Below are 57,671 nucleotides of genomic sequence, written 5' to 3'. Positions count from 1 at the left end.
CCCGGCTTTCGAGATGCATGAGCGTTTCCCGGACCGCGTCAACAGCGAGTTCATTCGCGTGATTGACCGGAAACACCTGCAGATGCGCGTGTGGGAGCGGGGCAGCGGGGAAACCTGGGCCTGCGGAACCGGAGCGACGGCCAGTGCCGTGGCCAGCATGATGCTGGGGCTGGTGGACGATACCGTGGAGGTACAGCTCATTGGCGGAAACCTGGAGATTACCTGGGACCGGGAAAGCGGTCATGTTTACATGACCGGTCCGGCTGTAGAAGTATTTTCCGGCGAGATCGACCTGACACAGTACAATGGAAGAGAAGTGTAAATCCCCAATCCACCCCTTGACACAGATTTCCAATTATGTTAAATTAGGTACTAGCGTAAATGCGAAGAAGAGAAAAAGTATGCGTAACTGAGTTTTCAGAGAGCTGCCGGAAGGTGCAAGACAGTAACAACGTGCGCAGAAACTGGTCTTGGAGCAGCCCGCCGAACATGCTTTAAAAGCACTAAGTAGGCCGGGACGGACATCCGCCGTTATCGGAATCAAGCGCATGCGAAAGCATGAAGCAGAGTGGTACCGCGTAAGGATCAAGAAGTGAAAGAATATCCTGCGTCTCTGACAATTTCAGAGATGCAGGTTTTTTTATTCCTTTTATTCCTTAAATTGCAATCAGGAGGAAGAATCATGGCAAGTTACAACCATAGCGCCATTGAAAAGAAATGGCGTGAAAACTGGGAGAAGAACCCGATCAATGTCAATGACGGCAAAAAGCCGAAATACTACTGCCTGGATATGTTCCCGTATCCGTCCGGCAGCGGACTTCATGTAGGTCACTGGAGAGGCTACGTTATCTCTGATGTATGGAGCCGTTACCAGATGTTAAAGGGTCATTATGTCATCCACCCGATGGGTTGGGACGCATTCGGCCTTCCGGCAGAGAACTACGCAATCAAGATGGGGGTTCATCCGGCAAAATCCACCGCTGAGAACATCAGGAACATCAAGCGTCAGATCAACGAGATCGCAGCCATCTATGACTGGGATATGGAAGTAAACACCACCGATCCGGAGTTCTACAAATGGACCCAGTGGATCTTTGTACAGATGTTCAAGAAAGGCCTGGCTTACGAGAAGGAGTTCCCGATCAACTGGTGTCCGTCCTGCAAGACCGGTCTGGCCAACGAGGAAGTTGTTAACGGCTGCTGCGAGCGCTGCGGTTCCCCGGTTACCAAGAAGAACCTGCGTCAGTGGATGTTAAAGATCACCGCTTACGCTGACCGTCTCTTAAACGACCTGGACAAACTGGACTGGCCGGAGAAGGTTAAGAAGATGCAGAGCGAGTGGATCGGCAAATCCTACGGTGCTGAGGTTAATTTCCAGGTTGAGGGAAGAGACGAAAAGATTACCGTTTACACCACCCGCCCAGATACCCTGCACGGCGCAACCTTCATGGTACTGGCTCCGGAGCATGCTATGGCAAAGAGTCTGGCTACCGACGAGACCAGAGAGGCTGTTGAGAAATACATCTTCGATTCCTCCATGCGTTCCAACGTAGACCGTATGCAGGATAAGGAGAAGACCGGCGTATTCACCGGAAGCTATGCCATCAACCCGTTAAACGGCGCAAAGGTTCCGATCTGGCTGTCTGACTATGTACTGGCAGATTACGGTACCGGCGCAATCATGTGTGTACCGGCCCACGACGACCGTGATTTTGAGTTCGCAAAGAAGTTCAATATTCCGATCATCCAGGTTATCGCAAAAGATGGCAAGGAGATCGAGAACATGACCGAGGCTTATACCGAGGCTTCCGGTACCATGATCAACTCCGGCGAGTGGAATGGCATGGAGTCTTCCGTATTAAAGAAAGAAGCTCCGGCTATGATCGAAAAGATGGGCTTTGGTAAGAAGACCGTCAACTATAAGCTGCGTGACTGGGTATTCTCCAGACAGCGTTACTGGGGCGAGCCGATCCCGATCGTTCACTGCCCGAAGTGCGGCAATGTAGCGGTTCCGGAGGAAGAACTTCCGTTAAGACTTCCGGAGGTTGAGAGCTACCAGCCGACCGGTACCGGTGAGTCACCGTTAGCTGCTATCGATGAGTGGGTGAACTGCAAGTGCCCGCAGTGCGGCGGCCCGGCTAAGAGAGAGACCAACACCATGCCGCAGTGGGCAGGTTCTTCTTGGTATTTCCTGCGTTACGTGGACAACCACAACGACAAGGAACTGGTTTCCAGAGAGAAAGCTGACAAATATCTGCCGGTTGACATGTACATCGGCGGCGTAGAGCATGCAGTCCTGCATCTTCTGTACTCCCGTTTCTACACCAAGTTCCTGCACGACATCGGAGTCGTAGATTTCGATGAGCCGTTCAAGAAGCTGTTCAACCAGGGTATGATCAATGGTAAGAACGGTATCAAGATGAGTAAGTCAAAAGGAAACGTGGTTTCCCCGGATGACCTTGTAAGAGATTACGGCTGTGACGCTCTGAGAATGTACGAGCTGTTCGTAGGACCGCCGGAACTGGACGCAGAGTGGGATGACCGCGGTATCGAGGGTGTTTCCCGTTTCTTAAGCCGTTTCTGGAATCTGGTTCAGGACAGCAAGGACAAAGACATCGCAGAGACCAAAGAGATGGTTCGCCTGCGCCACAAACTGGTATTCGACATCGAGCAGCGTTTCAACCAGTTCAGCTTAAATACCGTTGTATCCGGCTTCATGGAGTACAACAACAAGCTCATCGAGCTGACTAAGAAGACCGGCGGCATCGACAAAGAGACCTTAAAGACCTTCACCATCCTGCTTGCTCCGTTCGCACCGCATATCGGTGAGGAGATCTGGCAGCAGCTTGGCGGTACCGACAGCGTATTCCACACCCAGTGGCCGGAGTGCGATGAGGAAGCCATGAAGGATGACGAGATCCAGATCGGCGTTCAGGTCAATGGTAAGGCAAGAGGCGTTGTGACCATTCCGGCAGATGCATCCAAGGACGTTGCCCTTGCAGCAGCAAAAGAAGCTGTAGCAGACAAAATCACCGGAACCATCGTAAAAGAGATTTACGTACCGGGCAAGATCATCAATATCGTCTGCAAATAATTTCATAAAACATATTCTGTATCAATCGACATAAGCCGAAGCATGCAGACATGGCACTGGCTGTCAGGAAGACCTGGCAGCCAGTTTTTTTGCCCAAAAGTGTAGCATTTTCACCTTTTTCTTTTCATCCGGCGGCATGTCGGAGGTGATGATGGAGATCAGAAGTGTGGTTTCCTGATCGGTGAAGGAGATATTGTTTTTGCGGGCCTCGGCCTGAAGGGAGAGCAGGGTGGGCAGGATTTCCGTTTTTGACTGGGAGGAGACCTGTGCCGCAATTTTTTCTATGTACTGAAGCTTGACCGGGTCCATGCCGGCAAGTCTGGGGTCATGTTTCCATTCGCCTGAATTCATAATACCTCCTTCATGATCTGAAAGTTTTCCAGCATCTCGATCATTTCCCGCTCTTTCGGATTCGCGTAGGGCTTGATGACCTGCAAAAGCTGCATGGGGGTGGCGGGCTTTGGCGTGGAGGGGGAGAGTCCCATGGCGGAAACCTCCTCTCCGTCAAAGAGAGACTGGGCCCGCTGCAGTTCCTGCACCTTTACCAGGAGAGAGAATATACGCTGCTGGGGAACCGGGAGATAGGGAATCGCTGCCTTCAGCATCTGAAGCTTCGGATCGGCGGTCAGATAATCAAAATCCGTCAGCTTGAACTGGTTTTCGTTCTTTTCATTCATGGACGGGATCCTTGTTCTTTTTGAAACAGTATATGCGGGGACGGTTCATATCATGCCACGGGTGTTGTGCATAGTATAAAGTGTAAGACAAAATGAAAACGGCGACAGGAGCGCAGTAGTATGAAAACAAGACTGGTCATAGATGGAAACGCAGTATATGAGATTGATGAGGAATGTGAGGCGTGCCGGTACGGGGAGGCCTCATGTACAGAGAAGAAAAAGCAGATTGAGAAAATGGAAAAGAGTGAGTTGCAGAAAGGGAAAAAAACAGATCCTGAGCGCTGACAGGATATTATATATAGAAAAAACTCCCCCTCGGTCCGTGAGGGGGAGCTTTCCGAATCGGGGTTGTTTAGCAGAAGCCGCCGCATCCGCCATTGCCGCCGCAGCAGCATAACAGCAGGATGATCCAGATCCAGTTACAGCCGTTATTATGTTCGCATCCACATCCGGAACCGAAACCACATCCGCCGTTACCGCCGCAGCAGCACAGGATGAGGATCAGCCAGATAATGTTGCAGCCGTTTCCTCCTGAATTGCAGTCACATCCGCATCCACAGTTTGTAGCAGCCAGATCGCTCATATGAAAAGCCTCCGAAAAGATATTTACAATCCATCATATGAAGCGTGGCCTGTCACTGTTTCCGCTTTTTAGAAAAAAACGGCACTGCTTTTTGCAGTGCCTTGGGGAAAAACTATTCGCCCTGATACATGAATTTGATCAGGCGCTCAATATCTTCTTTGTCCTGGGCTACGATGTCCAGTTCTTTGATAAAGCCGTTGGAGAACATGGTTGCCATGGAAAGGTACTGGGACAGCTTGGATTTTAAGTTAATGCGGTCACCTTCCGGAGATACCAGCTCAACTGGTCCCTTACACTGATCGATAATTTTAAAGAAGCTTTCTACGTCGTTGATATTCTGAATTTTCATTGAGGATTCCTCCTTTTTCTCGATAAATGACTTGGTTATCTTTTTGACAAGCAAAAGTATAGCAAAAGTTTAACAATCCTGCAATTGCCAGAACTTCCAAAAATGTACAGGGGAAAATACAAAAAACAATACAGAAAGACAAGAAGAGAGATGTTGAAAAAGAAAAAATACCGTCAAAAAAGATAATAAAAAATTCCTCGTTTTTTCTAAAAATTAGTGGTTCTTTTTTTGAACGGATATGCTATACTGTCTTAGTGCATATTTGCGATAAGATTATTATAGAAGAAACACAGGTGAAATCATGAATCAGTATGAGAATGGCAGAAATTCCGGAACAGGACGCTCCAGGGCCAGGAGTACATCTTATTCCGGCAGCGGAAGAAGTGCTTCTGCTGGCAGACAGACAAGAACAGCGGCCGGAAGCGGAAGAAGCAGCGCCTCCTCTTCCAGGAGTGCTTCCACAAGAAGTACCTCCGGAAGAACCAGCGCAGGAAGCAGTACAAGGCGTACCACAGGAAGCAGCGCCAGAACTTCTTCTTCCCGGTCCGGAAGTTATTATAATGAAACAAGACGTCCTTCCTCCGGCAGACATGGCGGAAGACGCGGAGGTCCGGATTTCGGGAAGATCGCGATTGGCGGCGTAATCCTGATTCTGGCAATTTTCTGTGTTGCCTTTCTTATGAAGAAGGTAACCGGTTCCAAAACAACGAGTACGGAGCCGGAAACAGAGATTACCGTTCCGGAGACAGAACTGGAAAAAGAAGTTACGGTGGACGGCATCAACATCACGGGCATGTCCAGAGAAGAGGCCAAGGCGGCCATCCTCAAAGATTTTCCGTGGGGCATGAAGGTCACCTGGCAGGATCAGAGCTATGATGTGAATGATCTGATGGCAGAAAAGGTGGATTCCATGCTTCAGGAGATTTACACCGGCGAGCCGAAGGAAAGCTACACCCTGGATACTACCGGGCTGGAAGACGCAGCTGCCAAGGAGGCGGAAACCGTGGCAGGCCTCTGGAACAAGAAGGCAAAGAACGGTTCCATTTCCGAGTATGATGCTTCCTCTGACAAGTTCTTATTCAAGGGAGCAGAAAACGGACTGGCTGTAGATCAGGACCAGTTAAAAGCAGATATTCTCGCAGCGCTGAGCCGCAAGGACTTTACCGCTACGATCACGGCTACGGTAAATGAAGTGGAACCGGAGTTTTCCGAGGCAGTCGCAAGAGAAAAATACAAGACCATCGGAACCTTTACCACCAATACCACATCCAATCAGAAGCGTAATACCAACATCAAGCTGGCTACCAAGGCCATTAACGGCATTGTGCTTCAGCCGGGCGAGGAATTCTCCTTTAACAACCGGGTAGGAGAGCGTACGGAGGCGAAGGGCTATCAGGCCGCTGCAGCGTATAACAACGGTGAAGTTGTCCAGGAGATTGGCGGCGGTGTCTGCCAGGTTTCCTCTACCATGTACAATGCGGTAGTCAAGGCAGGACTGAAGACTACCATGCGGCGTTCCCATACCTTTGAACCGTCCTATGTAACACCGGGAACCGACGCGACGGTAAGCTGGGGCGGTCCGGACTATAAGTTTGTGAACAATTCCAGTGCGGCTATTGGTATCCGCGCAAGCTATTACAATCAGACCTGCACCGTATCCATTTACGGCATTCCGCTTCTGGAAGAGGGTGTGACCCATTCCTTAAAGTCCACAAAGCTCAGCGAGACGGACCCGCCGGCTCCGACCTATGAGGAGGATCCGACTCTGGCTCCTGGCGTGGAGAAGGTAAAGAGCAACGGAAGCAAGGGCAGCAAATGGGAGACCCGCCTGATTGTTACAAAGAACGGTGAAGTGGTGAGCCAGGATGTGGACCACAGCGTTACTTACAAGGGACATACTCCGGTTATCTTAAGAAACAGTACCGGAACCACGGCAGCAGGAGCTACCACGGCGGCAGACAGTTCCGCTGCATCCTCTTCCGCAGAGTCATCGGGAGAGACTACGGCAGCCGAGAGCCATAAGGCGAGTGAGGCAGCAACGACAGCGGCTTCCCACACCACGGCGGCAGACAAGACCACGGCAGCAGAGACTACGGCGGCAGCAACCACAGCAGCTTCCCAGCAGCCGGCTTCCCATCCGACGGCGGCAGATTCCGGAAACAGCTCAGGCAATGCGCCGACGGCGGCAGACAGTGGAAACGCGCCGACCATCGCACCAAATCCGGGTGTCTAAAAACAAAATCAGGCTTATTGAGAAATTGCAAAATATTTCACAAAACAGGAGTGCTTTTTGCGGGCGCTCCTGTTTCTTTTTCCGATAAAAAAATCCGGAATAAGCCATTGCTAACCTGCTTTTTGTGCGGATTGTATGCAAAATAATACGCGAATTTCCTGTTTTCATGTTTGCAAAACGATAAAAAGTTGCTATAATATACACAGGTCAGTCTCCTTATGCGGGGAGACTTCTCTTTCCGGTGCTTTTTTGCCGGAAAACTTCCCGGTTTTTTACCGGGCAAAAGCATATTCACATTTGTAGGAGGATAATCAAATGGCAAGAAAAATGAAAACCATGGATGGTAATCAGGCTGCTGCTCATGCTTCTTACGCATTTACCGAAGTTGCGGCTATGTACCCGATTACTCCGTCTTCCGTAATGCCTGAGCATACGGATGAGTGGGCTACTGAAGGCAGAAAGAACATCTTCGGCCGTACAGTACAGATCACTGAGATGCAGTCCGAGGCCGGTGCAGCTGGTGCTGTTCACGGTTCTCTGGTAGCAGGCGCTCTGACCACTACCTATACCGCTTCCCAGGGTCTTCTTCTGATGATCCCGGATCTGTACAAAATCGCTGGTGAGCAGTTACCGGGCGTTATTGATGTATCTGCACGTGCAGTATCTTCTCACGCTCTGAACATCTTCGGTGATCATTCCGACGTTTACGCATGCCGTCAGACCGGCTGCGCTATGCTGTGTGAGTCCAGCGTACAGGAAGTTATGGACTTAACTCCGGTTGCTCATCTGTCTGCAATCAAGGGTAAAGTTCCGTTCATCAACTTCTTCGATGGATTCCGTACCTCTCACGAGATCCAGAAGATCGAGGAGTGGGATTACGATGATCTGGCTGAGATGGCTGACTGGGATGCAATTGCAGAGTATCGTGCAAACGCATTAAACCCGAACCATCCGTCCCAGAAAGGTTCTGCACAGAACCCGGATATCTTCTTCCAGGCTCGTGAGGCATGCAACCCGTACTACGATGCTCTTCCGGCTGTAGTACAGATGTACATGGACAAAGTAAATGCTAAGATCGGTACCGACTACAAACTGTTCAACTACTACGGTGCTGAGGACGCTGAGCAGGTTATCATCGCTATGGGTTCCGTTAACGATACCATCGAGGAGACCATCGACTACATGAGAAAGACCACCGGCGCTAAAGTTGGTGTTGTTAAAGTTCGTCTGTACAGACCGTTCTGCGCAGAGGCTCTGATCGATGCTATCCCGGATACCGTTAAGAAGATCACTGTTCTTGACAGAACCAAAGAGCCGGGTTCCTTAGGCGAGCCGTTATACCTGGATGTTGTTGCAGCATTAAAGGGCAGCAAGTTCGACCAGGTTGAGATCTTCTCCGGCCGTTATGGTCTTGGTTCCAAAGATACCACTCCGTCTCAGATCGTTGCTATCTATGAGAATAACACCATCAAGAGATTTACCACTGGTATCGTAGATGATGTTACCAACCTGTCCCTGCCGGTAGGTGCTCCGCTTGTTACCACTCCGGAAGGAACCACAAACTGTAAGTTCTGGGGTCTGGGCGCAGACGGTACCGTAGGTGCTAACAAGAACTCCATCAAGATCATCGGCGACAACACCGATATGTACGCACAGGCTTACTTCGATTATGACTCCAAGAAATCCGGCGGTGTTACCATGTCTCACCTTCGTTTCGGTCATAAGAAGATCAAATCTACCTACCTGATCCATCAGGCAAACTTCGTAGCATGCCACAACCCGGCATACGTTCGTAAGTACAACATGGTTCAGGAGCTGGTTGACGGCGGTACTTTCCTGTTAAACTGCCCGTGGACTCACGAGGAGCTGGACAAGCACCTTCCGGGACAGATGAAGAAATTCATCGCTGACCACAACATCAACTTCTACACCATCGACGGCGTTAAGATCGGTATCGAGACCGGCATGGGCCCGACCCGTATCAACACCATCTTACAGTCCGCATTCTTCAAACTGACCGGTATCATTCCGGAGGAGAAAGCAATCGACCTGATGAAGGCTGCTGCTCAGAAGACCTACGGCCGTAAGGGTGAGGACGTTGTTAAGAAGAACTGGGCTGCTATCGATGCTGGTGCAACCGGCGTTGTTAAGGTAGAGGTTCCGGAGAGCTGGAAGAACTGTGAGGATGAGGGCCTTGATTACAAGACCGTTTCCGGCGACAGAAAAGACGTTGTTGATTTCGTTAACAATATCCAGACCAAAGTCAGCGCTCAGGAGGGTAACAACTTACCGGTATCTGCATTCAAGGATTATGTAGATGGTAATACCCCGTCCGGTTCCGCTGCATTCGAGAAACGTGGTATCGCTGTAGACGTTCCGGTATGGAATTCCGAGAACTGTATCCAGTGTAACTTCTGTTCTTATGTCTGCCCGCACGCAGCAATCCGTCCGGTTGCTATGACCGAGGAAGAGGCTGCTAAGGTTGAGGGTGCTACCTTACCGTTAACCGGTATGCCGCAGTACAAGTTCACCATCGCTGTATCTGCACTTGACTGTACCGGTTGTGGTTCCTGTGCAAACGTATGTCCTGGCAAGAAGGGCGAGAAGGCTCTTACCATGGATAAGCTTGACAAGCACCTTGACGAGCAGAAGACCTTTGATTACGCAGTAACCCTGCCGGTCAAAGAGGATGTTGTTGCTAAGTTCAAAGAGACCACCGTTAAGGGTTCCCAGTTCAAACAGCCGTTACTTGAGTTCTCCGGCGCATGTGCTGGATGTGGTGAGACTCCGTACGCTAAGCTGATCACCCAGCTGTTCGGTGACAGAATGTACATCTCCAACGCAACTGGATGTTCTTCTATCTGGGGTAACTCTTCACCGTCTACTCCTTACACCGTAAACGCTAAGGGCCAGGGTCCGGCATGGGATAACTCCCTGTTCGAGGATGCTGCAGAGTTTGGTTACGGTATGTTACTGGCTCAGAACGCAATCCGTGATGAGTTAAAGGAGAAGGTAGAGCAGGTTGCAGCGAACGAGAACGCTTCTGAGGAAGTTAAGGCTGCATGCAAAGAGTACTTAGATACCTTCAAGGTAGGCGCTACCAACGGTACCGCTACCGATAAGTTAGTTGCAGCTCTGGAAGGCGTTGACTGCCCGACCTGCAAGTACATCGTTGCTAACAAGAACTACCTGGCTAAGAAGTCCCAGTGGGTATTCGGTGGTGATGGATGGGCTTACGATATCGGCTTCGGCGGCGTAGACCATATCCTTGCTTCCGGTAAGGACATCAACGTTATGGTATTCGATACCGAGGTTTACTCCAACACCGGCGGTCAGTCCTCTAAGGCTACCAAGACTGGTGCTGTAGCTCAGTTCGCAGCTGGCGGTAAAGAGACCAAGAAGAAAGACCTTGCAAGCATCGCAATGTCTTACGGTTATGTATACGTAGCTCAGATCTCCATGGGTGCTGATTATGCTCAGACTGTTAAGGCTATCGCTGAGGCAGAGGCATATCCGGGTCCGTCCCTGATCCTGGCTTACGCTCCGTGTATCAACCACGGTATCAAGAAGGGCATGAGCAAAGCTCAGACCGAGGAGAAACTGGCAGTTGAGACCGGTTACTGGAACAACTTCCGCTTCAACCCGGCTGCTGAGAAGAAGTTCAGCCTGGACAGCAAGGCTCCGAACATGGAAGGCTATCAGGACTTCCTGAAGGGCGAGGTTCGTTACGCATCTCTGGCTATGAAGAATCCGGAGAGAGCAGCTACCCTGTTCGCTAGAAACGAGGCAGAGGCTAAGGAGCGTTACGAGTACCTGACCAAGCTGGTTAAGCTGTACGGTAACGACAACGAGTAATCGTTCGTGAGAAATTTCATATAAATCGTTCATAGCTGTCCCGGTTTGCCGGGGCAGCGTGAGCGGGTCAGTTCCGGATGGAATGACTTGTGCTGTAGCGTAAAAAAAGCTCCCGGCCTGCGAAAGCAGGTTCGGGAGCTTTTTTGTGGTTCAAGGTGCGTACAACCTGATATGCTGAAAATTTCGGAGACCGGAGCATTTTTCGACTGGCGTTTCCAGCAACCGTACCGTTTAGGCGAAGAGCGCGCCAAGCAGTCCGTAGGATAAAAGGGACATAATTACAGTGGCCATGACGATGCCGCAAAAGATGGCACCAATGGCTTTGCCGAATTTCATGTGGAGCAGGGCGGCAACCAGAGAGCCGGTCCAGGCGCCGGTGCCGGGGAGCGGGATTCCTACAAAGAGCACCAGACCCCAGAATCCAAATTTCTCAATCTGTCCTTTGTTCTTGTCGGCTTTCTGGCGAACCCAGACGGCGACTTTGCCCAGGCCCGGAATGCCTTCCATGACATTCAGAACCCGCTCGATCAGAAGCAGAATGAATGGGATTGGAAGCAGGTTTCCAATGACACAGATGGGAATGGCCCGCAGAATCGGAACATTTAAGAGGGCCGGAGACGCGGCAAGCAGTCCGCCTCGCAGTTCTAGGATCGGGATCATGGAGATGATAAAGATGATCACCTCGCCGGATACCTTGCCTCCAAGCAGGGAAGCAAGTCCCTGTACCAGAGTATCAGTCATAACATATCCTCACTTTTTCTTATTTTGTTGTATGGCTATGCAAAAATTCTATGAATCTGAGAAATTTCGCATAGGCTCTATTATAGGAGAAAGTATAGAAAAATTCAAGCTGGGCATTGTGCCTTTATGGAAAAATACTATGTAGATTTTTTGAAGAGTATGTTAAAATGTGGTTACGGTTTACAGATGTAGAAATTGGAACGAAAACAATACAAATGAGAAAAGACTTGGCGAAAGGACAGAGTTATGAAACGATTGTGGAAAATACTGGGTATTCTGGTGGGAACGGCATTGCTGCTGAATGTGGCAACAGAGATTCTGAACCGGAAATCATTTTTGGGAGCAGTCAGTTTTGTCGTTCACACACCTATGGTATTCGTGCTGGATACCCTGCTGTTTCTGGCTCCGTTTCTGCTGGTGTTTTTTACGAGGCGGAAGGTATTTCTTACAGTCGTCCTTTTCGTACTCGGACTGACTGCGGCCATTGCCAACAGTGTGCTGCTGGTGTTTCGGACAACCCCGTTTACTGCGTCAGATCTGCGTCTGATGAAATATGCGGCAACGCTTCTTACAACGTATCTGACCTGGTGGCAGATTATTCTGATGGCAGTGGCAGCCGCTGCGGTGGTTATGTTCTGCGTGCTGCTCTGGAAAAGGGCACCAATGGATGCGCAGAAGGTTAATTTTACAGAGTCGGGCTGTGTGGCAGCCATTTCCATGCTGGTGATCTGGGCTGTGCTGAACATTTCTGTGGCATCCGGAACGGTGGCGCTGCATTTTGGGAACATCGGGCAGGCGTATAAGGATTATGGGTTTGTCTACTGTTTTGCGAATTCCCTGCTGAATACGGGAATCGATAAGCCAGACAGTTATGATACGGCCATGGTAGATCAGCTGGAAAGTGAGGAACAGACTCAGACTGAGGTACCGAAAACCATAGAGGAACGTTATCCGAATATCATTATGCTGCAGCTGGAATCCTTTTTTGATCCGACGCTGTGGCGGAATAATCCGGTGCAGGGCGATCCGATTCCGATATTTCATTTTCTGGAGCGGAGTTTTCCGTCTGGGTACTTAAGTGTTCCTTCGGTAGGAGCCGGAACAGCGAACACAGAGTTTGAGTGTATCAGTGCCATGAATCTGGATTTCTTCGGTCCGGGCGAATACCCGTACAAGACAATCCTGCAGAAGACAGCCTGCGAGAGCATGGCGTTTGATATGAAAAATCTGGGTTACAGGGCCCATGCGGTGCATAATAATGAGGCAACCTTCTACGACCGCCATAAGGTGTTTGCCCAGCTTGGCTTTGATACGTTTACGCCGATTGAATATATGTACGACATTGAACGGAATCCAACCGGCTGGTGTAAGGACAAAGTGCTGGTAGGAGAAATTGAGAAGGTACTGGATTCTACGATTGGAAGTGATTTTGTATACACGATTTCCGTGCAGGGACATGGAAAGTATCCGTCCTTTGAATATTACTGTGAGCAGATTCATGAGATGGATGAATTCGTGGGCCAGCTCATCAACATGTTAAATACCCGGCTGGAACCGACGGTTCTGGTGCTGTACGGAGACCATCTGCCGGGCTTTGAGTGGACAGCGGAAGAGATGGAGAATGGAAGCCTGTTTCAGACAAAATATGTCGTGTGGAATAATTTGAATCTTCCGGTTGTGAAACGGGATGTAGAGTCGTATCAGCTTGCGGCTCATGTGCTGAATCTGCTGGACATCCATGAGGGAACCATGATCCGTTTTCACCAGCGCCATCTGGATGCCCACGATACGGACACTCAGGGCTATCTGGATGCTATGAAGATTCTGCAGTATGATATTCTGTATGGAGATCACGAGGTCTACGGCGGTGAGTCGCCGTATCAGGCAACGCATCTGGAATTTGGTGTCACGCCAATCATTCAGGGAACTACGGTGCACAATACCGATCAGGTGATTGTATTTGGAGGTCCGTTTAACAGCTGGTCCAAGATTTGTGTGGATGGTAAAGCTGTAGATACCCAGTATTATTCGGAAAGCAGGCTGATTGCAAAAGGTGTTGAACCCAAAGCAGGAGAAGAGATTACCGTTCAGCAGGTGGGGCGGGACAAGATCCATTTGGGGACAGCGAGAAAGAAACAGTAAGTGATGCTGGGAACTGAATGGCTGGTGAATTTAGAAATCCAGTCCGTGGGCGAGGATTGAGAGAACAGGACAGCAGATGATGCTGAAACAGCAGCAAGAGACAGGAGACGAGGACAATGAATATTCAGGAAGAATGGGAACTGCATAAACCGAAAAAGAAAACGTGGGGACGTTTGCTGCGGGTGGTATTCGGACGTACTGCATTTGTGATTACAGCGCTTCTGATTCAGTTCATAATTCTTATGTACAGCTTTCAGTGGCTGCGGGAACATGTATTTTACCTGTACGGCGGCTTTGTTGGCTTAAGTGCGGTGGTTGTCATCTACATCATCAATAAAAATCAGAATCCTTCCTACCAGCTTTCCTGGATCATTCCGGTGCTGGTGTTTCCGGTGTTTGGCGCCCTGTTTTATCTGTTTTTGGAGACACAGCCTGGCACCCGGGCCATTGACAGGAGACTGAAGGATATAATAGAAGAAACAAAACCACTTTTAAAGCAGCAGCCGGAGGTTATGGAGCGGCTGTACCGGGAGAGCCGGGGTACGGCAAGGCTGGCTTACTATATGAATGAGTATGGCGGATACCCCATTTGGGAGAATACCAGCGCGCAGTATTTCCCGCTGGGCGATGATATGTATCCGGTACTTCTGGAGGAACTGAAGAAAGCGGAACGCTACATTTTCATGGAATATTTTATCGTGGAAAAAGGCGAGATGTGGGACAACATTCTGGAAATTCTGAAGGAGAAAGCGGCCTCTGGTGTGGAGGTACGTTTTATGTATGATGGCATGTGCAGCCTGACGCTGATGCCCTACGGATACCCGAAACAGCTGGAAAAATATGGAATCCGCTGTAAAATGTTCTCTCCGGTGCGCCCTGTGCTTTCTTCCTATCAGAATAACCGTGATCATCGTAAGATTACAGTGATTGATGGTCACACGGCATTCACCGGCGGTGTGAATCTGGCGGACGAGTACATCAACCGGAAGGTGCGGTTCGGTCATTGGAAGGATACGGCCATCATGTTAAAAGGAGATGCGGCTACCGGTTTTCTGATGATGTTTCTGCAGATGTGGAATATCACCGAGCATGAGGCGGATGATTATGCCCGCTATCTGTGCAGGCCGGACTACCAGTATCCGGCAGAACTGGACCGTTCTGGCTTTGCGATGCCATACGGTGACAGCCCGCTGGACAATGAGACAGTGGGGCAGCACGTTTATATGGATATTTTAAACGAATCCCGCTACTATGTGCACATCATGACGCCGTATCTGATCCTGGACAGTGACATGATCACCTCGCTGACTTTTGCGGCAAAGCGGGGAATTGAGACCATCATCATCATGCCGCACATTCCGGACAAGATATACGCGTACCTGCTGGCCCGGTCTTATTACGCGGAACTTCTGCAGGCCGGCGTGAAGATTTATGAATATATGCCGGGCTTTGTACATGCCAAGGTATTCACCAGTGATAATACGAAGGCCGTGGTAGGCTCCATCAACATGGACTACCGGAGCCTGCATCTGCATTTCGAGTGCGCGGTCTACCTGTTCCGGAACCCGGCTGTCCAGCAGGCCGAAGCAGACTTCCAGGAAACCCTGAAACACTGCCGGGAGATTACGCTGGAAGACTGCAAAACCTATCCGATTCCGAAAAAAATCGCAGGAAAAGTATTGAGGTTGTTTGCGCCGCTGATGTAATATTGCTATTTTAATAATGCCGTACCTCTGCGGCTGCCCGGATCTTCTGAATGACCGGTTCGGCAGCTTTGGAGGTGAAATACTGGAAGGTGCAGGCGGGCACCTTCTTTTTTAATGCTTCGAAGTTACCGTCCTGAATCAGGCAGCGGACATCGGAGGCACTGATGGCACCTTCCTCATCGGTTTTTCGCGGGATGATATGGCAGCCAAGGCCTGCGGCAGCCAGTTCCTCAGCCATCACCTGATTGTAGATGCCGGTTACCTGGCTGAAGGGTTCTTCTCCCACGAAACGGTCGGTTAAGGACAAAGCCTGGGCAATGCGCAGGAATACCTGAATATCCAGCTTGGCGTGGGAGCGGATGACGGTGTCGGAGTCTTTTAAGAAGTAGGACGGGAACGTGGCGTTGGAGATCATGTAGGGGCCGGTTTCATGGCAGATCACGTTCGGAAGATCTGCGGAGCCTTCAGCCACCAGCTGTTTGCGGACGGAGAAGGGAACCAGGGATGCATCTTCAGATACCACGAACACATGAAGCAGATCCACAGCGGCTGCCGCCTGTTCTAAGAGATAGCGGTGGCCTAGCGTGAACGGGTTGGCATTCATGATGACAGCACCGATTTTTGCGATCTGGTCTGTTCCACGGCTTGCAGGAGCGGCATCTGCGGTATTTGCAGCGGTTTCCTTCTGCAGCCGTTTTAGATAATCGGCAAAGCCGGTTCTGCGGTTCTCCATGAAAACGACTTTTCCCTCTACCCGGGCAATTTCGTAAAAGCCAAGATCGCCAAAGAAGCGCGCGGTATTGCACTTTGTATATAGGAAGAGACTGGTGTTGCCGCGGCTGTACTGATACTCAATCAGGTTGGAAATGACCTGATTCATCAGGCCCTCGCCCTGATGCTCGGAAGACACAGCCATGCAGCGCAGGGTGTTGGCGAAACAGGAGCCGGTTGCCACCAGGTCATAATTTTCATCAAAGAGTCCGATGCTGTAATCGAGGTTTTTGTCCCGCTCGATGCCTTCTTTTTCTAATAACGCGTCCATCTGGCGCACAGCGCGCTTGTCAGTGGGCGAGATTCTGCTTACGGTATAGTCTGACATAGTTCAAAATTCCTCCGTTTTTTTGCTGCTTTTAGTATAACGCATTCGTGGAGAAAATGCGAATATATCCTGAGTTATATGGAACATTTGGAAATGGCTATGGGAATGGATTGTTTTGGAGTTTTTGGAGAGAATAAACGAAAAATGAAAAAGAAGAAGTGAAGGAGACGGACTTATGAGCAGAGAGGAAACGATGAAACAGGATTATGATACGGATACAGGAAAAAATACGAGGCTGCAGAACAGCTTAGACTCTGGTACAGAGGAAAATGGCCGAAATGAAGAAAACAGCAGCATGAACTATGCCCAGGCCACTCTGGACGGCAACAGCGGCAAACACAAGATTTATCTTCTTTCCATTATTGGGGAAGTGGAAGGCCACGAGAATCTTTCCGGCAACACGAAGACTACCAAGTATGACCAGATTCTTCCGAAACTGGCGGAGCTGGAGGACGATGACAGTGTGGAGGGGCTGCTGGTGCTTTTAAACACGTCTGGAGGTGATGTGGACGCGGGACTGGCTATTGCGGAAATGATTGCCTCTCTTTCTATGCCGACGGTTTCTCTGGTATTGGGTGGAAGCCATTCCATCGGAGTGCCGCTGGCGGTGTCCACCGATCACTCGTTTATTGTGCCGACAGGAACCATGATGGTGCACCCGGTGCGGATGAGCGGCACGGTGATCGGGGCTTCCCAGACCTATGAGTATTTTGAGATGATTCAGGACCGGATTTTAACCTTTGTCAGCGACCACGCGAAGATTGCCTATGATCAGGTGAAAAAGCTGATGCTGAATACGGAGATGCTGACGAAGGATCTGGGAACGGTGCTGGTGGGGGAAGAAACGGTAAAAGCCGGACTGATCGATGAGGTTGGGGGAATCCGGGAAGCACTGCGGTATCTGTATCAGGAGATTGAAGCAGGTAAGTAGTGGATAAAGGCAGGGATTTTCTGAACTGACGTGTCCGGTTCCAGTGTCTTGCATTTCCTGATAATTTTTTGTATACTAACTACATTGGGAAAGAGGAGGCTGGAATTTGTGGCAGCGAAGAAACAGCAAAACAGAGTAAATTCAGACAGAACAGAAAAGGCAGCAGGCACCAGAAAGTCCGCGCGTTCCGGCTCACAGAGCGCGGCGGGTGGCCGGAAGCCGGGCAGACCGAGAAAGGTTCAGGAGCCGGAACCGGTTCCGGAGCAGGAGGGGCTGGTCCGTGCGGAAGTGATCGTCCTGGGTTCTTTTGCCCTGGCCGTCCTTTTATTTTTAAGTAATTTTCACCTGTGCGGTTTTGCAGGTGATTTTTTAAGGGGAATCCAGCTTGGATTGTTTGGCCTGCCAGGTTATGTGGCTCCGCTGGTCCTGTTTGTGGGAACCTGCTTTTATCAGGCAAACCGCGGCAACCGGGTGGCCGTGCAAAAAACGGTTGCGTCGGCAGCAGCGTTTTTCCTGCTGTGCGGCTTTGCACAGATGATCTTCGGGCAGCAGCCGGAGGCGGGGAAAGGAATCCTGGAATATTATCGTTTATCTGCATCGTCCGGCATGGGCGGCGGCCTGTTTGGCGGCCTTTTGTTTGGAGGAATCCGTTCGTTTATCGGAAGCATTGGCGCTTTTCTGGTTATGGCGGTTGGCCTGATCATCTGCATGGTATGCATCACCCAGCGTTCCTTTGTAAAAGCGGTGAAGCGCCACAGTGATGTGGCCTACCAGCATGCCAGAGAGGATATGGAGCGCCGTCGCGAAATTTATGCGGAGCGTCAGGAAGAACGGCGCAGGATGCGGGAAGAACAGCGGGTGCGCGGTGTGAACTTAAGCTCTACGAAGCTGCCGGCAGATGAGGATGAATATCTGGACGATATGCCGGAAGAAGGCTGCGAAGATCGCTATGAGGACAATTATGAAGAAAGCTATGAGGCTGGCGGTCAGGCAGAGTATGACGCGTACGAGGATGCTCCTGCCATAAAGGCACCGCGTGGGCGGCGCATGTCTCCGGCGGAAGCCATGGAGCCGGATTTTGAGGATGCGCAGGCAGAACCGGAGAATACCGGATCCCGCGGCAGCCGCATGGCGAAGGCACCGAAGCCGGATAAGGCAGATGTCTTTACCGGAAGCATTTCCATGCCGGAGGATTACCGGGAAGTTGTGCCGGAGCGGGAAGCCCCTGCATATTCCACCAATCTGCCGGAGGGTGCAGACATTCCGCCGGATCCGGAGGACGATTATGATCTGGAAGCAGCGGCCAAGCGCCTGACGCAGTCCGGATTTGGCCAGTTCGAGCAGGCCGGGGAAGTCTTTACCGGCGGCGCGAGAAGGCTGGATGAGAAAGCGGTGGCAGAAGCGGAATATGGTCAGACAGCGCAGCCGGAGTATCGCCAGGAAACACAGTCAGGGCATGATCCGGAAGCAGAGCAGGAGCAGAATCCGGATGTGGCTCCATGGGATGAGCCGGATACGCAGAGTACATACAGCCGCACGCAGAATGCAGCGCTTGACGGGCAGAACCCGTACACGCAGCCAGAGGAACCTGCATGGCAGGAGGCTGCACCAGAGGAATATCTTCCGGAGCCGGATGTGGCTTACACTGTAAAAACAGAACAGAACACCGATTTTGCAATTCCGGAGGGGAACAAGCATGTGGTAACGGCTGGAGGCAAGGTCATCGATACGGACACTGAGGCGCTTCAGAAAAAGCTGGAGTCCGCAAAGAAAGCGGCGGCAGCGCAGAAAGAGGCGGAAAACGCAGACAGTGAAGTGACTGTGGAACAGCAGATCCAGGAAAAGGAAGAGGAACCGAAGAAGGAATATGTCTACCCGCCGCTCAGTCTCTTAAAGCGCGGCAGCAGAAATGCCGGCGGCTATTCCGAGCAGGAGTACCGGGAGACGGCGGTGAAGCTGCAGCAGACTCTCCGAAATTTCGGTGTTGGCGTTACTGTGACCAACATCAGCTGCGGCCCTTCTGTCACCCGCTATGAGCTTCATCCGGAGCAGGGTGTCAAGGTCAGCAAGATAGTAGGTCTGGCAGATGACATCAAGTTAAGCCTGGCGGCCGAGGACATCCGTATTGAGGCGCCGATCCCGGGCAAATCCGCTGTGGGTATTGAGGTACCGAATAAAGAGAAAACATCTGTATTTTTACGGGATCTTTTGGAGTCTGATGCGTTCCAGAAGCACCCATCAAAGCTGGCTTTCGCAGTCGGAAAAGATATTGGCGGCCAGGTAGTAGTAACGGATATTGCCAAGATGCCGCACCTTCTGATCGCGGGCGCTACCGGATCCGGTAAGTCGGTCTGCATCAATACCATCATCATGAGCATTATTTACAAGGCAGATCCGAATGATGTCAAGCTCATCATGGTGGACCCGAAGGTCGTAGAATTAAGTGTATACAACGGCATCCCACATCTGCTGATCCCGGTTGTGACGGACCCGAAGAAGGCGTCCGGCGCACTGAACTGGGCGGTAGCGGAGATGACAGACCGTTACAAGAAGTTTGCCAAATACGGAGTGCGTGACTTAAAGGGTTACAACGCGAAGATTGAAACCATTCAGGATATCGAAGACGAGAACAAACCGAAGAAGATGCCGCAGATCGTCATCATCGTAGACGAGCTGGCGGATCTGATGATGGTGGCTCCGGGCGAGGTGGAGGATGCCATCTGCCGTCTGGCCCAGCTGGCCCGTGCGGCAGGCATTCATCTGGTCATCGCAACCCAGAGACCATCCGTCAATGTCATCACCGGCCTCATCAAGGCTAACGTGCCATCAAGAATTGCGTTCTCAGTTTCTTCCGGCGTGGATTCCCGTACCATCATCGACATGAACGGTGCGGAGAAGCTTCTCGGAAAGGGTGATATGCTCTTTTATCCGGCGGGATTCCCGAAACCACAGCGTGTACAGGGCGCGTTTGTTTCGGATTCCGAAGTCCAGCAGGTGGTGGACTTCCTCACCGAACAGGGACTTACGGCCCAGTATAGTCCGGAAGTGGAAAACAGTATGAATTCGGCTCCATCTGCCTCAGCCTCCGACCCGTCTAACAGCCGGGACGAGTACTTTGAGCAGGCAGGCCGTTTCATTATAGAAAAAGAAAAGGCATCCATTGGAATGCTGCAGCGCATGTTCAAGATCGGATTCAACCGTGCCGCAAGGATCATGGACCAGCTGGCGGAGGCCGGTGTGGTCGGCGAGGAAGAGGGAACGAAGCCCCGCAAGGTTCTTATGACTATGGAAGAATTTGATCAGATCATTTAATGTAACCCCACACTACACATGAAAAGGGAGGATTCTGGCTATGAAAACAGATATCGAAATCGCGCAGGAGGCGGTAAAGCTTCCAATCAAAGAAGTTGCAGAGAGCTACGGAATTATTGAGGATGATCTGGAACTGTACGGTAAGTACAAGGCAAAGATCACGGATGAACTGTGGCAGCAGGTAAAGGACCGTCCGGACGGAAAACTGGTTTTAGTAACTGCCATCAACCCGACTCCGGCAGGCGAGGGAAAAACCACCACCAGCATTGGTCTGGCAGATGCTTTCACCAGACTTGGCAAGAAGGCCATGATCGCGCTGCGTGAGCCGTCTCTGGGACCGTGCTTTGGCATTAAGGGCGGTGCTGCAGGCGGCGGTTTTGCGCAGGTAGTTCCAATGGAAGATTTAAATCTTCATTTTACCGGCGATTTCCATGCCATTACTTCTGCCAATAACCTTCTGGCAGCACTTCTGGATAACCACATCCAGCAGGGCAACGCCCTTCAGATCGATACCAGACAGATCCTCTGGAAACGCTGCCTGGATATGAATGACCGTGTGCTGCGCAATGTGGTTGTTGGACTTGGCGCAAAGGCAGACGGTGTGGTGCGCGAGGATCACTTTGTTATTACGGTAGCTTCCGAAATCATGGCAATCTTATGCCTGGCCAATGACATGAACGACTTAAAAGAGCGTCTTGGCAAGATCATTGTCGCATATAATTATGCCGGAGAGCCGGTTACCGCTGCCCAGTTACACGCAGTGGGCGCTATGGCAGCACTCTTAAAGGATGCCATCAAGCCGAACCTGATCCAGACCCTGGAGCACACCGGTGCTCTGGTACACGGCGGACCGTTCGCAAACATCGCCCACGGCTGCAACAGCGTGCGCGCGACCAAGACGGCCTTAAAGCTGGCTGATATTGTGGTAACCGAGGCTGGCTTCGGCGCAGACCTGGGCGCAGAGAAATTCCTGGATATCAAGTGCCGCAAGGCAGATTTAAAGCCGGATGCCGCAGTTCTGGTTGCAACCGTCCGCGCGTTAAAGTACAACGGCGGTGTACCGAAAACCGAGCTTTCCGCAGAGAATCTGGATGCCTTAAAGAAGGGTATCGTCAATCTGGAGAAGCATATCGAGAATCTGCAGAAATTCGGTGTTCCGGTTGTGGTAACCTTAAACTCCTTCGTGACCGATACCGAGGCAGAGTACGCCTTTATCCGTGATTTCTGCGAGGAGCGCGGCTGTGAGTTCGCTCTTTCCGAGGTATGGGCAAAAGGCGGCGAGGGCGGCGAGGCCCTGGCTCAGAAGGTTCTGGATACTCTGGAGCACAAGGAGAGCCATTACCATGCCCTGTACCCGGATGAGATGAGCCTGAAAGATAAGGTAAAGACCATTGCCACCGAAATTTACGGCGCAGATGGTGTTTCCTATGCACCGGCTGCATCCAAAGCACTGGCCCGCATCGAGGAGATGGGCTTTGGCAACCTTCCGGTCTGCATGGCAAAGACCCAGTACTCCCTGTCTGATGACCAGACCAAGCTGGGGCGTCCGACCGGATTTACCATCAACGTGCGCGATGCCTATGTATCCGCAGGCGCAGGTTTTGTGGTAGTGCTGACCGGAGCCATCATGACCATGCCGGGACTGCCGAAGAAACCGGCTGCAGACGGCATTGATGTAGATGAGAACGGTGTGATCACCGGATTATTCTAATTTGAAACTGGCGCAAAGGCGTGAGCTGTTCTGGCAGCCGCGCTTTTTGCGTGAAAATTCGCTATGCCGGGATTTTGCGCAGTGCAAAACGAAAGCAGACGGATAGAAACTGAGAAAGGATAGGCAAGAGTATGACGATAAAAGACTGGTTAGAGGGGCTTTCTTATAAGCTGGTTCAGGGAAGCCTGGACGTGGAGGTAAATGAAGTCATATACGACTCCAGAAAGGCTGCTCCCGGCGCGGTGTTTGTCTGCATGAAGGGCACAAAGATTGATTCTCACGATTTCATTCCGCAGGTGACTGAGGCAGGCGTAAGGGTGCTTGTGACCGAGCATCCGGTGGAGGCACCGGCAGGCGTGACCGTGGTGGAGACCGAAAACGGAAGAGAGGCGCTGGCTCTGTTATCGGCAGCCCGTTTTGGCTATCCGTCCCGGAAACTGACCATGATCGGGGTGACAGGAACCAAAGGAAAGACCACTACCACCCATATGATCAAGACCATTCTGGAGACCGCCGGGAAAAAGACCGGCATGATCGGAACCAACGGCGTTTACATTGGGGAAGAGCATTTCCCAACCGTGAATACCACACCGGAGTCCTATGATCTGCACCGTTATTTCGCGAAGATGGTGGAGGATGGCTGCGAGTGCTGCGTGATGGAGGTTTCCTCCCAGGCCATGAAGATGCACCGTGTGGCAGGCATCCATTTTAACTATGGCCTGTTTACCAACATTTCCCCGGACCACATCGGAAAGGATGAGCATGCGGATTTCGCGGAGTATTTATATTATAAGAAACAGCTGTTCCATCAGTGTGACCGCGCCCTGATCAATGTGGATGATGAGCATATTGACGAGATCGTAAAAGATATTCCGTGCCCATGGACCGGATTTGGCCTGAAAGAGGGCGCCGGTTTCCAGGCAGAGAACATCCACTATGTCTCCGAACCGGATTTTGTAGGTGTGGAGTTTGATATTAAGGGCGAGCATCAGATTCCGGTGCGTGTCAGCATCCCGGGTAAATTTAATGTATACAATGCGCTGGCGGCAGCGGCCGTTACTCTGTGGGTGGGCGTTCCGGCTGAAAAGCTGCAGCATGCCCTGGAGCACCTGAAAATCAATGGCCGTATGGAGATTGTATATACTTCTGAGAAATGCTGTGTCATCGTGGATTACGCTCACAACGCAGTCAGCATGGAGAGCCTGCTGGCAACTCTGAGAGAGTATCATCCGAAGCGCCTTGTCGTGGTATTTGGCTGCGGCGGAAACCGCTCCAGGGATCGCCGTTACTCCATGGGCGAAATTGGCGGCCGCATGGCGGATCTGTCCATCATCACCGCAGACAACTCCCGCTTTGAGAAGGTGGAGGATATCATTGCTGATATCCGCGGCAGCATGGAAAAGACCGGCGGAAAGTTTATTGAGATTCCGGACCGGAAAGAGGCTATTGCCTACAGCATCACCCATGCGGAGCCGGGCGACATGATTGCCATCATCGGCAAGGGCCATGAGGACTACCAGGAGATCAATGGCGTGCGTTACCCGTTCCTGGACCGCGCCGTGGTGGAAGAGGTTGTGAAGAACCTTTCAATATAAAGAAATAGAAAAGAGATCCGGAAATGGAAAATATAACGGTTAAAGACATTGTGGCTGCTACAGGCGGTCAGCTTCTGTGTGGAAATGCAGACCAGAAGATTGAACATTTGAGCATTGATTCAAGAACCATGAAAGGAAACGACCTGTTTGTGCCGCTGATCGGGGAGAAGGTGGATGCCCACCGCTTCATCGATCAGGCCTTCGGCTCAGGCGCTGTGGCGGTGCTGACTTCCGAGCATGAGAACGCAGAGGATGCGGAGCATGCCTGGATCCGGGTGGCTGATACCAAAAAGGCACTGCAGGATATCGGACGCTATTACCGCAGCCGGTTAAGCCTGCCGCTTGTGGGCATCACCGGAAGTGTGGGAAAGACGACTACCCGTGAAATGGTGGCAGCAGCGCTTTCCGCAAAGTACCGGGTATACAAGACTCCTGGAAATTCCAACAGTCAGGTGGGTGTGCCAATCACGCTGTCTGAGATTACCCTGGCCGATGAGATTGGCGTGCTGGAGCTTGGCATGAGCATGCCGGGCGAGCTGACCGTCATCGCAAAGATTGCCCAGGTGGATATGGCCGTCATCACCAATGTCGGCATTACCCATATTGAGCAGCTGGGAAGCCAGGAGAACATCTATCATGAGAAGCTGACGATTCAGGACGGCTTAAAGGATGGCGGAATCCTCTTCTTAAACGGCGATGATGCCCTGCTGAAGGATACCAAAGCCAAGGACGGATGCCGCACTGTATATTACGGAACCGGGGAGAATTCTGAGTACCGGGCAGAGGATATCCGCAGCGAGGACGGTTACCCGGTATTTACTGCCAACTGCCGCGGGGAAAAATACATGGTGCGCTTAAGCATCATGGGACGCCACAATGTGCTGAATGCCATGGTGGCTCTGGCTGTGGCAGATTGCAGCGGAGTTCCGCTTTCCGGCGCAGTGAAGAGCCTGGCTGCCTTCACCGGATTCAAGAACCGCCAGCAGATCGCAGAGAAGAATGGCGTTACCGTCATCGATGACACCTATAATGCAAGTCCGGTATCCATGAAGGCCGGTCTGGAGGTTCTGGAAGCAAAGGCAAAAGGCCGCCGCATCGCGGTGCTGGCCGACATGAAGGAGCTGGGGCCGGATTCTCCGAAGTTCCACTATGAGGTGGGAAGCTGGATGAAATCCCATCCGGTGGATATCCTGTTTACATACGGTGAACTGGCAGAGCAGATTGCCCGGGGCGCAAAGCGTGCGGGCATGAAGGCAGAGTACATCCATTTCGATGAAAACCAGCGGGACGCGCTGGCAGAAGCGGCAAAGGCAAAGCTGCAGCCAGGCGACTGTGTGCTCTTAAAGGGCTCCAACAGCATGAAACTGGGCGAGGTGGCAGCAAAGCTGCTGAAAGATTAAAACAAGCAACAGACAGGAGCAGATATGGCAGATCAGTATGCCAGCATCATTATAGATATTTCCCATGAAGACGTAGACCGGGTATTCCAGTACCGGATTCCGCCGGCAATTTTGCCGCAGATCCGGGTGGGGGTGCAGGTCTGCGTCCCTTTTGGTTCAGGAAACAGAACACGAACCGGCTATGTCGTGGAACTCACCGACAAGCCGGATTATGATAAAGAGAAAATAAAAGAGATCATCGGCGTGGCCGAAAAGAGCATCACCGCGGATACCCGCCTGATTGAGCTGGCCTGGTGGATGAAGGAGCAGTACGGCTCCACCATGAATCAGGCGCTTAAGACGGTCCTTCCGGTGAAGAAAAAGGTAAAGGCCCGGAATAAAAAGATTGTGGAGACTGTGGCCGGGATGACAGAATGCCCTTCACTTGTCCTCTTAAATTCCGAGCAGCAGTCCATCGCGGACGCCTTCATTACTTCCTATGACTCCGGCGACCGCAGGCCCTGTCTCATTCACGGTGTCACGGGCAGCGGCAAGACCGAAGTCTACATGGCTTTGATTGACCATGTGCTTCAGCAGGGAAAACAGGTGATCGTGCTGATTCCGGAGATTGCCCTGACCTACCAGACCGTGAGCCGCTTCTATAGCCGTTTTGGAAGCCGCATCTGTGTCATGCATTCCCGGCTTTCTGCCGGTGAGAAGTGCGACCAGTTTGAGCGGGCCAGAAACGGCGAGACGGATATTATGATCGGCGCAAGATCGGCGCTTTTTACGCCGTTTCCCAATCTGGGACTCATCATCATCGATGAGGAGCATGAGGGAGCCTACAAGAGTGAGACCACGCCCCGCTACCATGCAAGAGAGGTGGCAGAAAAACTGGCGGAGTTAAGCGGCGCGGCCCTGGTACTGGGCTCTGCCACACCGTCGGTGGAGGCTTACGCGAAGGCGGAGGCTGGCATTTACCGGCTGTTTACGCTGACAAAACGGGCCAAGGTGGGCAGCGAGATGGCAGCGGTGGAGGTTGTGGACCTGCGAAAAGAGATGGAAGCCGGAAACAAGTCCATTTTCAGCGGGCGGATGCAGGAACTGATCCGGGACCGGCTGCAGAAACAGGAACAAATTATGCTGTTCATCAACCGGCGAGGCTATTCCAGCTTTGTCTCCTGCAGAAGCTGCGGCGAAGCGGTAAAATGCCCCCACTGTGATGTATCCCTGACGCTGCATAATCGTCAGCGGCTGGTGTGTCATTACTGTGGCTACCAGATCCCCATGCCGAAGCTGTGCCCGAACTGCGGTTCTCCGTATCTGGCGGGCTTTGGCATCGGTACCCAGAAAATCGAGGAGATGGCGGCGCAGATGTTCCCGGAGGCGAAGCTTCTGCGGATGGATCTGGACACCACCTCAAAGAAGGGCGGGCATGAGAAGATTTTATCTGCTTTCGCAAAGGGAAAGGCAGACATACTCATTGGCACCCAGATGATCGTGAAAGGGCATGACTTTCCAGGGGTGACCCTGGTGGGGGTGCTGGCGGCAGATGTGTCCCTGTATGCGCCGGATTTCGCGGCGGCGGAGCGGACTTTTCAGCTTTTAGTTCAGGCAGCCGGGCGCGCCGGACGGGGAAGAAAGGCGGGCACTGCGCTGATCCAGACCTACATGCCGGAGCATTACAGCATCCAGACGGCGGCGGCCCAGGATTACGCGGCCTTTTACCGTCAGGAGATGGGCTACCGGAGACTGATGCACTATCCTCCGGCCTGCCATATGCTGTGCATGCAGGTGGCGGGAGAAGATGAGGAGCTGATGAGCCGGATCATGGAAGCCATAGCTGCTTCCGTGAAGAAGCATTTCGGGGAAACAGCCGAGATCATCGGTCCGGTCCCGGCACCCGTATACAAAGTTCATGATATCTACAGAAAAATTTTATATATGAAACACGAAAACTATGATATACTAATAAAAATCCAGAAGTATGTCAAAATGCGCTGGGATGAGACTGAACGCTGTAAAAAGCTGACGCTCCAGTGTGATTTTACGTAAAATAAAGATCACAGGCTGCTTTCCGGCAGACGGTGAAGGAAACATGGAAAAGGGGTAACTGTGAGGGTACTGAACGGTTACGAAAAGGGCATGGCCTGGCCATGCGATACAGAAAGGACGAAGAGTAATGGCAATCAGACAGGTAAGAACCATTGGAGACGATATTTTAAGAAAGGAATGCAAACCGGTTAAGGAGATCACCCCACGCATCGCGGAGCTGATCGAGGACATGTTTGAGACCATGTACGAGGCCAACGGCGTTGGTCTGGCAGCACCGCAGGTCGGCGTGTTAAAGCAGATCGTGGTTATGGACGTGGATGACGGCAACCAGTATGTGCTCATCAATCCGGAAATCATTGAGCAGAGCGGAAGCCAGACCGGTCAGGAGGGGTGCCTTAGCGTACCGGGCAAGGCTGGCATGGTAACCCGTCCGAATCATGTGGTCGTACGTGCTTACGATGAAAATATGGAGCAGTTTGAGTTAGAGGGCGAGGAACTGTTGGCCCGCTGCATCTGTCATGAGTGCGCGCACCTTCACGGCCAGCTCTATGTAGACCTGGTAGAGGGCGAACTGATGGATACCACTGCAGAACCGGAGGAAGAATAATTTATGAGAATCATATTTATGGGAACACCGGATTTTTCGGTGCCGACATTAGAAGCCCTGGTGGCTTCGGAGCATGAGGTGATTGCCGTGGTGACCCAGCCGGATAAGCCAAAGGGCCGCGGCAAGGAGATCCACATGTCTCCAGTCAAGGAGTGCGCCCTGCAGCACAATATCCCGGTTTACCAGCCGGTGCGTGCCAGAGATGAGGCCTTTGTGGAGGAGATGCGCGGGTTAAAACCGGATGCTATGGTGGTTATCGCCTTTGGTCAGATCCTGCCAAAGAGTCTGTTAGACCTGCCGAAGTACGGCTGTGTCAACATTCATGCATCCCTGCTTCCGAAGTACCGCGGCGCAGCCCCGATCCAGTGGGCTGTTATCAACGGCGACGAGGAGACCGGCATCACCACCATGATGATGGATGTGGAGATGGATACCGGTGATATGCTGGAGAAAACGGTAGTGAAATTAAACCCGGATGAGACCGGCGGAAGCCTGTTTGACCGGTTAAGCCTTCTGGGCGGTGATCTGATCCTGTCCACCTTAAGCAAGCTGGAAAAGGGCGAGATTACCCCGGTTCCGCAGGATCATACGCAGGCAACTTACGTAAAGAAGATTTCCAAATCCATGGGCGACATTGACTGGACCATGGACGCGGTTTCCATTGAGCGTCTGGTGCGCGGCTTAAATCCGTGGCCGAGCGCATTTACCAGATGGAACGGCAAAATGTTAAAAATCTGGGAGGCTGCGGTGCTTCCGGATCCGGAAAAGAAAGCTCCCTGCGGCAGCGTCATCAGCGCCGGGGATGAGGGCATAAAAATTCAGACCGGAAACGGCGTATTATGTGTCACCAGTCTTCAGCTAGAAGGAAAGAAGCGGATGGATACCGCGGCATTCCTCCGGGGATACCAGGTAGAGTCCGGCTGCATCATGGAAAGGAGTGAGTAGTCATGTACGGTGGCTATGGTTACTATGGGCTGGGGTACAGCCTGTTTGATCCGACAATGATCCTTGTTTATATCGGTGCCCTGTTATCTTTGTGGGCATCCTCCAAAGTGAACAGCACGTTCCAGCGCTATTCCCGCGTGCGCAGCATGACCGGGATGACCGGCGCGGAGGCGGCAAAACGCCTGCTGCAGTCCCAGGGCATCTACGATGTGACGGTTCAGCCGGTGCGCGGACAGCTTACCGACCACTATGACCCGCGGACGAAGACCGTAAACCTGTCGGAGTCCGTTTACGGCAGCACATCCATTGCGGCCGTCGGCGTGGCGGCTCATGAGTGCGGGCATGCCATTCAGGATCATGCAGGCTACGCGCCTCTGCGTCTGCGCTCCGCTTTTGTGCCAATCGCAAACCTTGGAAGCAAAATTTCCCTGCCGCTCATCATCCTGGGCTTCTTCATCGGCCTGACTCCGTTTATCGAGATCGGTATCTGGATGTTTGTGCTGGCGGTGCTGTTCCAGATCATCACCCTGCCGGTGGAGTTTAACGCTTCTTCCCGCGCGGTGCATCTGGTGGACAGCCTTGGCATTCTCCAGGGTGACGAGGTGGATGGCACCCGCAGGGTGCTTGGGGCAGCAGCCCTCACCTATGTGGCAGCAGCGGCCGCTTCTATTTTACAGCTTATGCGGCTGATCATCCTGTTTGGAGGACGCAGACGAAATGACTAAGCAGAACGGACCGACAAAAGAGCGGGAACTGATTCTGGATATCCTTATGGAGATTCTGGAATATGGCGGTTACAGCCATGTGGTATTAAAGAAAGCACTGGATAAGCACCAGTATCTGGAAAAACAGAACCGTGCGTTCATCACCAGAGTGGTGGAAGGAACCATAGAGTATCTTCTGACCATCGATGCGGTGATTGACCAGTGCTCTAAAACAAAAGTAAAGAAAATGAAACCGGTGATCCGCACCATCCTCCGGATGTCTGTATACCAGATCTTGAAGATGGACCGGATCCCGGACAGTGCGGTATGTGATGAGGCTGTGAAACTTGCGGTAAAACGGAAGTTCCACGGCCTGAAAGGCTTTGTGAACGGTGTACTTCGCACTATTTCGAGAGAAAAAGAGACCTTTGTTTTCACCGACTGGTCCCGGAAATATTCCATGCCAGACTGGATCATAGAATTGTGGAAACAGCAGTATCCTGCAGAAACCGTAGAGCGCATGATGCAGGCTTTCTTAGAGGAACGTCCTACCTCCGTGCGCTGCAATCTGGACCGGGCTTCCATGGAAGAAATTCTTCAAAGTCTGGAACAGGATCATGTCACGGTACAGAAGAATCCGCTGGCAGACCATGCCCTGCTTCTTTCCGGCTACGACTATCTGGATGCCGTCACGGCATTCCGGGAAGGCTGGATCACAGTGCAGGATGTAAGTTCCTCCTTTGTGGGTGAGGCGGCAGATCCGAAGCCAGGAGATAAGGTTCTGGATGTGTGCGGCGCGCCGGGAGGAAAGAGCTTACATATCGCGGATAAGCTTGCCGGAACCGGACAGGTTGTGGTCCGGGATTTAACGGAAAATAAGATTCTTCTGGTGGAGGACAACATCCGCCGGACCGGATTTACCAATATCCGGGCAGAGGTCTGGGACGCGCTGGAGGAGGATCCGTCCTGGGAAGAACAGGCAGATATCGTCATTGCGGACCTTCCGTGCTCCGGCCTTGGCATCATCGGCAAAAAGCCGGACATCAAGTACCAGGTGACAAAAGAGGATCTGGAAGATTTGGCAGAACTCCAGAAGGACATTCTGTCTGTGGTCTGGAACTATGTAAAGCCAGGCGGAAAGCTCATTTACAGCACCTGCACCATTGACCATCTGGAGAACGAGGACCAGAGAAACTGGATCCTGGAAACGCTTCCCTTTGAGCCGGTGAGCATTGAGGGGGCGTTTGGCAGCCAGATAAAGGAAGAAACCATGAAAGACGGTTATATCCAGCTTCTGCCGGGCAGATACCCCTGTGACGGATTCTTTATTTCCGCATTTCGGAGAAAAGCCTGAATTCAGGTTCGGTAGCAGTATAAAAAGAAAGCAGATAAACGATTATGGAAAAGCAAGATATCAAATCCCTGACTCTGGAGGAACTGACCGAAGCCATCCGCCAGATGGGAGATAAGCCCTTTCGGGCAAAACAGATTTACCAGTGGCTTCATCAGAAGCTGGTGACGGATTTTGATGAGATGAGCAATCTCTCCAAGCCGCTTCGTGAAAAGTTAAAAGAGCAGTTTGTTCTCACGGCGCTGTATCCGGCGGATGTGAAAATCTCCCAGATTGATGGTACCCGGAAATACCTGTTCCGCCTGGCAGACGGCAATGTGATTGAGAGTGTGTGGATGCAGTACCATCATGGAAACAGTGTCTGCATTTCCTCCCAGGTGGGCTGCCGTATGGGCTGCCGTTTCTGCGCCTCCACCCTGGATGGCCTGGAGCGCAATCTGACACCGGCAGAGATGCTGGACCAGATTTACCGCATTCAGACACTGACGGGAGAGCGGGTATCCAACATTGTCATTATGGGCTCTGGTGAGCCGCTTGACAACTACGACAATGTGATCCGTTTCCTGCGCATGATCACCGATGAGGATGGCCTGAACATCAGCCAGAGAAATATCACGCTGTCGACCTGTGGCATTGTGCCGAATATTTTAAGGCTGGCAGAGGAAAATATCCAGATCACACTGGCCCTGTCCCTGCACGCACCGAATGATGAGGTGCGAAAGACACTGATGCCGATCGCGAACCGCTACAGTTTAAAAGAGATTCTGCCGGCCTGCCAGACTTACTTTGAAAAGACCGGACGGCGGCTGACCTTTGAGTACAGCCTGGTGAGCGGTGTGAACGATAACCTGGAAGAGGCAAAGGCGCTTACAGCCCTGATCAAGGGCATGCATGGCCATGTGAACCTGATCCCGGTCAATCCGATCAAGGAGCGGGATTACCGCCAGTCAGACCGGAAAGCCATTGAGGCGTTTCAGGCTTATCTGGAGAAAAATGGCATCAACGTGACGGTCCGCCGGGAGATGGGCCGCGACATCAATGGTGCCTGCGGACAGCTTAGAAAGAGTTTCCTGGAAGAGGAAGGGAAAGGGGGAATCTGATCATGGAGGCATGTGCACTGACAGACACCGGACAGAAGCGGAGTATGAATCAGGATTTTATCTATGCCAGCACAGACCCCGTCGGATCCCTGGAAAACCTGTTTATTGTGGCAGATGGCATGGGCGGCCATCAGGCTGGGGATTTCGCATCCCGTTTTGTGGTGGAGAATCTGGTACGGTTTTTTGAAATCCCGCATCCCGACCGGGATGTTCACGGTATTTTAAAAGAAGGAATCCGGAAAGTGAACCGGGAACTTTACGAGCAGGCCAGCAGGACTCCGGAACTCAGCGGGACGGGCAGTACGCTGGTGTTAGCCACCATCCGTGGAAATGTACTTTATGTGGCCAATATCGGAGACAGCCGTCTTTACCTGCTTCGGGGAGCGCTTGAGCAGATCACGAAGGATCATTCCTATGTGGAAGAGCTGGTTGCTATGGGCAAGCTGAAACGGGGCAGCCGGGATTATCTGGAAAAGAAAAATATCATTACCAGGGCGGTAGGCGTCAGCGAGGACGTTGATACCGATCTGTTTGCGCTGAAATTAAAGAGCGGCGATCAGATCCTCATGTGTTCGGACGGTTTAAGCAACATGGTGGATGAGCTGGAAATGGAATATATCATCCGTTCCGAGGACGGAGTAGAAGCCCGGGCAAAAGCTCTGGTGGATGCAGCAAACCGCAGCGGCGGGCAGGACAACATTTCGGTTGTTCTGGTGGAACCGCAGATAAGTGAGGTGAGCTTATGATACTGAGACCCGGAACATTTTTGCAGGACCGCTATGAAATATTAGAGCAGATCGGCTCCGGCGGCATGTCTGTGGTATATAAGGCAAAATGCCATAAGCTGAACCGTCTGGTGGCCATCAAGGTCCTGAAGGAAGAATTCTGCAATGACAGCAATTTTGTCAGCAAGTTTAAGATGGAGGCCCAGTCTGCGGCCGGACTGTCCCATCCGAACATTGTCAGTGTTTACGATGTTATCGATGAGGGCAAACTTCATTACATAGTTATGGAGCTGATCGAGGGCATTACCTTAAAAAGCTATATCCAGAAGAAGGGACGGCTGGAGGTCAAGGAGACCATCGGCATTGCCATTCAGGTGGCGCAGGGCATCGCGGCGGCGCATGAACAGCACATCATTCACCGCGACATTAAGCCGCAGAACATGATCATCTCCAAAGATGGCAAGGTGAAGGTGGCGGATTTTGGCATCGCAAGAGCAGTATCGGCCCAGACCATGACTTCCTCTGCCATGGGCTCCGTGCATTATATTTCGCCGGAACAGGCCCGTGGGGGTTTCAGTGATGAGCGAAGCGACATTTATTCTCTTGGTGTGACCATGTATGAGATGGTAACCGGGCGTGTGCCTTTTGAGGGAGATAACACCGTTGCCATCGCCCTGGCCCATCTGGAGGATGTGGTGGTACCGCCGAGCGTTTACAATCCGGAGATTCCGATGAGCCTGGAGCGGATTATCCTGCGCTGCATGGAGAAAAAGCCGGAGCGCCGTTACCGCAGCGCCCAGGATGTGATCACAGATCTTCGCGCGGCACTGATCCGTCCGTCGGAGGCTGGGAGCAGTCCTGTGGATGTGGAAGAGCGGGCCCTGAACGGAGAAACTGTCCAGATTAGCAGTGAGCAGCTTTCCCAGATCAAGCAGTTCCACCGGCCGGAACGTCTGGAACCGGAACGGAAAGAAACCTATGAGCGGGAGGCCAAAGCGGCCTGGGAGGCGTACCGGGAAGAAAATGATCCGGAAACACCGGAGCCGGAGCGCGGCAGAAGACCGCAAAGACCAGCCGAAATGTCCAAGGCGCCGGCAAAGCGCCGCAGCCGGGAGGAAGAGGAAGACCGGGCCAATCCCCATATTGAGCGGATTCTGGCTGGAGCCGGGATTGTGGCGGCTATCGTAGTTGTGGCCGTGCTGATCGTGGTATTTTCCAAGCTTGGCGCTTTTTTCCGGGCCGGAAGCGGAATGCTGGGCAATTCCCAGACGGAGAGCAGTCAGGCAGAAACCGGAGAGCTGATCTTAAAGGACACGGAGGTGTCCATGCCGCCGGTTCTGGGGCTTTCCGAGGATATGGCAGAGAGTACGCTGAAAGAAAATTCCCTGACCATGAAACGCACCTATGAGTATTTTGACGATGTGGAAAAAGGCCATGTCGCAAAACAGGATCCGGCAGCGGGAACCGTTGTGTTAAAGGGCGGCCAGGTAAATGTGGTCATCAGTAACGGTACCGATAAGCTGGATTTAAGCAAGCTTGGCATCACGGAGCTGGATGAAACCACGGCGGTCAGCTTTTTAGAGAGCAAGGGCCTGAAGGTTCAGGTGGTGGAAGAGGAAGATGAAACCATCAAGGCAGGCACGGTAATGCGTTATGAGCCGGAACTGGTGGAGGACGGCGGAACCGTATATCTGTATGTGAGCAGCGGCCCGCATGTGGACAAGGTCCCGGCACCGTATCTGGTGGGAAAAACGGAGGAGGAAGCCATTGCGCTTCTGGCAGAGAATGACCTGATGCCGGGCAATACCTCTACCGAATCCAGTGATACTGTGGAGAAAGGTTCCATCATCAGCCAGTCTGTTTCATCCGGAACCCAGCTGGCCAAGGGCAGCAAGATTGATTATGTGGTCAGCAGCGGCCCGGAGGTGAAGCATCAGCGTTATGTGGCATCCATCAACCAGGTGTATGATTTAAGCAGCCTGATCGGACCGGGTGCCGGAAGCTCCAGCGTTACCATTATGATCCGGCTGCATCAGGGAACTGCGGATAATCCGCACTACAAAGTGCTGACCCAGTCCACTACCATTAAGGGCGATGTGCTCCTGCCGGTGAACTTTACCAGCATTGAGAGCATTGACGGAACAGATCAGGGAACCCTGGAGATTGTGGATGTGAATTCCGGCGCGGTCATTAAGACTTACCCGCTGACATTCTTCCCGATGGATTAAAAAAGGAACAGATACATGACAGGAAAAATTATCAAAGGAATCGCAGGCTTTTATTATATCCACAACGGGCATGATAAGGTATATGCCTGCAAGGCAAAAGGAATCTTCCGAAACCGGGGCATCAAGCCGGTAGTAGGAGACAATGTGGAATTTACCGTGCTGGACGAGGAGGCACTGGAGGGAAATATCGATGAGATCCTTCCCCGGAAAAATGTGCTGGTGCGTCCGGCATCGGCCAATGTAGATCAGGCGCTGGTGGTGTTTGCCATCACGCAGCCGGATCCGAACTTCAACCTGCTGGACCGTTTTCTCATCATGATGCTGGCCCAGGACATTCCGGTGACGATCTGTTTTAACAAGACCGATCTGGAAACGGAGGCAAAACAGGAAGAGTACCGGAACATCTACGAGCAGGCCGGATACCCGGTTATGTTTGTGAGTACCTATGAGAAATCCGGTGTGGATGCCGTGCGGGATTACCTGCGTGGAAAGACCACGATCCTGGCAGGACCGTCCGGGGTGGGGAAATCCTCCCTGACGAATCTTCTGCAGCCGGAGGCGGCCATGGAGACTGGGAGCATCAGTGAGAAGATCAAGCGGGGCAAACACACCACCCGTCACGCGGAACTGTTCTGTGTGGAGGAGGGAACGTATCTCATGGATACGCCGGGATTTTCTTCCATGTATCTGGAAGAGATCGAACCGCAGGAATTAAAGGATTATTTCCCGGAGTTTGAAGCTTATGAGCCGGAATGCCGGTTCCAGGCGGACTGCGTCCACATCGGGGAGCCGGTGTGCGGCGTGAAAGCAGCACTGGCAGAAGGAAAGATCAGCCAGAGCCGGTATGACAATTACGGGCTGTTATACCAGGAACTGAAAAACCGCAGAAAATATTAAGGAGTAAGACATCATGTATATTTTAGCACCATCCATTCTTGCAGCAGACTTTGGAAATTTAAGAAAGGAAATCGAGACCGTATCGGAGGCAGGCGCCCAGTATATCCACATCGATGTGATGGACGGCATGTTTGTGCCGAGTATTTCCTTTGGCATGCCAGTCATCCAGAGCGTCCGTTCCTGTACGGACAAGGTCTTTGACGTTCACATGATGGTGGAGGAGCCGGGCCGTTACGCGGCAGATTTAAAGGCAGCGGGCGCGGACCTGCTCTGTGTACACCAGGAGGCATGCCGCCACTTAGACCGCACCATCAACCAGATCAAGGAGCTCGGCATGAAGGTGGGCGTGGCCTTAAACCCGGCTACCCCGGTGGAGACCCTTTCCTGTGTGCTGGACCAGGTGGATATGATCCTTCTGATGTCCGTGAACCCGGGCTTTGGCGGCCAGAAATTTATCCCCTACACCGTGGATAAGATTAAAAAGCTGCGCGCCATGTTAAATGAGCGCGGTTTACAGACCGACATTCAGGTAGACGGCGGTGTGGGACTTGGCAATGTAAAGGAACTGATGGAGGCAGGAGCCAATGTCTTTGTGGCAGGCAGTGCTGTTTACAAACAGGATGCGGCAGCTAACGTAAAGGCATTTTTAAAAATTTTTGAAGAGGCTGAAAATAAATGAGAAGATGTCTGATCATGACGGGCGGAAAGCTGGACCTGGCTTTCGCCCGCTCCTTTTTGGAAAAAGAAACATTTGATAAGGTCATTGCCGTGGATGGCGGACTGAAAGCGGTGAAGGAACTGGGCCTGGTGCCGGACTATATTGTGGGGGATTTTGATTCTGTCTCCAGTGAGATCCGGGAAGAATTCCGCCAGTACCCGTTCATCGTGTGGGAGCAGCATAAGCCGGAGAAGAATGAGACCGACACGGAGCTTGCAAGAAACCGGGCACTGACCCTTTCCTGCGATGAAATTGTATTTCTGGGGGCCACCGGCGGCCGCATCGACCACATGATCGGCAACATCCATGCGCTGAAAACCTGTATGGAACGGGGCATTGCCGCTTACATCGTGGATTCCCAGAACCGTCTGAGCCTGCTGGATGGTGAACGGACATTCTCGAAGGCAGAGCAGTGGGGCAAATACGTTTCCTTCGCGCCCTATACAGAAGAGGTGACCGGGATTACCCTGACCGGATTTAAGTATCCGCTGAAGAACAGGACCATTTACCGGGGCGAGGAAGTGGGACTCTGCATCAGCAATGAGATCGCGGAGGATACTGCTACGATTACCCTGGAAGATGGTGTTTTGATCTGTATCGAGTCCCGGGATTGAACTGGACTGGCTAAAAAGATTAAAACTGGCTATTAATATCATTCCACCTGCGTGCTATGATAGGCGGCATAATAAAAATGCCTGCGAACCGAATGCGGGAGCAGTGCATCCTACAAAAGCAGCAAGGGAGAATGATTATGAAAAACAGAGACAACGACAAAGTATACAAGCTGGTGCTTACAGCCCTGATGGCGGCCCTGTGTTATGTGGCCTTCACCTTCTTAAAGATTCCGATTCCGACTCCGGGTGGAGATACCACGGCTCTTCACATCGGTAACGCCTTCTGTGTTCTGGCAGCCCTGCTTCTCGGCGGCGGTTACGGCGGTGTGGCAGGTTCCCTGGGCATGACCATCGCAGACCTTCTGGATCCGGTGTACATCACCAGTGCTCCGAAGACCTTCATCTTAAAGCTCTGCATCGGCCTGATCGCAGGTTTTGTGGCTCACAACATTGCCCATATCACCGAAGACCATGACAGCAAGTACATTGTGAAGTGGTCCTTGATCGCTTCCATTGCAGGCCTGGGCTTCAACGTGGTTATGGACCCGATTGTTGGCTATTTCTACAAGAACTATATTCTTGGTGTAGAGTCTTCCGCGGCCAAGATCATGGCAACCTGGGCAGCAGGCGCAACCCTGGTAAATGCCATTGTCGGAACCATCGTAGTGGTTGTGGTGTATATGGCGGTGCGTCCGGTTCTGAAAAAAGCAGGCCTTTTCATGAAAATTAAATAAGATTTGATACAAGGACAGTTTATGATTGAAATTTATTAGTAAAATTCATGTTAAATTGTCCTTTTCTTTTATCTGAAATGATGTTACTGTGGTAATAAGGCTTTTTTGCCCTAAAACCCAAAAAGGAGAGAAGAACTTATGAAAAAGAAAATGCTGGCTGTATTATTAGCTGGTACCATGGCAGCATCCATGACCGCATGCGGAGGCAGCAACTCTAACAGCAGCGCAGAAACCACTGCAGCTGCAGCGAAAGAGGAGGCTTCCGAGAGCGCAGAGAAGACCGGGGAGGCAGCACCGAGTAAAGATGCTTCCGAGTTTAAAATCGGCCTGATCACCGATGTAGGCGGCGTAAACGACGGTTCCTTCAACCAGTCTTCCTGGGAAGGCCTTGAGAGAGCAGGCGAGGAACTGGGCGTTACTGTAAACTACTTAGAGTCCGCTACCGATGCTGACTACGCTCCGAACATGGAGACCTTCGTAGACGAGGATTATGACCTGATCATCAGCGTAGGCTACATGCTGGCAGACGCAACCAGAACAGCAGCAGAGGCAAACCCGGATACCAAGTTTGCTATCATCGATGATTCTTCCATCGACCTTCCGAACGTAACCAGCCTGATCTTCCACGCTGAGCAGGCTTCTTACCTGGTAGGTTATGTTGCAGGCCTGACCACCAAAACCAACAACATTGGTTTCGTAGTTGGCATGACCAACGAGACCATGAACCAGTTTGGTTACGGCTACTATGCAGGTGCGAAGGACGCTAACCCGGACATCACCGTTCAGCAGTTCAACGCAAACTCTTTTGCTGATTCCGCTACCGGTAAGACCATGGCAAACACCGCTATCACCAACGGCGCTGACATTGTATTCCAGGCAGCAGGCGCAACTGGTCTTGGCGTTATCGAGGCATGTCAGGAGGCAGGCGTATACGCAATCGGCGTAGACAGTGACCAGTCCAGCATTGCTCCGAACACTGTCCTGACCTCCGCTATGAAGAGAGTAGACAACGCTGTATACAACGCAGTAGAGGAGCTCATCGACGGCAGCCTTGAGGGTGGCGTACAGTCCTTCGATCTGGCAGCAGGCGGCGTAGATATCGCTCCGAGCCAGGATCTGATCGCACCGGAAGTAATCGACGCAGTGAACGAGGTGAAAGAGAAGATCGTGAGCGGCGAGATCGAGGTTCCGGCTGACAAGGAGTCCTTCGAGGCAAAATACGGCGACGTATATCAGTTAGACTAATCACTATGGTTCGTCTCTGAAGCAACAACATCCAGACTATCTGGCGCGGGGCCCGCAGCAATGCGGGCCCCGTGTTGCTATGTAAAAAGAGGGGTTTTTGAGGGTAAAAATAGTAAAATCTGCCAAATGGCAAATTTTGAAGAGAAATACAGGCTAAAACTGACATTTGTCCTTTCTTGTTTATGGAAAATGTGATATAAAAATATTATAGTAGAGATAAAACCGGGGAAATGAACAAAATGAGCGAAGTGGAAGATGTAATCAGCAGGCTGACTGCAAAGCAGCAAAATTATTTGAACAGCTACTTTACCTATGTACCGGAAAGCTTAAAGAGCAGCATCCAGGTGGTGCGGATGCCGGCGGGAACCACGTTTATCCAGGAGGGAGAACCGGTAGACAAGGTGTTTATCCTGTTAAAGGGAAGTGTGTCCGCGGTAGATTACCGGGTGCGGGAAACCGTGTATGGCTTCTGCCATTTTGAGCCCATTGAGATATTCGGAACCATGGAAATTCTGGGCTATATGAGCCATTACAAAACCACACTGGCTACCACCCAGGACAGCCTGTTTTTAAAGATACCGGGAGATGTCTGCAGAAAATGGATTTTGAACGATGTGTCTGTCCTGCGTCTGGAAACACAGCGGATCATTGGTTATCTGCTGGAACAGTCCAGAAAAGAGCGGCTTTATGTCATGCTCCCTGGCAATGAACGGGTTTATCTCATTCTTACAAATTTATATGAAACCTATGGAAAACGCGATACCTACAGCGTGTATTTAAGCCGGAAAGATTTCTCTGAGGCTACAGGCGTATCTGAGCGGACCATCACCAGGGCGTTAAAGGAACTGGAGGAAAAGGGCCTGATCTCAAGAGAAGGATGGAATATCGTGATGACATGGGAACAGTACCGGAAAATCAGAAAACTGGTAAGAGTTCAGATCAACGAAACGGGGGAATGACAAATGAAGTATTCAGAAAATCCGGATAAACAGTATCATATTCAGGTAGGAAAGGGCGAGGTAGGGCGTTATGTGATTCTTCCGGGAGACCCGAAGCGCTGTGCCAAGATTGCGGCCTATTTTGATGATGCGAAGCTGGTGGCAGACAGCCGGGAGTATGTAACTTACACCGGTTATCTGGACGGTGTGAAGGTCAGTGTAACTTCTACCGGTATCGGCGGCCCGTCGGCCTCCATCGCTATGGAAGAACTGGTGAAATGCGGTGCCGACACCTTTATCCGTGTGGGCACCTGCGGCGGTATGCAGCTGGATGTCAAGAGCGCCGATGTAGTCGTGGCCAGCGGTGCCATCCGCATGGAAGGAACCAGCAGGGAATATGCACCGATCGAGTTCCCGGCCGTGGCAGACATTGATATTGTCAATGCGCTGCGGATTTCCGCAAAGGAACTTGGCCAGACCTGCCATGTGGGTGTGGTGCAGTGCAAGGACGCGTTTTACGGCCAGCATTCCCCGGAGACCATGCCGGTGAGCTACGAGCTTTTAAACAAGTGGGAGGCCTGGAAACGCCTGGGATGCCTGGCTTCTGAGATGGAGTCCGCAGCATTATTTATTGTAGCCAGCACCCTGCATGTGCGCTGCGGTTCCGTATTCTTAGTTATGGCAAACCAGGAGCGGGAAAAACAGGGCCTGTCCAATCCGGTGGCACACGATACGGATATGGCTATCCGTGTGGCAGTGGAGGCCATTCGGAAGCTGATCAAAGAAGATAACGAATAATATTCGCATACATCATAGAGGAGGAAGTTGTTATTATGCGTGACATTTCTATGGAAAGGGTCAACGAAACAAGAAAAAATATTCTGGAAATCATTGAGAGTGCAACTCTGACCCATGAGCAGAAGCTGACCTGTCTTGCAAACCAGGCAGATTCTCTCATGGAAGTGCTGGATCTTCCGGAAGGTCTGGATGAACTGTTAAATGTGCCGATCGACCGCAAGTGCATCTGCGATCTGTCTGAAGGCCATGCGCCGATGCGTCCGCGTTATATCATCCCGGACTACGCAAAGTTTTTAAAAGAGGGAAGCAAATTCCTCCAGCTGGACCCGCCAACCGATCTGTACGAAGCATTAAACAGCCTGATGATCTTTTACAAGCATGTACCGAGTGTTACCAACTATCCGGTCTATGTGGGCCAGTTAGATGAACTGTTAGAGCCGTACATCGACACGGTAGATGAGGCACAGGCAAAGAAGATGCTGAAGCTGTTCCTCACCCAGATGGACCGTACCATTCTGGATTCTTTCTCCCACGCAAACATCGGGCCGCGTGATACCAAGGCAGGACGTCTGCTTTTAGAGGCTGAGAAAGAGCTGGAGAACGCTGTTCCGAACTTAAGCTTCAAGTACGATGAAGACATCACTCCGGATGATTTCGCGCTGAAAGCCATCGACTGCGCAATGCACAGCGCAAAGCCGAGCTTCGCAAACCACAAGATGTTCAAGAGCGAGCTGGGTGAGAATTACGTGATCGCAAGCTGCTACAACGGCCTTTTACTTGGCGGCGGCGCTTACACCCTGTGTCGTCTGGTGCTGGGCAACATCGCGAAGCGCGCGAAGAACATTCAGGACTTTAAGGAGCGTGAGCTTCCGTATGTTCTGGACATCATGGCACGCTACATGGATGCGAGAATCAAATTTGAGGTGGAAGAGAGCGGATTCTTTGAGAACAACTTCCTGGCCAAAGAGGGCTTTATCCACAGAGACCGCTTCTCCAGTATGTATGGTCTGGTAGGCCTGGCAGACTGCGTTAACATCCTCTTTGAGAAGGAGGGAATTCAGGGACGCTTCGGCCACGATGAAAATGCCAACAACCTGGGCGTTGAGATCATGGAGATCATCAAGGAGTTTAACTTAAACCACAAGAACAAATACTGTGAGGGAACCGGTGGACACTTCCTGCTTCACGCGCAGGTGGGTCTGGCGGAAGACGAGAATGTAACTCCGGGTACCAGAATCCCGATCGGTGAGGAGCCGGACGAGCTCATCGACCAGCTGAATGTATTAAAGAAATTCCACAAATATTTTACCTCCGGTACCGGTGATATCTTCCCGATCGACATGACCGTACACAGAAATCCGGAGTATGTGCTGGATATCATCAAAGGCTCCTTTAAGATGGATCTGCGTTACCTGTCCTTCTACTCCAGCGACAGCGACGTGATCCGTGTAACCGGTTATCTGGTAAAGCGTTCTGAGCTGGAGAAACTGGCAGGCGGCGAGGCTGTGCTTCAGGATACTACCGCACTGGGACTTGGCGCTGCAAGAAACGGCCACATTCTGGAAAGAAAGGTGCGCTAAATGAAAGCAGTGGTAAACCGGATCATTCCATTCAGCAGTGTGGATGGTCCGGGAAACCGGACGGCCATCTTTTTGCAGGGCTGTAACATTGACTGCAAATACTGTCACAATCCGGAGACCAGAAAGCTGTGCGTGCAGTGCGGCGTCTGTGTGAAGCAGTGTCCGGTGGGTGCGCTGTCTGTGGGAGAGGATGGAAAAGTAGTGTTTGAGCCATCCAAATGCGTGCAGTGTGATACCTGCATTCATGTCTGTCCCCATGACAGTTCCCCGCGTACCTGCGAGATGACGCCGGAGGAAGTGTATGCCCGCGTGAAAAAGCAGATCCCGTTTATCCGGGGCATCAGCGTTTCCGGCGGCGAGTGCATGCTCTGGCCGGAATTTCTGACAGAACTGTTCCGCCTGGCCAGAAAAGACAGTCTGGGCACGCTGATTGACAGCAACGGCATGATTCCGTTTGAGCAGTATCCGGAACTCATGGAAGTGTCGGACGGTGTTATGCTGGACATCAAGGCCTTTGAGGCATCGGAGCATGTAAAGGTAGCAGGTGTTACCAATGAGATGGTGCTGAAAAACGCGGATTATCTGGCAAGAACCGGAAAGCTTTATGAGGTGCGGGCCGTCATTGTGCCGGATCTTTACGACACCGAAAAAAGCATCCGGGAGATGGGAGATTTCCTGGCGCCGTATCTGGAATACGGAGATATCTGGATTAAGATCATTGCCTATCGTCCGATGGGCGTGCGGGAGCAGTATTCCCATTTCCAGGTGCCGGGCCAGAAGTACCTGGCATATCTGGCAGATATATTGAGGGAAAAAGGTTTCCAGAATATCATTCTGATCTAAATAAAAGAAAATACAGGAGGGACCAAGCCGTGGCAAGAATAAGCCATATGGATGAGAGTAAAGTTGTAATCCAGATGAAAGACATCGTCAAGAAATTTGGCGACTTTACCGCGAATGACCATATCAACCTGACGGTGCACAAAGGAGAGGTGCACGCAATCTTAGGTGAGAACGGAGCCGGAAAGAGTACCATGATGAACGTACTCTGCGGACTGTACAAACCGACCAGCGGACAGATCTTTATCAATGAGAAAGAGGTTCATTTTAACAGCCCGAAGGATGCCATTGATATCGGAATCGGTATGGTACACCAGCATTTCATGCTGATTCAGCCCTTTACGGTAACCGAGAACATCATTCTGGGCATGGAGCCGGTCAAGGGTCTGAGCGTGGACAAGGAAACTGCGAAGAAAAAGGTCATGGAGCTGTCTGAGCGCTACGGCATGAAGGTAGATCCGGACGCAAAGGTAGAGGATATCTCCGTTGGCATGCAGCAGCGTGTGGAGATCCTGAAGGTGCTGTACCGCGGCGCGGAGACCCTGATCCTGGACGAGCCGACCGCATCCCTGACTCCGCAGGAGATCGAGGGCCTGATGGAGATTATCTCCAACCTGACCGCAGATGGCAAGAGTGTCATCCTCATTACCCACAAGTTAAAAGAGATCACCGCATCTTCCGATAACTGCACCATCATCCGCCAGGGTAAATACATCCAGACCGTCAAAGTGGCCGATGTCGATGAAAACGCGCTGGCAGCCATGATGGTAGGCCGTGATGTTAACTTTAAGGTAGACAAGAAAGACCAGGAAGCCGGCGAGGTGGTTCTGCATGTGGAGGATCTGCATGCAAAGGATTACCGCGGCGTTGAGATCTTAAAGGGCTTCCACCTGGATGTCAGAAAGGGCGAGATCGTAGGTCTGGCCGGTGTCGATGGAAACGGACAGACTGAGCTGGTGGAGATTCTGACGGGTCTTCGAAAGGCAGAATCCGGCACCATCACCATGCTGGGTAAAGATGTCTTCAACAAGACTCCGAAGGAGACCTTTGACAACGGCATTTCCAGTATTCCGGCTGACCGTCAGAAGCACGGATTGATTCTGGAATTTTCCAACGAGGACAACCTGATCCTGCAGCACTTTGAGGAAGCACCGTATTCAAAACACGGCATTCTGGACCGGAAGGCCATCAAAGAGCACACGCTGGATCTGATCGAAAAATTCGATGTGCGCCCGCGCGGCTGCGCAGAGGCTCCGTCCGGAACTCTGTCCGGCGGTAACCAGCAGAAGGTCATCATTGCCCGCGAGGTAACCAATGACAAGGATCTGCTGATCGCGGTAAACCCAACCCGTGGACTGGATGTCGGCGCAATTGAGTTCGTACACAAGTACCTGGTAGAGCAGCGCAATAAGAACCGTGCGGTACTGCTGGTTTCTTTCGAGCTGGACGAGATCATGAGCCTGTCTGACCGCATTGAGGTTATCTTTGACGGCCAGATCACAGGAAGCGTACCGGGCAGGAACGCAGATGAGAAGGAACTCGGATTTATGATGGCAGGAGGAAAGAAGACAAATGAATAAGAAGAAAAGTATTCTCGAAAACAATGTACTCTACACCATCATTGCGATCGTCATTGGTTTTTTGGTAGGAGCCATCTTCTTAACCATCGCGGGCATCAGCCCGGCTGTGGCTTACGGAAAGCTCTTCAGCAGTATTTTCAGCAAACCGAAGTATCTGGTATGGACCCTGGTTTACGCAGCTCCGCTGATCTTTACCGGTCTTAGTGTAGCGTTCTCCTTCCGTACCGGTTTGTTTAACATTGGTGCAGAGGGCCAGTTCGTTATCGGCGGCCTGGTAGCATGTATCCTGGGTGTTACGTTAAAGCTTCCGGCTGGAATCCACGCGCTGGTATGCCTGGTGGCTGCAGCGGCAGCAGGCTGCATCTGGTCCCTGATCGTAGGTGTCCTGAAAGTAAAGCGCGGCATCCATGAGGTGCTGTCCTTCATCATGTTCAACTGGATTGCCTTCTACTTATCCAACTATACGGTAAACCTGCCGTTCCTCCATCGTGATAAGACCGAGGCTACCCAGGATATCGCGGCTTCCGCAAGACTGCTTCTTCCGGAGGGCATGCGCAACGCCCTTGGCTGCAGCAGCGCGCACTGGGGCTTTGTACTGGCAGTGATCGCGGCTATCGTGATCTGGATCATCATCGAGAAGACTACTCTGGGTTATAAGTTAAAAGCAGTAGGCTTCAACAGCAGTGCCGCAGAGTACGGCGGCATCGATGCCAATAAGTCCATCCTGACTGCACTTGGCATTTCCGGCCTGTTATCCGGTCTTGGCGGAGCAGTCCAGGTTCTGGGTATGTCCGGACGTTTAAGCCAGTTTGCGGGACAGGAAGGTTTTGGTTTCGAAGGCATTACCGTTGCCCTGATCGGTTCCTCTAACCCGATCGGCTGTATTTTCTCCGGCCTGTTCTACGGTGCCATGAAGTACGGCGGATCCAAGCTGAGTATTGTAAAAGCACCGTCTGAGGTAGTCGATATCATCATGGGATGCGTAGTTCTCCTGATCGCGATTGCCCATGTGTTTAAGTATTTTGTCCTAAAGACAGCAAAGAAGAAGGAGGCAAAGTAAGATGAATGAATTAATAAAAGACCTTGGTCTTCTGATCAATGCGACCCTGATCGCAACGCCGCCGCTTCTTCTTGCGGCTCTTGGCTCCTGCTTCTCCGAGCGAAGCGGAGTTGTCAACATCGGTATTGAGGGCATGATGACCATTGGCGCCTTCACCGGAGCAGTTATGGGACTGACCACCGGAAACGGCTGGATCGCGTTCCTTTGTGCCGGTCTGGCAGGTGCCCTGTTTGGACTCATCCATGCTTACGCATGTATTTCCTGCCATGCGGACCAGACCATTGCCGGTACGGCTATCAATTTCCTTGGACCTGGCCTGGCACTGTTCCTCTGCAAGGCCATGTACAACAACTCATCCGATACCCCGGCCATGGATCCGAGCTGCAAGCTGCCGAAGCTGTTTGAGGGCGTGTTCTCGACCGGTTCCTTCTGGAACAATGTTCTGAACGTATACGCGGTTGCTTATCTTGTATTTGTACTGGCATTTGTCTGCTGGTTTGTGTTCTACAAGACCAAATTCGGCGCTCACTTAAGAGCAGTTGGAGAGCATCCGGAGGCATGCGAGTCTCTGGGTATTGATGTTTACAAAGTGCGTTACACCTGTGTGATCCTGTCCGGCTTCCTGGCAGGCCTGGGCGGAGCCTTCGTAACCCTGGCAACCATCAACCAGTTCCGTCCGAGCGTTATCGTGGGCCAGGGCTTCATCGCGATCGCAGCGGTTATCTTCGGTAAGTTCTCGCCGGAGGGCGCAACCAAGGCATGCCTGCTCTTTGGCCTGTGCAGCGGTATCAAATCCCTGGCAGCCCAGAGCAATCTGGTATCCCCGAACCTGATCTCCATGATCCCGTACGTGGTAACCATTGTGGCCCTGGTTCTGTTTGTCGGCAAGGCACATACACCGGCCGCAAACGGCAAGATCTTTGTAAAATCCAAATAAAAATGTTCTTTTAAAACTGATTCAGGTCTGTCTCTGCGGCGTGTCCGTGGGTGCAGGCCTGAAAAAACTAAATCTTTATGGGGAAGAAAAGGAGAAGGAAAATTATGACAAATACACCAACTGCGCATAACAGTGCCAAAGCCGGCGATTTCGCCAAAACCGTACTGATGCCGGGAGATCCGCTGCGGGCAAAGTACATTGCGGAGACCTATCTGGAAAACCCGAGACAGGTGACCGCGGTCCGCAATATGTTCGGCTATACCGGAACCTACAAGGGAAAAGAGATTTCTGTTATGGGTGGCGGAATGGGAATGCCGTCCATCGGAATCTATTCCTATGAGCTTTTTAACTTCTACGATGTAGACCAGATCATCCGCATTGGTTCCGCAGGTGCCCTGCAGGATCACATGAAGCTGATGGATGTCGTGATTGGCATGGGTGCCTGCACCGATTCCAATTACGCATACCAGTACGGACTTCCGGGAACTTTTGCGCCGATTGCGGATTATGAGCTGTTAAACCGCGCGGTCGAGACCGCAAAACGCCAGGGAACCAACGTGGTCGTAGGCAATGTGCTTTCCTCCGATGTATTCTACAACGCCATGGGCAATGTCAACGATTTGTGGCGTGGCATGGGCGTTCTGGCTGTGGAGATGGAGGCGGCAGCGCTTTACATGAACGCGGCAAAGGCCGGAAAGAAGGCACTCTGCATGCTGACCATTTCCGATCATCTTTATACCAATGAGCACTTGAGCGCAGAGGACCGTCAGCTTGGCTTCCGTAAGATGATGGAGATCGCACTGGAACTGGCGTAATAACGCCGTTAAAGAAATGGATTCGAAGAATCCGACAGGATAAAACAGAAGGGAAATTCATACAATGAACGAGAAAAAAATTTTAAAACATGTGGACCATACACTGCTGACCCAGACCGCAACCTGGGCAGAAATCAAACAGATCTGCGATGACGCTGTGGCATACGGAACCGCTTCCGTCTGCATTCCGCCGTCCTATGTAAAACAGGCAAAGGAGTATGTGCAGGATAAGATGGCAGTCTGCACCGTTATCGGTTTCCCAAATGGTTATATGACCACAGCAGCCAAAGAGTTTGAGACCAAGGACGCTCTGGCCAACGGCGCGGATGAGATTGATATGGTCATCAACATCGGCTGGGCGAAAGACGGCAGGTTTGACTGCATTGAGGAGGAAATCCGCACCCTGAAAAAGGCATGCGGTTCCAAAATTCTGAAAGTTATCATTGAGACCTGTCTTTTAACCGATGAAGAGAAAATCCGCATGTGCGAGGTGGTAACGAAAGCAGGAGCAGATTACATCAAGACCTCCACCGGATTTTCCAAAGCAGGAGCAACCTTTGAGGATATCAAGCTGTTCTCCGAGCACATCGGACCGAATGTGAAGATGAAGGCAGCAGGCGGCATTTCTTCCCTGGCTGACGCAGAAAAGTTCCTCTCTCTGGGCGCTGACCGCCTGGGAACCAGCCGCATCATTAAGCTGGTGAAGCAGGAAGAGGCAACCGGATATTAATTGTGGATCTGTCACGGAAGTGATGCTGATCCACAGGGCAATAAAGGAGTTTAGGATTGATGAAGAAACTGGAAAAAGATCAGATTGAAGCGCTGATCGGTAAGGCCATCAGCATGATGGATTATTCCTATGTGCCGTATTCCCACTTTCATGTGGGAGCGGCGCTGTTAGCTAAAAACGGAACCGTTTACGGCGGCTGCAACATCGAAAACGCAGGTTATACCCCAAGCAACTGCGCGGAGCGCACCGCGTTCTTTCAGGCAGTCAGTGAGGGCGTGCTGGAATTTGATGCCATCTGCGTGGTGGGCGGCATGAACAAGGAGTTAAAGGAGTACGCGGCTCCCTGCGGCGTGTGTCGTCAGGTCATGATGGAGTTCTGTAACCCGGAGGAGTTCCAGATCATTCTGGCAACATCGAAAGAGCAGTATGAGATCTTTACGCTCAAAGAACTGCTGCCGCTTGGTTTTGGGCCGAATAATCTCAAGTAAGGAGCATGACATGGAGAAGTTTAAACGTGTATTTGTAGTAGTCATGGATTCCCTTGGAGTGGGAGCCATGCCGGATTCTGCCAATTTCGGTGATATTGGCGTGAACACACTGGGACACATTTCGGAGTCTGTTGATACCTTTACCATTCCGAATCTTCAGAAGCTTGGAATGGCGAATCTGACCCCGCTCAAACAGGTGACTCCGGTGGAAAAGGCACTGGGCTATTATGGCAAGCTGCGTGAGAAGAGCCTTGGCAAAGACACCATGACCGGACACTGGGAGATGATGGGCCTGGAGGTGAAAAAGCCGTTTCAGACCTTCACCGAGCATGGATTCCCGCCGGAACTCATCAAAGAGCTGGAGAAGCGCACCGGACATAAAGTCATCGGAAACAAGAGTGCCAGCGGTACCGAGATTCTGGATGAGCTGGCAGAAGAGGAGATTGCCACCGGCCATATGATCGTGTATACCTCTGCGGATTCCGTTCTGCAGATCTGCGGCAACGAGGAGACCTTTGGCCTTGACGAGCTGTACCGCTGCTGTGAAATTGCCAGAGAGCTCACCATGAAGGACGAGTGGAAGGTTGGCCGTGTCATTGCCAGACCATATGTGGGCAAAAAGAAGGGCGAATTCAAGCGCACCAGCAACCGCCACGACTATGCGTTAAAGCCCTTCGGGCCGACTGCGCTGAATGCGTTAAAGGATGCAGGATATGATGTCATTTCCATCGGAAAGATCAATGATATCTTTGTAGGAGAGGGCATCACCGAGGCTTACAAGTCCAAGAGCTCCGTGCATGGCATGGAGCAGACCATCGACGTGGCAAAGAAAGACTTCCACGGTCTCTGCTTTGTGAACCTGGTCGACTTCGATGCCCTGTGGGGCCATCGGAGAAATCCGTCCGGCTACGCGCAGGAGATTGAGAAATTCGATGTGAATCTGGGCGTACTGCTCGACACTCTGCGGGAAGATGATCTTCTCATCATCACCGCGGACCACGGAAATGACCCGACCTACACCGGAACCGACCACACCCGCGAGCGTGTCCCGTTCCTTGCATACTCCAAGGCATTCAAGGAAAGCGGAGAGCTGCCGGAGACCGACACCTTCGCCATCATCGGAGCAACCATTGCCGATGATTTCGGCGTGAAGATGCCGGAGGGCACCATCGGATACTCCATTCTGGACCGTCTGAAATAAAAAATTTTAAAACAGCATGAAAAACTGCCATGTGTCCTTTTCATCCGCCTCCTTTTATGGTATAACCTACAACGGTCATTTTGAGACCGCAGAAAAGAGGATAATTGGAGGACAGAATGAAAAGAAGAATCACAGCTCTTATGATGGCAGCAGCAATGTGTATGTCTCTTGTGGCATGCGGTGGTTCCAACACCAGCACCACAGAAAATAATAATACCGCGGAGAGCGGATCCGCAGCAGCGAAGGACGCATCCGATTTAAAAATCGGCCTGGTTACCGATGTGGGCGGTGTTAACGATGGTTCTTTCAACCAGACTGCATGGGAAGGCATGGAGCGCGCAGGCAAGGATTTCGGCGTGACCGTAAACTACCTGGAGTCCAGCACGGACGCAGACTATGCTCCGAACCTGGAGACCTTCGCAGATGAGGAATACGACATGATCATCAGCATCGGTTACATGCTGGCAGACGCAACCAGAAACGCTGCAGAGCAGAACCCGGATATCAAGTTTGCCATCGTAGATGACGCGACCATTGACCTTCCGAACGTGACCTGTCTGATGTTCCGCGCAGAGCAAGCATCTTACCTGGCTGGCTATGTAGCCGGTAAGACCACCAAGACCAATAACATTGGTTACGTGGCAGGTATGGCGAATGAGACCATGAACCAGTTCGGCTACGGTTACTGTGCAGGTGCCCTGGACGCAAAACCGGATGTGAAGATTCAGCAGTTTAACGCAAACTCCTTTGGTGATGCGGCAACCGGAAAGACCATGGCAAATACCGCTATTACTAACGGTGCGGATGTGATCTTCCACGCAGCAGCAGCAACCGGTCTTGGAGTGATCGAGGCCTGCCACGAGGCTGGTGTTTACGCAATCGGCGTAGACAGTGACCAGTCCGGCATCTCCCCGGACACCGTTCTGACTTCCGCAATGAAGCGTGTGGATAACGCTGTATATGATGCCATTGAGTCCCTGGTAAACGGTACTCTGGAGAGCAGCGTACACACCTACGATCTGGCAGAGGGCGGTGTCGATATTGCGCCGAGCAAGGATCTGATCGCAGATGATGTCGTAGCAGAGGTTGAGGAAGTAAAACAGAAAATCATTGATGGCGAGATCGAAGTACCGGCCGACAAGGAGTCCTTTGAGGCGAAGTACGGCGATGTTTACGAGCTGGATTAATTGAATTAGGGGTTTCCAACCCGGTAGAAATGTAGTATAATCGAATCTGATTATACTACATTTTTTGTTTCCAGGCGCGCTTTGTGGTCGGGAACAGGGAAACGTATACAGGAGGAAAAAATGTTAGATTTGAAGTTTGTCCGCGAGAATCCGGACATCGTAAAGAAGAATATCGAGAACAAGTTCCAGTTTGAGAAGCTTCCGCTGGTTGACGAGGTCATCGAGCTGGACGCGAAGAACCGTGCAGCTAAGGCAGAGGCTGACAACCTTCGTGCATCCCGCAACAAGCTGTCCAAGCAGATTGGCCAGTTAATGGGACAGGGTAAGAAGGACGAGGCAGAAGAGGTCAAGGCTCAGGTAGCAGCAAACGCAGCACGCCTGGCAGAGCTGGAGGCTCAGGAGACCGAGCTGGAAGCAAAGGTATTAAAGATCATGATGACCATTCCGAACATCATCGATCCGAGCGTACCGATCGGTAAAGACGACAGCCAGAACGTAGAAATCGAGAAATTCGGCGATCCGTTCGTACCGGATTTTGAGATTCCGTACCATACCGATATCATGAAGACCTTCGACGGCATCGACTTAGACGCAGCAGGCAAAGTAGCAGGAAACGGCTTCTACTACCTGATGGGCGATATCGCAAGACTTCATTCCGCAGTCATTTCTTACGCGCGTGATTTCATGATCGACCGCGGTTTCACCTACTGCATTCCGCCGTTCATGATCCGCAGCAACGTCGTAACCGGCGTTATGTCCTTTGCAGAGATGGACGCTATGATGTACAAGATCGAGGGTGAGGACCTGTACCTGATCGGTACCAGTGAGCATTCCATGATCGGTAAATTCATCGACACCATCACTCCGGAGAACGAGCTTCCGAAGACCTTGACCAGCTATTCTCCGTGCTTCCGTAAGGAGAAAGGCGCTCACGGCATCGAGGAGCGTGGCGTATACCGTATCCACCAGTTCGAGAAGCAGGAGATGATCGTTGTCTGCAAGCCGGAAGAGTCCAAGATCTGGTACGACAAATTATGGCAGAACACCGTAGATCTGTTCCGTTCCATGGACATCCCGGTTCGTACCCTGGAGTGCTGCTCAGGTGACCTGGCAGACTTAAAGGTAAAATCCTGCGACGTAGAGGCATGGTCTCCGCGTCAGAAGAAGTACTTTGAGGTAGGTTCCTGCTCCAACTTAGGAGACGCACAGGCACGCCGCTTAAAGATCCGTGTAGACGGACCGGACGGAAAGTACTTCGCTCATACCTTAAACAATACCGTAGTTGCTCCGCCGCGTATGCTGATCGCATTCCTGGAGAACAACCTGCAGGCAGACGGCACTGTCAAGATCCCGAAAGTGCTGCAGCCGTATATGGGCGGTATGGAAGTTATGGTACCGAAGCACAAATAGGAAGAAAAATGTTGAAACAGAAGTAACTGCCAGAGGCATTTGCAGACTGTAGGACGATGGCAGAAGGCCGCCGCACCTTGTATGTGTGGCGGCTTTCTGTATATCAGAATGAAACGAGTGAGGTACAAAAGAATATGTCACTGGAAAAAGCAAAGGCATATCTGGAAAGCAAGGGTTTTCTGGATCATGTCATCGAACTGAGAGATTCAACTGCCACCGTTCAGAAGGCTGCTGCGGCACTGGGCGTGGAGCCTGCCATGATTGCAAAGACCATGTCCTTTCTGCAGGGAGAGAAAACCGTACTGATCCTGACTGAGGGAACGGCAAAAGTAGATAACCGGAAGTATAAAGATACCTTTCATGTGAAGGCAAAAATGATCCCGTTTGATGAGGTAGAACAGTACGTAGGCCATGCGCCGGGCGGTGTATGCCCGTTTGGCATCAACGAAGGAGTGGAGGTGTATCTGGACGAAAGCCTGAGGCAGTTCGAGGTGGTTTACCCGGCAGCAGGCAATGACCACAGCGCTGTGAAGCTGACGATTCCAGAACTGGAGAAGGCAGCCGGGGCGAAAGGCTGGGTGGATGTGTGTAAGGAGCCGGAAGAATCATGACGGGATTGGGAACCATCATAAACAGTGTCAGCATTATAGCCGGTGGCCTGGTGGGGCATTTCACGAGCAGGCTGTTTCGTGCAGAGCAGCAGGAGGCGTTAAATAAAGCCTGCGGCGTCAGCGTGTTATTCATCGGAATTGCCGGGGCCATGGAGGGAATGCTTTCGATTGATGGCGGGACAATCAGCAGTGGAAAATCCATGCTGGTGGTGCTTTGCCTGGCAATTGGAACCGTCATTGGAGAACTGATTGGAATTGAGCATGGGTTTGAAAGTTTTGGAGAATGGCTGAAGCAGAAAACCGGAAACAGCAAAGACGCAGAGTTTGTCAATGCCTTTGTGACTGCTTCTCTGACCGTATCCATTGGAGCTATGGCCATTGTTGGCTCGATCCAGGACGGACTGCTGCATGATTATTCTACGCTGGCGGTTAAATCTGTTCTGGACTTTATTATCATTGCAGTGATGACATCATCTATGGGACGCGGCTGTGCATTTTCTGCCATTCCCGTGTTTGTGTTTGAAGGAAGTATCACGCTGTTAGCTGGGTTACTGTCACCGGTTATGACAGAACTGGCTCTGGCCTATCTGTCCCTGGTTGGATCTTTGCTGATCTTCTGCATTGGAGTCAATCTGATCTGGGGAAAGAAAGTGAGTGTGGCAAATATGCTGCCATCTGTGGTATTGGCAGTTCTGGCGGCGTATCTTCCGTGGGGATTTTAAGGCTGTTTTTGCGTGATATGGAAACAGCGGTTTGTTAGAAAAAGGAGTATCAAGGAATGATTCAGAAACACTGTTATGAATGTGGTGCGGAGTTGATGGAAAAAGAGCTGGAGGGAGAAGGAATTGTGCCCTATTGTCCCCAGTGCCAACAGTACCGCTTTCCAATGTACAATGTGGCGGTCAGCATGATCGTGACGGATGAGGAAACTGGGAAAGTTCTTCTGATCCAGCAGTATGGAAAGCCAACGTACATTCTGGTGGCAGGCTATGTGAACCGGGGTGAGGCAGAAGAAGATGCTGTGGCGCGGGAAGTTCTGGAAGAAACGGGGCTTCACGTAACCCGCATGAAATTCAACCGCACCCGCTTTTTTGAACCATCCAACACGCTGATGTGCAATTTCACTGCCTATGTAGATAACGCAAAAGCACTGCATATCAATCAGGAAATCGACCGCTGCAAGTGGTTTTCACCGGAAGAGGCAAGAAAGAATATCCGGCCGAACAGTCTGGCGGCGTGGTTTTTAAATGCATATCTGGATGAGAAGCAATAATGGCAGAAGTGAAAAATAGGCAGTTTAAGGTGAGCTGAGATTCGAAGTATTCCGCTCATCATGCACCAGCGTATTGGCCTGCAGAATCTCATTGCCCACTGGGCTGGGACAGATTCGGAGCATCTGCAGATTGCGGCCACCTACAATGTAATTCACGGCAGTCCGGTCCCGTTTGTGCAGCAGGGAATGGGATATTTCCTCACAACCCGGGACTTGCTTGCCCCAGTGCTGGATCCAGATGTCTGCTTCCTGCCGTTAGATCCGCAGCTCCCAACGCATCTGGCACTGGTCTGGAAGAAACATGCAGTGTTCAGCCGGGCGGCGGAGCGGTTTTATGAGATGCTGAGGGAGACGGTGTAACAGGCGCAGGGATGATCCGCGCATAACATGGTAACAGTAAAAAATCTGGAGTTTATTTATGAAATCAATTTCAATTTATGCCATTACCAGAAAGCAGAATCTGGCGCAGCTTTCCAAAATGGAGCGTCAGCTGTCCAAACGGGAAAAACCGTTAAAAATGCGGGAGTGGGAAGTGGACAGTCTGAAAAAACTGGTGGAACAGCTGGAAGCACGGATGCAGGATGTATGCGGGCTGCGCTTTTTTTATTCGTTTCAGATTCCGCGGCTGGGAAAGGAATTTGACCTTCTTCAGATAAAAGAAGACCAGATCATCAACATTGAACTGAAAAGCGGAGCAGTGTCGGAGGAGGCCATGCGCAGGCAGCTGATCCAGAACCGGTATTACCTGTCGGTGCTGGGGAGGCCAATCCGGTCTTACACCTATATCAGCAGTCAGAACCGTCTGGTGCGCCTGACGAACCATGATCATCTTGTGGATACAGACTGGGAGCAGCTGTGCAGTGACCTGCAGAATGAAAGTGAGGATTACAAGGGAGATGCAGAGACACTGTTTCAGGTAGAGCTGTTTCTGATTTCTCCATTGACAGAACCATCCCGATTTTTGAAAAAAGAATATTTTCTGACGGCCCAGCAGCGGGATATTGAGCGGCAGATTTTAAAGAAAATCCGTCTGGAAAGGACCGGTTACTATTGGTTTCGGGGGCTTCCTGGAACGGGAAAGACCCTGCTTCTTTACGATATGGCTATGAAGCTTTCTGCAAGGCAACAGGTCTGCATGATCCACTGCGGGGAGGCCGGGGAAAAATGGAAGGTTTTGCATGAGCGGCTGCGGCGGGTGAAATATCTGTCGGACAGTGAGATGATATCCGATCTCCTTACGGGATCGAGTGCTGTTTTTGTAGATGAAGCGCATCTGCTTTCTAAAGAAAAACTGGAATACATTCTGCAGCATTGCGGAAACCGCCCGGTCATTTTTTCTAGTGACAGTGAGGATATGATTTCGCCGGAAGAGATGGATTGTGGCACAGCGCATGCCCTGGAACAGATTCCCGGAATTCAGAGTTTCCGGCTGACGAACCGGATCCGGACCAATGCGGAATTATCTTCCTTTATCCAGAACATGATACATCTCCCGGAGCGAAAGGCAGGACGGCATTTTCCGCATGTCACGGTGCTTTATGCCAATGATGACCGGGAGGAAGAATTACTTTTAAAAGATGCCCAGCATCGGAGGTATGAAGTGCTTTCGAGGGAAAAAGGATCGGCAGTTTCTGCAGATTGTCTTGCAATGGTACTGGATCAGCGGTATTTTTATGATAAGCAGGGATATCTGTGTTCGAAAGACTGGTCGGTGCGGAGACTGTTCCATCAGTTAAACGGAGCAAAGGAAGAGCTGATGCTGGTGGTAAAGCAGAATGAGCCAGTCTATGCAGCGCTGCTGGATCTGCTGTAAACACTGGGAGAGTATGTTGAATTTTTGGTAACTGTTCAGTAGGTCTGCGCATTCACTGCGCTGACCGTATGAAAACATGGGCTTGCAGGCAAAAATCCCATTGCCGAAGGCAATTTTCAATGGATTTTTGCCCGTAACTGTGAGAGTACTGAACAGTTACAATTTTTGCATGTAACTGCAGGTGCAGTTTATCAGTTGCTGGAAATTTTAGGAAGGGTGGAATGAAACAGGATGACAGGTTACAGAAAAATCGATATGACCACCTGGCCGCGCAGGGAACATTATCGATATTATACAGAAAAATTAAAAATTGAGTGCAACATGACGGTACCCATTGATGTGAAAAAACTGCTGGATTTTTGTCATGAAAGCGGTCAAAAATTTTATCCATCCCTCATTTATCTGGTGACAAAAGTATTAAATCAGATGGAGAATTTTCGCATGTTTAAAGATGCGGAAGGAAATTTGTGCGTGTGGGATCAGGTCGTTCCTAACTACACGATTTTTCATGAGGATGATAAGACTTTTTCTGACTGTTGGACGGAGTATTCTGATGATTTTGAGGTCTTTTACCGGGAAATCACGAAGGATATGGAAGAAGGGCAGAAGAAAAAAGGCATCAAGGCCAAAGCAGGTCAGCCAGCTAATTTTTACTGCATTTCCTGTGTGCCATGGGCCGCATTTACAGCATTTGGCAGCAGAACCTTAGGTAGCACAGAACCTGCGTATTTTCCAATCATTACCATGGGAAAATACGAAAAATCCGGGGAAAAGATTCTGATGCCGGTAAATATGATGATCGCGCACGCGGTAGCGGATGGCTATCATGCGGGAATGTTCTTTCAGAAGCTTCAGGAAGCAATTGACGAAGGAGGTTTTATCCGAACATGATACCAGTTTATCTTCAGGGTCTGTCGTTGGGACTTGCTTATGTGGCGCCAATTGGGATGCAGAACCTGTTGGACGGTGATCATTCTTTATGGAATCAAACTTCTGTGCAATCTGGTAACTGTTCAGTAGGTCTGCGCATTCACTGCGCTGACCGTATGAAAACATGGGCTTGCAGGCAAAAATCCCATT

The 57,671-nt window shown here is 51.5% G+C and carries 51 protein-coding genes and 1 other annotated feature (1 of these 52 running past the window's edge); of the genes, 45 read left to right on the top strand and 6 right to left on the bottom strand.

Features of this window, described 5'->3' with window-relative positions; translation table 11 throughout:
* Both dapF and leuS read left to right on the top strand, forming a co-directional pair.
* Nucleotides 1–322, top strand: partial view of a diaminopimelate epimerase gene (dapF, locus tag WMO41_RS10635; RefSeq protein WP_349229730.1) — the end only. 503 nt of this gene lie to the left of the window's left edge; the window shows 322 of its 825 coding nt (coding positions 504–825); its start codon lies off the left edge, out of view; its stop codon occupies nucleotides 320–322.
* 55 nt (nucleotides 323–377) lie between these two features.
* Nucleotides 378–618 (top strand) — a binding site (T-box leader).
* Between the two features lie 61 nt (nucleotides 619–679).
* Nucleotides 680–3,094: a leucine--tRNA ligase gene (gene leuS / locus WMO41_RS10630; RefSeq protein WP_494338454.1), complete on the top strand. Its 2,415-nt coding sequence runs from the start codon at nucleotides 680–682 to the stop codon at nucleotides 3,092–3,094.
* A gap of 63 nt (nucleotides 3,095–3,157) precedes the next feature.
* Here the strand turns inward: leuS and WMO41_RS10625 are convergent, their stop codons facing one another.
* Both WMO41_RS10625 and WMO41_RS10620 read right to left on the bottom strand, forming a co-directional pair.
* The gene (locus WMO41_RS10625; RefSeq protein ID WP_349229728.1) at nucleotides 3,158–3,445 is read right to left on the bottom strand and encodes a hypothetical protein; all 288 of its coding nucleotides are present in this window, start codon (nucleotides 3,443–3,445) and stop codon (nucleotides 3,158–3,160) included.
* On the bottom strand, nucleotides 3,442–3,771 hold the full coding sequence (locus WMO41_RS10620) for a hypothetical protein (RefSeq protein ID WP_349229727.1): 330 nt from the start codon (nucleotides 3,769–3,771) through the stop codon (nucleotides 3,442–3,444). Before WMO41_RS10620 ends, WMO41_RS10625 begins: the two co-directional genes overlap by 4 nt.
* A 120-nt stretch (nucleotides 3,772–3,891) precedes the next feature.
* Between WMO41_RS10620 and WMO41_RS10615 the strand changes: the two genes are divergently transcribed.
* On the top strand, nucleotides 3,892–4,056 hold the full coding sequence (locus WMO41_RS10615) for a hypothetical protein (protein ID WP_349229726.1): 165 nt from the start codon (nucleotides 3,892–3,894) through the stop codon (nucleotides 4,054–4,056).
* Between the two features lie 67 nt (nucleotides 4,057–4,123).
* On the opposite strand, the gene WMO41_RS10610 is transcribed toward WMO41_RS10615, so the two are convergent.
* On the bottom strand, nucleotides 4,124–4,354 hold the full coding sequence (locus WMO41_RS10610) for a hypothetical protein (protein ID WP_349229725.1): 231 nt from the start codon (nucleotides 4,352–4,354) through the stop codon (nucleotides 4,124–4,126).
* Between the two features lie 112 nt (nucleotides 4,355–4,466).
* Complete coding sequence (locus tag WMO41_RS10605; RefSeq protein WP_349229724.1) at nucleotides 4,467–4,703, bottom strand: polya polymerase; 237 nt, start codon at nucleotides 4,701–4,703, stop codon at nucleotides 4,467–4,469.
* Between the two features lie 301 nt (nucleotides 4,704–5,004).
* Between WMO41_RS10605 and WMO41_RS10600 the strand changes: the two genes are divergently transcribed.
* Both WMO41_RS10600 and nifJ read left to right on the top strand, forming a co-directional pair.
* Complete coding sequence (locus tag WMO41_RS10600; RefSeq protein ID WP_349229723.1) at nucleotides 5,005–6,936, top strand: VanW family protein; 1,932 nt, start codon at nucleotides 5,005–5,007, stop codon at nucleotides 6,934–6,936.
* 315 nt (nucleotides 6,937–7,251) lie between these two features.
* The gene (nifJ, locus tag WMO41_RS10595; RefSeq protein ID WP_349229722.1) at nucleotides 7,252–10,791 is read left to right on the top strand and encodes a pyruvate:ferredoxin (flavodoxin) oxidoreductase; all 3,540 of its coding nucleotides are present in this window, start codon (nucleotides 7,252–7,254) and stop codon (nucleotides 10,789–10,791) included.
* Nucleotides 10,792–11,022: 231 nt separating this feature from the next.
* Here the strand turns inward: nifJ and WMO41_RS10590 are convergent, their stop codons facing one another.
* Nucleotides 11,023–11,532 carry a COG2426 family protein gene (locus tag WMO41_RS10590; protein WP_349229721.1) on the bottom strand — a complete coding sequence of 170 codons (510 nt, stop codon included), beginning with the start codon at nucleotides 11,530–11,532 and terminating at the stop codon, nucleotides 11,023–11,025.
* A gap of 246 nt (nucleotides 11,533–11,778) precedes the next feature.
* Here WMO41_RS10590 and WMO41_RS10585 point away from each other — a divergent pair, with 246 nt between their 5' ends.
* On the top strand, nucleotides 11,779–13,674 hold the full coding sequence (locus WMO41_RS10585) for an LTA synthase family protein (protein ID WP_349229720.1): 1,896 nt from the start codon (nucleotides 11,779–11,781) through the stop codon (nucleotides 13,672–13,674).
* 116 nt (nucleotides 13,675–13,790) lie between these two features.
* Nucleotides 13,791–15,380 (top strand): cardiolipin synthase, encoded by a 1,590-nt coding sequence (gene cls, locus WMO41_RS10580; protein ID WP_349229719.1) that lies wholly within the window; start codon nucleotides 13,791–13,793, stop codon nucleotides 15,378–15,380.
* Nucleotides 15,381–15,390: 10 nt separating this feature from the next.
* Here the strand turns inward: cls and citC are convergent, their stop codons facing one another.
* On the bottom strand, nucleotides 15,391–16,479 hold the full coding sequence (gene citC / locus WMO41_RS10575) for a [citrate (pro-3S)-lyase] ligase (protein ID WP_349229718.1): 1,089 nt from the start codon (nucleotides 16,477–16,479) through the stop codon (nucleotides 15,391–15,393).
* A 175-nt stretch (nucleotides 16,480–16,654) separates the two neighbouring features.
* Between citC and WMO41_RS10570 the strand changes: the two genes are divergently transcribed.
* The 38 genes from WMO41_RS10570 to WMO41_RS10385 all read left to right on the top strand — a co-directional run.
* Nucleotides 16,655–17,410 (top strand): ClpP family protease, encoded by a 756-nt coding sequence (locus tag WMO41_RS10570; protein ID WP_494338450.1) that lies wholly within the window; start codon nucleotides 16,655–16,657, stop codon nucleotides 17,408–17,410.
* A gap of 108 nt (nucleotides 17,411–17,518) precedes the next feature.
* Nucleotides 17,519–20,722, top strand: coding sequence for a DNA translocase FtsK (locus WMO41_RS10565; protein ID WP_349229717.1), 3,204 nt, complete (start codon nucleotides 17,519–17,521; stop codon nucleotides 20,720–20,722).
* A 40-nt stretch (nucleotides 20,723–20,762) separates the two neighbouring features.
* A complete protein-coding gene (locus tag WMO41_RS10560) occupies nucleotides 20,763–22,433 on the top strand; it encodes a formate--tetrahydrofolate ligase (protein WP_349229716.1) in 1,671 nt (556 codons plus the stop codon).
* Between the two features lie 131 nt (nucleotides 22,434–22,564).
* Nucleotides 22,565–24,028: a UDP-N-acetylmuramoyl-L-alanyl-D-glutamate--2,6-diaminopimelate ligase gene (locus WMO41_RS10555; protein ID WP_349229715.1), complete on the top strand. Its 1,464-nt coding sequence runs from the start codon at nucleotides 22,565–22,567 to the stop codon at nucleotides 24,026–24,028.
* A gap of 23 nt (nucleotides 24,029–24,051) precedes the next feature.
* Nucleotides 24,052–25,428: a UDP-N-acetylmuramoyl-tripeptide--D-alanyl-D-alanine ligase gene (locus tag WMO41_RS10550; RefSeq protein WP_349229714.1), complete on the top strand. Its 1,377-nt coding sequence runs from the start codon at nucleotides 24,052–24,054 to the stop codon at nucleotides 25,426–25,428.
* A 24-nt stretch (nucleotides 25,429–25,452) separates the two neighbouring features.
* Nucleotides 25,453–27,462: a replication restart helicase PriA gene (gene priA / locus WMO41_RS10545; protein ID WP_349229713.1), complete on the top strand. Its 2,010-nt coding sequence runs from the start codon at nucleotides 25,453–25,455 to the stop codon at nucleotides 27,460–27,462.
* Nucleotides 27,463–27,589: 127 nt separating this feature from the next.
* Nucleotides 27,590–28,069, top strand: a complete 480-nt coding sequence (gene def / locus WMO41_RS10540) for a peptide deformylase (protein ID WP_118533344.1) — start codon at nucleotides 27,590–27,592, stop codon at nucleotides 28,067–28,069.
* Nucleotides 28,070–28,072: 3 nt separating this feature from the next.
* The gene (gene fmt / locus WMO41_RS10535) at nucleotides 28,073–29,014 is read left to right on the top strand and encodes a methionyl-tRNA formyltransferase (protein WP_349229712.1); all 942 of its coding nucleotides are present in this window, start codon (nucleotides 28,073–28,075) and stop codon (nucleotides 29,012–29,014) included.
* Between the two features lie 2 nt (nucleotides 29,015–29,016).
* Nucleotides 29,017–29,739 (top strand): zinc metallopeptidase, encoded by a 723-nt coding sequence (locus WMO41_RS10530; protein WP_349229711.1) that lies wholly within the window; start codon nucleotides 29,017–29,019, stop codon nucleotides 29,737–29,739.
* On the top strand, nucleotides 29,732–31,072 hold the full coding sequence (rsmB, locus tag WMO41_RS10525; RefSeq protein WP_349229710.1) for a 16S rRNA (cytosine(967)-C(5))-methyltransferase RsmB: 1,341 nt from the start codon (nucleotides 29,732–29,734) through the stop codon (nucleotides 31,070–31,072). Before WMO41_RS10530 ends, rsmB begins: the two co-directional genes overlap by 8 nt.
* 44 nt (nucleotides 31,073–31,116) lie before the next feature.
* Nucleotides 31,117–32,169, top strand: a complete 1,053-nt coding sequence (gene rlmN, locus WMO41_RS10520) for a dual-specificity RNA methyltransferase RlmN (RefSeq protein WP_349229709.1) — start codon at nucleotides 31,117–31,119, stop codon at nucleotides 32,167–32,169.
* A gap of 2 nt (nucleotides 32,170–32,171) precedes the next feature.
* Nucleotides 32,172–32,915: a Stp1/IreP family PP2C-type Ser/Thr phosphatase gene (locus WMO41_RS10515; RefSeq protein WP_349229708.1), complete on the top strand. Its 744-nt coding sequence runs from the start codon at nucleotides 32,172–32,174 to the stop codon at nucleotides 32,913–32,915.
* Nucleotides 32,912–35,122, top strand: coding sequence for a Stk1 family PASTA domain-containing Ser/Thr kinase (gene pknB, locus WMO41_RS10510; RefSeq protein ID WP_349229707.1), 2,211 nt, complete (start codon nucleotides 32,912–32,914; stop codon nucleotides 35,120–35,122). The genes WMO41_RS10515 and pknB overlap by 4 nt, the downstream gene beginning before the upstream one ends.
* A 15-nt stretch (nucleotides 35,123–35,137) precedes the next feature.
* Nucleotides 35,138–36,019, top strand: coding sequence for a ribosome small subunit-dependent GTPase A (rsgA, locus tag WMO41_RS10505; RefSeq protein WP_177291390.1), 882 nt, complete (start codon nucleotides 35,138–35,140; stop codon nucleotides 36,017–36,019).
* Between the two features lie 10 nt (nucleotides 36,020–36,029).
* Entirely contained in the window at nucleotides 36,030–36,698 is a 669-nt protein-coding gene (gene rpe / locus WMO41_RS10500) for a ribulose-phosphate 3-epimerase (protein WP_494338453.1), read from the top strand.
* Nucleotides 36,695–37,351, top strand: a complete 657-nt coding sequence (locus tag WMO41_RS10495) for a thiamine diphosphokinase (protein WP_349229706.1) — start codon at nucleotides 36,695–36,697, stop codon at nucleotides 37,349–37,351. Before rpe ends, WMO41_RS10495 begins: the two co-directional genes overlap by 4 nt.
* A gap of 137 nt (nucleotides 37,352–37,488) precedes the next feature.
* Nucleotides 37,489–38,085 carry an ECF transporter S component gene (locus WMO41_RS10490; RefSeq protein ID WP_177291774.1) on the top strand — a complete coding sequence of 199 codons (597 nt, stop codon included), beginning with the start codon at nucleotides 37,489–37,491 and terminating at the stop codon, nucleotides 38,083–38,085.
* Between the two features lie 138 nt (nucleotides 38,086–38,223).
* A complete protein-coding gene (locus WMO41_RS10485; RefSeq protein WP_349229705.1) occupies nucleotides 38,224–39,330 on the top strand; it encodes a BMP family lipoprotein in 1,107 nt (368 codons plus the stop codon).
* Between the two features lie 239 nt (nucleotides 39,331–39,569).
* Nucleotides 39,570–40,289, top strand: a complete 720-nt coding sequence (locus WMO41_RS10480; RefSeq protein ID WP_349229704.1) for a Crp/Fnr family transcriptional regulator — start codon at nucleotides 39,570–39,572, stop codon at nucleotides 40,287–40,289.
* Between the two features lie 3 nt (nucleotides 40,290–40,292).
* A complete protein-coding gene (gene udp / locus WMO41_RS10475; RefSeq protein ID WP_349229703.1) occupies nucleotides 40,293–41,066 on the top strand; it encodes a uridine phosphorylase in 774 nt (257 codons plus the stop codon).
* Nucleotides 41,067–41,101: 35 nt separating this feature from the next.
* Nucleotides 41,102–42,646: a YjjI family glycine radical enzyme gene (locus tag WMO41_RS10470; protein ID WP_494338449.1), complete on the top strand. Its 1,545-nt coding sequence runs from the start codon at nucleotides 41,102–41,104 to the stop codon at nucleotides 42,644–42,646.
* On the top strand, nucleotides 42,647–43,489 hold the full coding sequence (locus tag WMO41_RS10465) for a YjjW family glycine radical enzyme activase (protein ID WP_349229702.1): 843 nt from the start codon (nucleotides 42,647–42,649) through the stop codon (nucleotides 43,487–43,489).
* A gap of 47 nt (nucleotides 43,490–43,536) precedes the next feature.
* Nucleotides 43,537–45,066 carry an ABC transporter ATP-binding protein gene (locus tag WMO41_RS10460; protein WP_435436197.1) on the top strand — a complete coding sequence of 510 codons (1,530 nt, stop codon included), beginning with the start codon at nucleotides 43,537–43,539 and terminating at the stop codon, nucleotides 45,064–45,066.
* A complete protein-coding gene (locus WMO41_RS10455) occupies nucleotides 45,059–46,126 on the top strand; it encodes an ABC transporter permease (protein WP_349229700.1) in 1,068 nt (355 codons plus the stop codon). The genes WMO41_RS10460 and WMO41_RS10455 overlap by 8 nt, the downstream gene beginning before the upstream one ends.
* 1 nt (nucleotide 46,127) lies before the next feature.
* Nucleotides 46,128–47,063, top strand: coding sequence for an ABC transporter permease (locus WMO41_RS10450; RefSeq protein ID WP_349229699.1), 936 nt, complete (start codon nucleotides 46,128–46,130; stop codon nucleotides 47,061–47,063).
* Nucleotides 47,064–47,167: 104 nt separating this feature from the next.
* Nucleotides 47,168–47,878 (top strand): purine-nucleoside phosphorylase, encoded by a 711-nt coding sequence (deoD, locus tag WMO41_RS10445; protein WP_349229698.1) that lies wholly within the window; start codon nucleotides 47,168–47,170, stop codon nucleotides 47,876–47,878.
* A gap of 64 nt (nucleotides 47,879–47,942) precedes the next feature.
* Nucleotides 47,943–48,608: a deoxyribose-phosphate aldolase gene (deoC, locus tag WMO41_RS10440; RefSeq protein ID WP_349229697.1), complete on the top strand. Its 666-nt coding sequence runs from the start codon at nucleotides 47,943–47,945 to the stop codon at nucleotides 48,606–48,608.
* Between the two features lie 59 nt (nucleotides 48,609–48,667).
* A complete protein-coding gene (locus WMO41_RS10435; protein WP_349229696.1) occupies nucleotides 48,668–49,096 on the top strand; it encodes a cytidine deaminase in 429 nt (142 codons plus the stop codon).
* 10 nt (nucleotides 49,097–49,106) lie between these two features.
* Nucleotides 49,107–50,297 carry a phosphopentomutase gene (locus WMO41_RS10430; RefSeq protein WP_349229695.1) on the top strand — a complete coding sequence of 397 codons (1,191 nt, stop codon included), beginning with the start codon at nucleotides 49,107–49,109 and terminating at the stop codon, nucleotides 50,295–50,297.
* 116 nt (nucleotides 50,298–50,413) lie between these two features.
* The gene (locus tag WMO41_RS10425) at nucleotides 50,414–51,484 is read left to right on the top strand and encodes a BMP family lipoprotein (RefSeq protein WP_349229694.1); all 1,071 of its coding nucleotides are present in this window, start codon (nucleotides 50,414–50,416) and stop codon (nucleotides 51,482–51,484) included.
* A gap of 120 nt (nucleotides 51,485–51,604) precedes the next feature.
* The gene (serS, locus tag WMO41_RS10420) at nucleotides 51,605–52,894 is read left to right on the top strand and encodes a serine--tRNA ligase (RefSeq protein WP_349229693.1); all 1,290 of its coding nucleotides are present in this window, start codon (nucleotides 51,605–51,607) and stop codon (nucleotides 52,892–52,894) included.
* Nucleotides 52,895–53,028: 134 nt separating this feature from the next.
* Complete coding sequence (locus WMO41_RS10415) at nucleotides 53,029–53,505, top strand: YbaK/EbsC family protein (protein WP_494338452.1); 477 nt, start codon at nucleotides 53,029–53,031, stop codon at nucleotides 53,503–53,505.
* On the top strand, nucleotides 53,502–54,227 hold the full coding sequence (locus WMO41_RS10410) for a DUF554 domain-containing protein (RefSeq protein WP_349229691.1): 726 nt from the start codon (nucleotides 53,502–53,504) through the stop codon (nucleotides 54,225–54,227). The genes WMO41_RS10415 and WMO41_RS10410 overlap by 4 nt, the downstream gene beginning before the upstream one ends.
* A gap of 56 nt (nucleotides 54,228–54,283) precedes the next feature.
* Nucleotides 54,284–54,778, top strand: coding sequence for an NAD(+) diphosphatase (locus WMO41_RS10405; RefSeq protein ID WP_349229690.1), 495 nt, complete (start codon nucleotides 54,284–54,286; stop codon nucleotides 54,776–54,778).
* A 60-nt stretch (nucleotides 54,779–54,838) separates the two neighbouring features.
* Nucleotides 54,839–55,138: a LysR substrate-binding domain-containing protein gene (locus WMO41_RS10400; protein ID WP_349229689.1), complete on the top strand. Its 300-nt coding sequence runs from the start codon at nucleotides 54,839–54,841 to the stop codon at nucleotides 55,136–55,138.
* Nucleotides 55,139–55,196: 58 nt separating this feature from the next.
* The gene (locus tag WMO41_RS10395) at nucleotides 55,197–56,591 is read left to right on the top strand and encodes a DNA/RNA helicase domain-containing protein (protein WP_349229688.1); all 1,395 of its coding nucleotides are present in this window, start codon (nucleotides 55,197–55,199) and stop codon (nucleotides 56,589–56,591) included.
* A 231-nt stretch (nucleotides 56,592–56,822) separates the two neighbouring features.
* The gene (locus tag WMO41_RS10390; RefSeq protein WP_349229687.1) at nucleotides 56,823–57,482 is read left to right on the top strand and encodes a CatA-like O-acetyltransferase; all 660 of its coding nucleotides are present in this window, start codon (nucleotides 56,823–56,825) and stop codon (nucleotides 57,480–57,482) included.
* A partial coding sequence (locus WMO41_RS10385; RefSeq protein WP_494338448.1) for a hypothetical protein occupies nucleotides 57,479–57,671 on the top strand: 193 nt, incomplete at its 3' end. The genes WMO41_RS10390 and WMO41_RS10385, both read left to right, overlap by 4 nt.

The sequence above is a fragment of the Ventrimonas faecis genome (assembly GCF_040096075.1).
Taxonomy (GTDB): Bacteria; Bacillota; Clostridia; order Lachnospirales; family Lachnospiraceae; genus Brotaphodocola; species Brotaphodocola faecis.
This window is presented reverse-complemented; position numbering and strand designations above follow the sequence as displayed.

What these genes read in the sequence shown, in the direction of transcription:
- WMO41_RS10625 (WP_349229728.1), bottom strand. Translation starts at nt 3,445, where the DNA reads ATGAATTCAGGCGAATGGAAACATGACCCCAGACTTGCCGGCATGGAC.
- WMO41_RS10620 (WP_349229727.1), bottom strand. Translation starts at nt 3,771, where the DNA reads ATGAATGAAAAGAACGAAAACCAGTTCAAGCTGACGGATTTTGATTAT.
- WMO41_RS10615 (WP_349229726.1), top strand. Translation starts at nt 3,892, where the DNA reads ATGAAAACAAGACTGGTCATAGATGGAAACGCAGTATATGAGATTGAT.
- WMO41_RS10610 (WP_349229725.1), bottom strand. Translation starts at nt 4,354, where the DNA reads ATGAGCGATCTGGCTGCTACAAACTGTGGATGCGGATGTGACTGCAAT.
- WMO41_RS10605 (WP_349229724.1), bottom strand. Translation starts at nt 4,703, where the DNA reads ATGAAAATTCAGAATATCAACGACGTAGAAAGCTTCTTTAAAATTATC.
- WMO41_RS10600 (WP_349229723.1), top strand. Translation starts at nt 5,005, where the DNA reads ATGAATCAGTATGAGAATGGCAGAAATTCCGGAACAGGACGCTCCAGG.
- nifJ (WP_349229722.1), top strand. Translation starts at nt 7,252, where the DNA reads ATGGCAAGAAAAATGAAAACCATGGATGGTAATCAGGCTGCTGCTCAT.
- WMO41_RS10590 (WP_349229721.1), bottom strand. Translation starts at nt 11,532, where the DNA reads ATGACTGATACTCTGGTACAGGGACTTGCTTCCCTGCTTGGAGGCAAG.
- WMO41_RS10585 (WP_349229720.1), top strand. Translation starts at nt 11,779, where the DNA reads ATGAAACGATTGTGGAAAATACTGGGTATTCTGGTGGGAACGGCATTG.
- cls (WP_349229719.1), top strand. Translation starts at nt 13,791, where the DNA reads ATGAATATTCAGGAAGAATGGGAACTGCATAAACCGAAAAAGAAAACG.
- citC (WP_349229718.1), bottom strand. Translation starts at nt 16,479, where the DNA reads ATGTCAGACTATACCGTAAGCAGAATCTCGCCCACTGACAAGCGCGCT.
- WMO41_RS10570 (WP_494338450.1), top strand. Translation starts at nt 16,655, where the DNA reads ATGAGCAGAGAGGAAACGATGAAACAGGATTATGATACGGATACAGGA.
- WMO41_RS10560 (WP_349229716.1), top strand. Translation starts at nt 20,763, where the DNA reads ATGAAAACAGATATCGAAATCGCGCAGGAGGCGGTAAAGCTTCCAATC.
- WMO41_RS10555 (WP_349229715.1), top strand. Translation starts at nt 22,565, where the DNA reads ATGACGATAAAAGACTGGTTAGAGGGGCTTTCTTATAAGCTGGTTCAG.
- WMO41_RS10550 (WP_349229714.1), top strand. Translation starts at nt 24,052, where the DNA reads ATGGAAAATATAACGGTTAAAGACATTGTGGCTGCTACAGGCGGTCAG.
- priA (WP_349229713.1), top strand. Translation starts at nt 25,453, where the DNA reads ATGGCAGATCAGTATGCCAGCATCATTATAGATATTTCCCATGAAGAC.
- def (WP_118533344.1), top strand. Translation starts at nt 27,590, where the DNA reads ATGGCAATCAGACAGGTAAGAACCATTGGAGACGATATTTTAAGAAAG.
- fmt (WP_349229712.1), top strand. Translation starts at nt 28,073, where the DNA reads ATGAGAATCATATTTATGGGAACACCGGATTTTTCGGTGCCGACATTA.
- WMO41_RS10530 (WP_349229711.1), top strand. Translation starts at nt 29,017, where the DNA reads ATGTACGGTGGCTATGGTTACTATGGGCTGGGGTACAGCCTGTTTGAT.
- rsmB (WP_349229710.1), top strand. Translation starts at nt 29,732, where the DNA reads ATGACTAAGCAGAACGGACCGACAAAAGAGCGGGAACTGATTCTGGAT.
- rlmN (WP_349229709.1), top strand. Translation starts at nt 31,117, where the DNA reads ATGGAAAAGCAAGATATCAAATCCCTGACTCTGGAGGAACTGACCGAA.
- WMO41_RS10515 (WP_349229708.1), top strand. Translation starts at nt 32,172, where the DNA reads ATGGAGGCATGTGCACTGACAGACACCGGACAGAAGCGGAGTATGAAT.
- pknB (WP_349229707.1), top strand. Translation starts at nt 32,912, where the DNA reads ATGATACTGAGACCCGGAACATTTTTGCAGGACCGCTATGAAATATTA.
- rsgA (WP_177291390.1), top strand. Translation starts at nt 35,138, where the DNA reads ATGACAGGAAAAATTATCAAAGGAATCGCAGGCTTTTATTATATCCAC.
- WMO41_RS10495 (WP_349229706.1), top strand. Translation starts at nt 36,695, where the DNA reads ATGAGAAGATGTCTGATCATGACGGGCGGAAAGCTGGACCTGGCTTTC.
- WMO41_RS10490 (WP_177291774.1), top strand. Translation starts at nt 37,489, where the DNA reads ATGAAAAACAGAGACAACGACAAAGTATACAAGCTGGTGCTTACAGCC.
- WMO41_RS10485 (WP_349229705.1), top strand. Translation starts at nt 38,224, where the DNA reads ATGAAAAAGAAAATGCTGGCTGTATTATTAGCTGGTACCATGGCAGCA.
- WMO41_RS10480 (WP_349229704.1), top strand. Translation starts at nt 39,570, where the DNA reads ATGAGCGAAGTGGAAGATGTAATCAGCAGGCTGACTGCAAAGCAGCAA.
- udp (WP_349229703.1), top strand. Translation starts at nt 40,293, where the DNA reads ATGAAGTATTCAGAAAATCCGGATAAACAGTATCATATTCAGGTAGGA.
- WMO41_RS10470 (WP_494338449.1), top strand. Translation starts at nt 41,102, where the DNA reads ATGCGTGACATTTCTATGGAAAGGGTCAACGAAACAAGAAAAAATATT.
- WMO41_RS10465 (WP_349229702.1), top strand. Translation starts at nt 42,647, where the DNA reads ATGAAAGCAGTGGTAAACCGGATCATTCCATTCAGCAGTGTGGATGGT.
- WMO41_RS10460 (WP_435436197.1), top strand. Translation starts at nt 43,537, where the DNA reads ATGGATGAGAGTAAAGTTGTAATCCAGATGAAAGACATCGTCAAGAAA.
- WMO41_RS10455 (WP_349229700.1), top strand. Translation starts at nt 45,059, where the DNA reads ATGAATAAGAAGAAAAGTATTCTCGAAAACAATGTACTCTACACCATC.
- WMO41_RS10450 (WP_349229699.1), top strand. Translation starts at nt 46,128, where the DNA reads ATGAATGAATTAATAAAAGACCTTGGTCTTCTGATCAATGCGACCCTG.
- deoD (WP_349229698.1), top strand. Translation starts at nt 47,168, where the DNA reads ATGACAAATACACCAACTGCGCATAACAGTGCCAAAGCCGGCGATTTC.
- deoC (WP_349229697.1), top strand. Translation starts at nt 47,943, where the DNA reads ATGAACGAGAAAAAAATTTTAAAACATGTGGACCATACACTGCTGACC.
- WMO41_RS10435 (WP_349229696.1), top strand. Translation starts at nt 48,668, where the DNA reads ATGAAGAAACTGGAAAAAGATCAGATTGAAGCGCTGATCGGTAAGGCC.
- WMO41_RS10430 (WP_349229695.1), top strand. Translation starts at nt 49,107, where the DNA reads ATGGAGAAGTTTAAACGTGTATTTGTAGTAGTCATGGATTCCCTTGGA.
- WMO41_RS10425 (WP_349229694.1), top strand. Translation starts at nt 50,414, where the DNA reads ATGAAAAGAAGAATCACAGCTCTTATGATGGCAGCAGCAATGTGTATG.
- serS (WP_349229693.1), top strand. Translation starts at nt 51,605, where the DNA reads ATGTTAGATTTGAAGTTTGTCCGCGAGAATCCGGACATCGTAAAGAAG.
- WMO41_RS10415 (WP_494338452.1), top strand. Translation starts at nt 53,029, where the DNA reads ATGTCACTGGAAAAAGCAAAGGCATATCTGGAAAGCAAGGGTTTTCTG.
- WMO41_RS10410 (WP_349229691.1), top strand. Translation starts at nt 53,502, where the DNA reads ATGACGGGATTGGGAACCATCATAAACAGTGTCAGCATTATAGCCGGT.
- WMO41_RS10405 (WP_349229690.1), top strand. Translation starts at nt 54,284, where the DNA reads ATGATTCAGAAACACTGTTATGAATGTGGTGCGGAGTTGATGGAAAAA.
- WMO41_RS10400 (WP_349229689.1), top strand. Translation starts at nt 54,839, where the DNA reads ATGCACCAGCGTATTGGCCTGCAGAATCTCATTGCCCACTGGGCTGGG.
- WMO41_RS10395 (WP_349229688.1), top strand. Translation starts at nt 55,197, where the DNA reads ATGAAATCAATTTCAATTTATGCCATTACCAGAAAGCAGAATCTGGCG.
- WMO41_RS10390 (WP_349229687.1), top strand. Translation starts at nt 56,823, where the DNA reads ATGACAGGTTACAGAAAAATCGATATGACCACCTGGCCGCGCAGGGAA.